Origin of the sequence: Microbacterium sp. PRC9 (genome assembly GCF_031844125.1) — a bacterium.
Taxonomy (GTDB): Bacteria; Actinomycetota; Actinomycetes; order Actinomycetales; family Microbacteriaceae; genus Microbacterium.
Genome location: NZ_JAUZUR010000006.1, coordinates 225,030 through 280,472, shown reverse-complemented (window position 1 = coordinate 280,472; position 55,443 = coordinate 225,030). Strand labels below are relative to the sequence as shown.

The 55,443-nt window shown below is 70.2% G+C and carries 60 protein-coding genes (2 of these 60 running past the window's edge); 47 read left to right on the top strand and 13 right to left on the bottom strand.

Annotated features, from left to right (window positions below):
• The 7 genes from ftsZ to Q9R33_RS15175 form a co-directional block, all read left to right on the top strand.
• Positions 1-1,005 carry the 3' portion of a cell division protein FtsZ gene (gene ftsZ / locus Q9R33_RS15205; RefSeq protein ID WP_056367103.1) on the top strand. 153 nt of this gene lie to the left of the window's left edge, so the window shows 1,005 of its 1,158 coding nt (coding positions 154-1,158); its start codon lies beyond the left edge, outside the window; the stop codon is at positions 1,003-1,005.
• Positions 1,006-1,692, top strand: a complete 687-nt coding sequence (locus tag Q9R33_RS15200; protein WP_311294273.1) for a YggS family pyridoxal phosphate-dependent enzyme — start codon at positions 1,006-1,008, stop codon at positions 1,690-1,692. It begins immediately after the preceding gene.
• A gap of 32 nt (positions 1,693-1,724) precedes the next feature.
• Positions 1,725-2,189, top strand: a complete 465-nt coding sequence (locus tag Q9R33_RS15195) for a cell division protein SepF (protein WP_045298951.1) — start codon at positions 1,725-1,727, stop codon at positions 2,187-2,189.
• A 9-nt stretch (positions 2,190-2,198) separates the two neighbouring features.
• A complete protein-coding gene (locus Q9R33_RS15190; RefSeq protein ID WP_056367105.1) occupies positions 2,199-2,498 on the top strand; it encodes a YggT family protein in 300 nt (99 codons plus the stop codon).
• 135 nt (positions 2,499-2,633) lie between these two features.
• The gene (locus Q9R33_RS15185; protein ID WP_311294272.1) at positions 2,634-3,212 is read left to right on the top strand and encodes a DivIVA domain-containing protein; all 579 of its coding nucleotides are present in this window, start codon (positions 2,634-2,636) and stop codon (positions 3,210-3,212) included.
• A 3-nt stretch (positions 3,213-3,215) separates the two neighbouring features.
• Positions 3,216-4,025 (top strand): signal peptidase II, encoded by an 810-nt coding sequence (gene lspA, locus Q9R33_RS15180; protein ID WP_396654111.1) that lies wholly within the window; start codon positions 3,216-3,218, stop codon positions 4,023-4,025.
• Position 4,026: 1 nt separating this feature from the next.
• Complete coding sequence (locus Q9R33_RS15175; protein WP_056367107.1) at positions 4,027-4,947, top strand: RluA family pseudouridine synthase; 921 nt, start codon at positions 4,027-4,029, stop codon at positions 4,945-4,947.
• A gap of 12 nt (positions 4,948-4,959) precedes the next feature.
• Here Q9R33_RS15175 and Q9R33_RS15170 read toward each other — a convergent pair whose 3' ends face one another.
• Entirely contained in the window at positions 4,960-5,433 is a 474-nt protein-coding gene (locus tag Q9R33_RS15170; RefSeq protein ID WP_056367108.1) for an NUDIX domain-containing protein, read from the bottom strand.
• A gap of 130 nt (positions 5,434-5,563) precedes the next feature.
• Between Q9R33_RS15170 and Q9R33_RS15165 the strand changes: the two genes are divergently transcribed.
• From Q9R33_RS15165 to Q9R33_RS15135, 7 genes are all read left to right on the top strand, one after another.
• Positions 5,564-6,133: a GNAT family N-acetyltransferase gene (locus Q9R33_RS15165; RefSeq protein WP_311294270.1), complete on the top strand. Its 570-nt coding sequence runs from the start codon at positions 5,564-5,566 to the stop codon at positions 6,131-6,133.
• Positions 6,134-6,142: 9 nt separating this feature from the next.
• Positions 6,143-6,592: a DinB family protein gene (locus Q9R33_RS15160; RefSeq protein ID WP_056367110.1), complete on the top strand. Its 450-nt coding sequence runs from the start codon at positions 6,143-6,145 to the stop codon at positions 6,590-6,592.
• Positions 6,593-6,750: 158 nt separating this feature from the next.
• Positions 6,751-10,221 carry a DNA polymerase III subunit alpha gene (dnaE, locus tag Q9R33_RS15155; protein WP_056368205.1) on the top strand — a complete coding sequence of 1,157 codons (3,471 nt, stop codon included), beginning with the start codon at positions 6,751-6,753 and terminating at the stop codon, positions 10,219-10,221.
• Between the two features lie 118 nt (positions 10,222-10,339).
• Positions 10,340-11,383, top strand: coding sequence for a hypothetical protein (locus tag Q9R33_RS15150; RefSeq protein WP_396654117.1), 1,044 nt, complete (start codon positions 10,340-10,342; stop codon positions 11,381-11,383).
• Positions 11,384-11,413: 30 nt separating this feature from the next.
• A complete protein-coding gene (gene hisD, locus Q9R33_RS15145) occupies positions 11,414-12,715 on the top strand; it encodes a histidinol dehydrogenase (protein ID WP_310249626.1) in 1,302 nt (433 codons plus the stop codon).
• A gap of 31 nt (positions 12,716-12,746) precedes the next feature.
• Entirely contained in the window at positions 12,747-13,238 is a 492-nt protein-coding gene (nrdR, locus tag Q9R33_RS15140; protein ID WP_311294268.1) for a transcriptional regulator NrdR, read from the top strand.
• Between the two features lie 18 nt (positions 13,239-13,256).
• Positions 13,257-14,300, top strand: a complete 1,044-nt coding sequence (locus Q9R33_RS15135; protein WP_311294267.1) for a quinone-dependent dihydroorotate dehydrogenase — start codon at positions 13,257-13,259, stop codon at positions 14,298-14,300.
• On the opposite strand, the gene Q9R33_RS15130 is transcribed toward Q9R33_RS15135, so the two are convergent.
• Entirely contained in the window at positions 14,275-14,868 is a 594-nt protein-coding gene (locus Q9R33_RS15130; RefSeq protein ID WP_045298935.1) for a DUF3043 domain-containing protein, read from the bottom strand. The two genes, Q9R33_RS15135 and Q9R33_RS15130, sit on opposite strands and share 26 nt — an antisense overlap.
• 47 nt (positions 14,869-14,915) lie before the next feature.
• On the opposite strand from Q9R33_RS15130, the gene Q9R33_RS15125 reads away from it, so the two are divergent.
• The 6 genes from Q9R33_RS15125 (at position 14,916) to Q9R33_RS15100 (ending at position 20,942) form a co-directional block, all read left to right on the top strand.
• Entirely contained in the window at positions 14,916-16,316 is a 1,401-nt protein-coding gene (locus tag Q9R33_RS15125) for a dipeptidase (RefSeq protein WP_311294266.1), read from the top strand.
• Between the two features lie 129 nt (positions 16,317-16,445).
• Positions 16,446-16,811 carry an iron-sulfur cluster insertion protein ErpA gene (erpA, locus tag Q9R33_RS15120; RefSeq protein ID WP_045298933.1) on the top strand — a complete coding sequence of 122 codons (366 nt, stop codon included), beginning with the start codon at positions 16,446-16,448 and terminating at the stop codon, positions 16,809-16,811.
• 168 nt (positions 16,812-16,979) lie between these two features.
• Entirely contained in the window at positions 16,980-17,876 is an 897-nt protein-coding gene (gene coxB / locus Q9R33_RS15115; protein ID WP_056367116.1) for a cytochrome c oxidase subunit II, read from the top strand.
• Positions 17,877-17,878: 2 nt separating this feature from the next.
• Entirely contained in the window at positions 17,879-19,642 is a 1,764-nt protein-coding gene (gene ctaD, locus Q9R33_RS15110) for a cytochrome c oxidase subunit I (RefSeq protein ID WP_045298929.1), read from the top strand.
• Position 19,643: 1 nt separating this feature from the next.
• Positions 19,644-20,078, top strand: a complete 435-nt coding sequence (locus tag Q9R33_RS15105; RefSeq protein WP_056367117.1) for a cytochrome c oxidase subunit 4 — start codon at positions 19,644-19,646, stop codon at positions 20,076-20,078.
• Positions 20,079-20,132: 54 nt separating this feature from the next.
• Positions 20,133-20,942 carry a protein phosphatase 2C domain-containing protein gene (locus Q9R33_RS15100; protein ID WP_311294265.1) on the top strand — a complete coding sequence of 270 codons (810 nt, stop codon included), beginning with the start codon at positions 20,133-20,135 and terminating at the stop codon, positions 20,940-20,942.
• A 9-nt stretch (positions 20,943-20,951) separates the two neighbouring features.
• On the opposite strand, the gene Q9R33_RS15095 is transcribed toward Q9R33_RS15100, so the two are convergent.
• From Q9R33_RS15095 to Q9R33_RS15075, 5 genes are all read right to left on the bottom strand, one after another.
• Positions 20,952-21,371, bottom strand: a complete 420-nt coding sequence (locus tag Q9R33_RS15095; RefSeq protein WP_311294264.1) for a rhodanese-like domain-containing protein — start codon at positions 21,369-21,371, stop codon at positions 20,952-20,954.
• Between the two features lie 172 nt (positions 21,372-21,543).
• Positions 21,544-23,355 carry a cytochrome bc complex cytochrome b subunit gene (locus tag Q9R33_RS15090; RefSeq protein ID WP_310249642.1) on the bottom strand — a complete coding sequence of 604 codons (1,812 nt, stop codon included), beginning with the start codon at positions 23,353-23,355 and terminating at the stop codon, positions 21,544-21,546.
• A gap of 35 nt (positions 23,356-23,390) precedes the next feature.
• Positions 23,391-24,470: a ubiquinol-cytochrome c reductase iron-sulfur subunit gene (locus Q9R33_RS15085; RefSeq protein ID WP_056367120.1), complete on the bottom strand. Its 1,080-nt coding sequence runs from the start codon at positions 24,468-24,470 to the stop codon at positions 23,391-23,393.
• Between the two features lie 38 nt (positions 24,471-24,508).
• Positions 24,509-25,312 (bottom strand): cytochrome c, encoded by an 804-nt coding sequence (locus Q9R33_RS15080; RefSeq protein WP_310249645.1) that lies wholly within the window; start codon positions 25,310-25,312, stop codon positions 24,509-24,511.
• Between the two features lie 20 nt (positions 25,313-25,332).
• Positions 25,333-25,974, bottom strand: coding sequence for a heme-copper oxidase subunit III (locus Q9R33_RS15075; RefSeq protein ID WP_056367122.1), 642 nt, complete (start codon positions 25,972-25,974; stop codon positions 25,333-25,335).
• Between the two features lie 187 nt (positions 25,975-26,161).
• On the opposite strand from Q9R33_RS15075, the gene trpD reads away from it, so the two are divergent.
• The 3 genes from trpD to Q9R33_RS15060 all read left to right on the top strand — a co-directional run bounded on the left by trpD (position 26,162) and on the right by Q9R33_RS15060 (position 28,834).
• A complete protein-coding gene (trpD, locus tag Q9R33_RS15070) occupies positions 26,162-27,223 on the top strand; it encodes an anthranilate phosphoribosyltransferase (protein ID WP_311294263.1) in 1,062 nt (353 codons plus the stop codon).
• A 100-nt stretch (positions 27,224-27,323) separates the two neighbouring features.
• On the top strand, positions 27,324-27,815 hold the full coding sequence (locus Q9R33_RS15065) for a hypothetical protein (RefSeq protein ID WP_056367124.1): 492 nt from the start codon (positions 27,324-27,326) through the stop codon (positions 27,813-27,815).
• A gap of 17 nt (positions 27,816-27,832) precedes the next feature.
• Positions 27,833-28,834 carry a PHP domain-containing protein gene (locus Q9R33_RS15060; RefSeq protein ID WP_311294262.1) on the top strand — a complete coding sequence of 334 codons (1,002 nt, stop codon included), beginning with the start codon at positions 27,833-27,835 and terminating at the stop codon, positions 28,832-28,834.
• 147 nt (positions 28,835-28,981) lie between these two features.
• Here the strand turns inward: Q9R33_RS15060 and Q9R33_RS15055 are convergent, their stop codons facing one another.
• Positions 28,982-29,905 (bottom strand): 5'-3' exonuclease, encoded by a 924-nt coding sequence (locus tag Q9R33_RS15055; protein WP_311294261.1) that lies wholly within the window; start codon positions 29,903-29,905, stop codon positions 28,982-28,984.
• Positions 29,906-30,168: 263 nt separating this feature from the next.
• Between Q9R33_RS15055 and Q9R33_RS15050 the strand changes: the two genes are divergently transcribed.
• From Q9R33_RS15050 to Q9R33_RS15035, 4 genes are read left to right on the top strand one after another with little or no spacing between them, the layout of a single operon-like run.
• Positions 30,169-31,080, top strand: a complete 912-nt coding sequence (locus Q9R33_RS15050) for a hypothetical protein (protein WP_056367127.1) — start codon at positions 30,169-30,171, stop codon at positions 31,078-31,080.
• Entirely contained in the window at positions 31,077-32,342 is a 1,266-nt protein-coding gene (locus Q9R33_RS15045) for an acylneuraminate cytidylyltransferase (RefSeq protein ID WP_311294260.1), read from the top strand. The genes Q9R33_RS15050 and Q9R33_RS15045 overlap by 4 nt, the downstream gene beginning before the upstream one ends.
• Positions 32,339-33,211, top strand: coding sequence for an N-acetylneuraminate synthase family protein (locus Q9R33_RS15040; RefSeq protein WP_056367129.1), 873 nt, complete (start codon positions 32,339-32,341; stop codon positions 33,209-33,211). Before Q9R33_RS15045 ends, Q9R33_RS15040 begins: the two co-directional genes overlap by 4 nt.
• Positions 33,208-34,560 carry a DUF6716 putative glycosyltransferase gene (locus Q9R33_RS15035; protein ID WP_311294259.1) on the top strand — a complete coding sequence of 451 codons (1,353 nt, stop codon included), beginning with the start codon at positions 33,208-33,210 and terminating at the stop codon, positions 34,558-34,560. Before Q9R33_RS15040 ends, Q9R33_RS15035 begins: the two co-directional genes overlap by 4 nt.
• On the opposite strand, the gene Q9R33_RS15030 is transcribed toward Q9R33_RS15035, so the two are convergent.
• On the bottom strand, positions 34,479-34,958 hold the full coding sequence (locus Q9R33_RS15030; protein ID WP_311294258.1) for a hypothetical protein: 480 nt from the start codon (positions 34,956-34,958) through the stop codon (positions 34,479-34,481). The genes Q9R33_RS15035 and Q9R33_RS15030 overlap by 82 nt on opposite strands.
• Positions 34,959-35,230: 272 nt before the next feature.
• Positions 35,231-35,767, bottom strand: a complete 537-nt coding sequence (locus tag Q9R33_RS15025) for a hypothetical protein (protein ID WP_311294257.1) — start codon at positions 35,765-35,767, stop codon at positions 35,231-35,233.
• Positions 35,768-36,087: 320 nt separating this feature from the next.
• Between Q9R33_RS15025 and Q9R33_RS15020 the strand changes: the two genes are divergently transcribed.
• The 7 genes from Q9R33_RS15020 to Q9R33_RS14990 are packed head-to-tail and all read left to right on the top strand — an operon-like array spanning position 36,088 to position 40,200.
• Positions 36,088-36,453, top strand: a complete 366-nt coding sequence (locus tag Q9R33_RS15020; protein ID WP_311294256.1) for a hypothetical protein — start codon at positions 36,088-36,090, stop codon at positions 36,451-36,453.
• A 48-nt stretch (positions 36,454-36,501) separates the two neighbouring features.
• Positions 36,502-36,867, top strand: a complete 366-nt coding sequence (locus Q9R33_RS15015) for a TraR/DksA C4-type zinc finger protein (protein WP_082496883.1) — start codon at positions 36,502-36,504, stop codon at positions 36,865-36,867.
• A gap of 1 nt (position 36,868) precedes the next feature.
• The gene (locus Q9R33_RS15010; RefSeq protein ID WP_310249666.1) at positions 36,869-37,309 is read left to right on the top strand and encodes a YchJ family metal-binding protein; all 441 of its coding nucleotides are present in this window, start codon (positions 36,869-36,871) and stop codon (positions 37,307-37,309) included.
• 39 nt (positions 37,310-37,348) lie between these two features.
• Positions 37,349-38,125 carry an isocitrate lyase/phosphoenolpyruvate mutase family protein gene (locus tag Q9R33_RS15005; RefSeq protein WP_311294255.1) on the top strand — a complete coding sequence of 259 codons (777 nt, stop codon included), beginning with the start codon at positions 37,349-37,351 and terminating at the stop codon, positions 38,123-38,125.
• A gap of 59 nt (positions 38,126-38,184) precedes the next feature.
• Positions 38,185-39,279 carry an NAD(P)-binding domain-containing protein gene (locus Q9R33_RS15000; protein ID WP_311294254.1) on the top strand — a complete coding sequence of 365 codons (1,095 nt, stop codon included), beginning with the start codon at positions 38,185-38,187 and terminating at the stop codon, positions 39,277-39,279.
• A 10-nt stretch (positions 39,280-39,289) separates the two neighbouring features.
• Positions 39,290-39,502: an SCO4848 family membrane protein gene (locus Q9R33_RS14995; protein ID WP_056367135.1), complete on the top strand. Its 213-nt coding sequence runs from the start codon at positions 39,290-39,292 to the stop codon at positions 39,500-39,502.
• A gap of 53 nt (positions 39,503-39,555) precedes the next feature.
• Complete coding sequence (locus Q9R33_RS14990) at positions 39,556-40,200, top strand: SDR family oxidoreductase (protein WP_311294253.1); 645 nt, start codon at positions 39,556-39,558, stop codon at positions 40,198-40,200.
• A gap of 1 nt (position 40,201) precedes the next feature.
• On the opposite strand, the gene Q9R33_RS14985 is transcribed toward Q9R33_RS14990, so the two are convergent.
• Positions 40,202-40,495, bottom strand: coding sequence for a DUF503 domain-containing protein (locus tag Q9R33_RS14985; protein WP_056367137.1), 294 nt, complete (start codon positions 40,493-40,495; stop codon positions 40,202-40,204).
• 54 nt (positions 40,496-40,549) lie between these two features.
• Here Q9R33_RS14985 and Q9R33_RS14980 point away from each other — a divergent pair, with 54 nt between their 5' ends.
• The 8 genes from Q9R33_RS14980 to Q9R33_RS14945 all read left to right on the top strand — a co-directional run bounded on the left by Q9R33_RS14980 (position 40,550) and on the right by Q9R33_RS14945 (position 48,791).
• Positions 40,550-41,599 carry a zinc-dependent alcohol dehydrogenase family protein gene (locus Q9R33_RS14980; RefSeq protein WP_311294252.1) on the top strand — a complete coding sequence of 350 codons (1,050 nt, stop codon included), beginning with the start codon at positions 40,550-40,552 and terminating at the stop codon, positions 41,597-41,599.
• A gap of 115 nt (positions 41,600-41,714) precedes the next feature.
• A complete protein-coding gene (locus Q9R33_RS14975; RefSeq protein WP_157005503.1) occupies positions 41,715-41,882 on the top strand; it encodes a hypothetical protein in 168 nt (55 codons plus the stop codon).
• 2 nt (positions 41,883-41,884) lie between these two features.
• Positions 41,885-42,664 carry a PH domain-containing protein gene (locus tag Q9R33_RS14970; protein ID WP_310249681.1) on the top strand — a complete coding sequence of 260 codons (780 nt, stop codon included), beginning with the start codon at positions 41,885-41,887 and terminating at the stop codon, positions 42,662-42,664.
• A 277-nt stretch (positions 42,665-42,941) separates the two neighbouring features.
• Positions 42,942-44,390: a 30S ribosomal protein S1 gene (rpsA, locus tag Q9R33_RS14965; RefSeq protein WP_056367139.1), complete on the top strand. Its 1,449-nt coding sequence runs from the start codon at positions 42,942-42,944 to the stop codon at positions 44,388-44,390.
• Positions 44,391-44,571: 181 nt separating this feature from the next.
• Complete coding sequence (locus Q9R33_RS14960; RefSeq protein WP_311294251.1) at positions 44,572-45,081, top strand: GIY-YIG nuclease family protein; 510 nt, start codon at positions 44,572-44,574, stop codon at positions 45,079-45,081.
• A gap of 102 nt (positions 45,082-45,183) precedes the next feature.
• Positions 45,184-45,855, top strand: a complete 672-nt coding sequence (locus tag Q9R33_RS14955) for a hypothetical protein (protein ID WP_311294250.1) — start codon at positions 45,184-45,186, stop codon at positions 45,853-45,855.
• Between the two features lie 99 nt (positions 45,856-45,954).
• On the top strand, positions 45,955-47,628 hold the full coding sequence (locus Q9R33_RS14950; protein ID WP_056367142.1) for a cell wall metabolism sensor histidine kinase WalK: 1,674 nt from the start codon (positions 45,955-45,957) through the stop codon (positions 47,626-47,628).
• Entirely contained in the window at positions 47,625-48,791 is a 1,167-nt protein-coding gene (locus Q9R33_RS14945; protein WP_056367143.1) for a hypothetical protein, read from the top strand. Before Q9R33_RS14950 ends, Q9R33_RS14945 begins: the two co-directional genes overlap by 4 nt.
• 30 nt (positions 48,792-48,821) lie before the next feature.
• Here the strand turns inward: Q9R33_RS14945 and Q9R33_RS14940 are convergent, their stop codons facing one another.
• Positions 48,822-49,565 (bottom strand): response regulator transcription factor, encoded by a 744-nt coding sequence (locus Q9R33_RS14940; RefSeq protein ID WP_311294249.1) that lies wholly within the window; start codon positions 49,563-49,565, stop codon positions 48,822-48,824.
• A gap of 502 nt (positions 49,566-50,067) precedes the next feature.
• Here Q9R33_RS14940 and coaE point away from each other — a divergent pair.
• From coaE to uvrB, 3 genes are all read left to right on the top strand, one after another.
• On the top strand, positions 50,068-50,691 hold the full coding sequence (gene coaE, locus Q9R33_RS14935; protein WP_311294248.1) for a dephospho-CoA kinase: 624 nt from the start codon (positions 50,068-50,070) through the stop codon (positions 50,689-50,691).
• A gap of 26 nt (positions 50,692-50,717) precedes the next feature.
• Positions 50,718-51,386: a hypothetical protein gene (locus tag Q9R33_RS14930; RefSeq protein ID WP_056367145.1), complete on the top strand. Its 669-nt coding sequence runs from the start codon at positions 50,718-50,720 to the stop codon at positions 51,384-51,386.
• Between the two features lie 81 nt (positions 51,387-51,467).
• Positions 51,468-53,549, top strand: a complete 2,082-nt coding sequence (uvrB, locus tag Q9R33_RS14925; RefSeq protein ID WP_056367146.1) for an excinuclease ABC subunit UvrB — start codon at positions 51,468-51,470, stop codon at positions 53,547-53,549.
• 13 nt (positions 53,550-53,562) lie between these two features.
• Here the strand turns inward: uvrB and Q9R33_RS14920 are convergent, their stop codons facing one another.
• Positions 53,563-53,817: a hypothetical protein gene (locus Q9R33_RS14920; RefSeq protein WP_056367147.1), complete on the bottom strand. Its 255-nt coding sequence runs from the start codon at positions 53,815-53,817 to the stop codon at positions 53,563-53,565.
• A 43-nt stretch (positions 53,818-53,860) separates the two neighbouring features.
• Between Q9R33_RS14920 and Q9R33_RS14915 the strand changes: the two genes are divergently transcribed.
• Positions 53,861-54,304 (top strand): MarR family transcriptional regulator, encoded by a 444-nt coding sequence (locus Q9R33_RS14915; RefSeq protein WP_311294247.1) that lies wholly within the window; start codon positions 53,861-53,863, stop codon positions 54,302-54,304.
• 82 nt (positions 54,305-54,386) lie between these two features.
• On the top strand, positions 54,387-55,443 hold the beginning of the coding sequence (uvrA, locus tag Q9R33_RS14910; protein ID WP_396654110.1) for an excinuclease ABC subunit UvrA. Its footprint extends 1,895 nt past the window's final position; the window shows 1,057 of its 2,952 coding nt (coding positions 1-1,057); its start codon is at positions 54,387-54,389; its stop codon lies beyond the right edge, outside the window.

The window sequence follows — 55,443 nt, the reverse complement described above, 5'->3', positions numbered from 1 at the left end:
GCCGACGTCAAGCTGGACGTCGGGCGCGAACTGACGAGAGGACTCGGCGCAGGCGCCGACCCCGAGGTGGGGCGGCGCGCGGCCGAGGACCACGCGGAGGAGATCGAGGAGGCGCTGCGCGGCGCGGACATGGTCTTCGTCACCGCGGGCGAGGGCGGCGGCACCGGCACCGGCGGTGCCCCGGTGGTCGCGAAGATCGCGAAGTCGATAGGAGCACTCACGATCGGTGTCGTGACGAAGCCCTTCTCCTTCGAGGGTCGTCGCCGCCAGCAGCAGGCCGAGACGGGCGTCGCACGCCTCAAGGAAGAGGTCGACACCCTCATCGTGGTGCCGAACGACCGCCTGCTCGAGATCAGCGATCGCGGAATCTCGATGATCGAGGCGTTCGCCACCGCCGACCAGGTGCTCCTGGCCGGTGTGCAGGGCATCACCGACCTCATCACGACGCCCGGTCTCATCAACCTCGACTTCGCCGACGTCAAGTCGGTCATGCAGGGAGCGGGATCGGCCCTCATGGGCATCGGCTCGGCGCGGGGGGCGGATCGCGCCATCAAGGCCGCCGAACTCGCCGTCGAATCGCCCCTGCTCGAGGCCTCGATCGAGGGCGCGCACGGTGTGCTGCTGTCGATCCAGGGTGGCTCGAACCTCGGCATCTTCGAGATCAACGACGCGGCGCAGCTGGTCAAGGAGGCCGCGCACCCCGAGGCGAACATCATCTTCGGAACGGTCATCGACGACACCCTCGGCGACGAGGTGCGCGTCACCGTCATCGCGGCGGGCTTCGACGGCGGCGAGCCGCAGGCCCGCATCGAGCCGATCACGGCCACGCGCGTCGTTTCGACCCCCGCGCTGCCCGTGACGTCCGCCGACGAGGCCGCGAAGGACCGCGACGTCGTCGAGACGCAGACGCCCCAGGTTCCCGTCGCAGTCGGCGCTGTCACGGAGTCGTCCTACGACACCGCTTTCGGCGACGACGATCTCGACATCCCCGACTTCCTCAAGTAAGTGGGCGATCTCGCCGATCGTCTTGCGGCGATCGATGAGCGGATCGCGGATGCTGCGCGCGCGGCGCGCCGTGATCCGTCCGAGCTCACTCGCGTCGTCGTGACGAAGTTCCACCCGGCGTCGCTCGTCGAGGAGCTGTACGGGCTCGGCGTGCGCGATGTGGGGGAGAACCGGCAGCAGGAGTTCAGCCGCAAGGCGGTCGAGGTCGGAGACCTCGACGGACTGCGCTGGCACTTCATCGGGCAGGCGCAGACCAACAAGGCGCGCGCCATCCGGGCTGCAGCATCCGTCGTCCACTCGCTGGACCGTGCCCGCCTGGCGGACGCGCTCGACGCCGTGGCCGAGCCGGGAGACGCGGTCCTGGACGTGCTGCTGCAGGTCAATCTCACCGAAGACCCCGGCCGTGGCGGCGTCGCCCCTGACGACCTCGAGGCCCTCGCCGCTCACACCGCCGCGCTGCCCTCGCTGCGTGTGCGCGGGGTGATGGCGGTCGCGCCGCTGGACGAGCCGCCTGCGCCGGCGTTCGAGCGGCTGAACCGTCTCGCGGGCGTCGTGCGCGCGGTCGTCCCCGATGCGGAGTGGATCTCCGCCGGCATGACCGCGGACTTCGCCGAGGCCATCGCGGCCGGCGCGACACACCTACGCATCGGTTCGGCAATCACCGGACCCAGACCACAACGCGGTTAGCCTCGGAACAGATGAGCACTACGGAGGATCAGATGTCGAACCCGCTCAAGAAGACCATGGTGTACCTCGGACTCGCCGACGAGGAAGAGGTCTACGAAGAGCCGGCCCCTCAGCCGCGTGCTCGCAAGTCCGAGCAGGTCGTCGAGAAGCCGGCCGCTCCCGTGACGCCGATCCACCGCCCCGCGGTCGTCCGCCAGCCGGCGCCCGCGGCGATCAACGAGATCCTCACGGTGCACCCCAAGCAGTACCGCGATGCCCAGGTCATCGCCGAGAACTTCCGTGACGGCATCCCCGTCATCATCAACCTCTCGCAGATGAGCGACGCCGACGCGCGACGCCTCATCGACTTCGCGAGCGGCCTGTCGCTCGGTCTCTACGGACGCATCGAGCGGGTCACCAGCAAGGTGTTCCTGCTTTCGCCCGAGAACGTCGCCGTGTCGGGCGACGGAGCGGTCGCGCAGGCGGATCCGGAGTCGGTTCCGTTCGCGCAGCCGTAATCTGGCTACGTGGCAGTCGTCCAACTCATCGCAGCGATCCTCAACCTCGCGCTGCTGCTCTATGTCTTCGTGTTGCTCTCGCGGCTGGTCCTGGACTGGATCCCGTTCTTCAACCGGGAGTGGCGCCCGCGGGGCGCGGGTCTCGTCGCCGCGGAGATCATCTACACCGTCACCGACCCGCCGATCAGGCTGTTCCGCCGCTTCATCCCGCCGCTGCGCGTGGGTGCGATCGCGATCGACTTCGGGTTCGCGCTGACGATGCTGCTGTGCTTCATCCTGCTCAGCATCACTCGCACCATCGCGGGCTGAACCGACTCACTCCGACCCGGTCGCCGGCTTCGACACTCTCAGAACCGATGACTATGCTTTGCTGATACGAACGGCCGCCAGCCGGCGGCCGCCCCGACATCGGCCAGCGACCAGACGCTCGAAAGAGGAATCACCATGGCATTGTCCCCCGATGACGTCGTCACCAAGCAGTTCCAGCACGTCCGCTTCAAGGAGGGTTTCGACCCGGACGAGGTGGACGATTTCCTCGATGAGATCGTCGTGGAGTGGCGCAAGGCTCTCACCGAGAACGAAGAGCTGAAGGCCAAGCTGGCGGCGTACGAGTCGGGTGCTGCCGCGCCTGCCCCGGCTGCCGCCCCGGCGCCTGCCGCCGAGCCCGCCCCCGCCCCCGCCGCGGGTGGCGCCGCTCCCGCAGCGAGCGCCGGCATCATCGAGCTGGCGCAGCGCCTGCACGACGAGCACGTCGCCGAGGGCATCGCGCAGCGCGACCAGCTCATCTCCGACGCCAAGTCGCAGGCGGCGTCGATCGTGTCCGAGGCCGAGACCCGCGGTCGCGAGGAGCTTTCGAAGCTCGAGCGCGAGCGCACCACGCTCGAGGGCCGCATCTCCGAGCTCCGCAACTTCGAGCGCGACTACCGCGCTCAGCTGCGCAGCTACATCGAGGGCAAGCTTCGCGACCTCGAGACCACGGCGACGGCGTCCGGCGCTCAGCCGGTCTCCGCGCTGGGCCTCTAGGCCTTGTCGAGCCGACCACCCCTTCGTCAGGCGGCGGCCGGCACCATCATCGCGGTTCTCGCGGTGCTGGTGCTGGCCGCCGACCAGTTGGCGAAGTATCTTGCGCTCGAGAACCTGCCGTACCAGGAGCCGGTCGAGGTCCTCGGCGACTTCCTGAGCTTCTACCTCACCCGCAACCCCGGCGCCGCCTTCTCGCTCGGTGAGGAGGTCACGTGGATCTTCACGATCGCGCTGGCCGTCGTCGCCGTCGTCATCGGGTGGCTCGCGGCGACGCGGGTGCGCTCGCGCCTGTGGGCGGTGGCCCTCGGACTGCTCCTCGGCGGCGTCCTGGGCAATCTCACCGACCGGCTCTTCCGCGACCCCGGCTTCGGCGTCGGGCACGTCGTGGACTTCATCAACACGCCGTGGATGTGGTTCTTCCCCGGCATGTCTCCGGCGATCTACAACGTCGCCGACATCTTCATCGTGTGCGACATGATCGCGATCGCACTCTTGGTACTCGTGGGGGTTCACATGGACGGTACGCGCGACCACGGCCGCAAGAATGAGGACGAGGCCGAGAACGACGAGACGCTCCTCGGCGCCGAGGGCGATCAGTTCGCCTCCGGCGGCACCGTGGAGGGCTTCGGCGACGAGTTCCCCGTCGCCGACCCCGACGCGGGCATCCCGGCCGCCGAGCGCGGGCTGCGCCCGCTGAGCGAGACCGAGCAGCACGAGGTCGAGGAAGAGGCCGAGCGCGAGGCGGAGCAGTACGAGGCCGAGCACGAGGCCGGCCACGACCCGAAGCGGCCCGAGTCCGGCGCCCAGCTCTGACGTGGACTCTCGCAGCCTGCCCGTTCCCGACGGCCTCGACGGTGCCCGCGTCGACGCGGCCCTCGCGAAGATGCTCGGCTTCTCGCGCACCTTCGCTGCGGAGGTCGCCGAAGCCGGCGGCGTGACGATGGACGGGCGCACGCTCGCGAAGTCCGACAAACTGCGCGGCGGCGCCTGGCTCGATGTGTCGTGGGCGCCGAAGGAGGAACCGCGGGTCGTGCCCGTGGAGGTGCCCGACCTCGGCATCGTGTACGACGACGACGACATCGTCGTGGTCGACAAGCCATCGGGTGTCGCGGCGCATCCCTCCCTCGGATGGGAAGGGCCGACGGTGCTCGGCGCCCTCGCCGCCGGCGGCTACCGCATCGCGACCACCGGCGCCGCCGAGCGCCAGGGCGTCGTGCACCGACTGGACGTCGGCACGAGCGGCCTCATGGTCGTCGCCAAGACCGAGCAGGCGTACGTCGCGCTCAAGCGCGCCTTCAAGGAGCGCGAGGTAGAGAAGATCTATCACGCCGTCGTGCAGGGGCATCCCGACCCGCTCGCCGGCACCATCGACGCGCCGATCGGGCGGCATCCGTCGCACTCGTGGAAGTTCGCGGTGACCCCCGAGGGCAAGGACTCCGTCACGCACTACGAGACCCTCGAGGCATTCCCGGGCGCTTCGCTGCTCGAGATCCACCTCGAGACGGGGCGCACCCACCAGATCCGCGTGCACATGGCCGCGCACCGGCACCCGTGCGTCGGCGATCCGCTCTACGGCGCCGACCCGACGATGTCGGCGCGGCTCGGCCTCACGCGCCAGTGGCTCCACGCCCACGAACTCTCGTTCGCGCATCCTGCGACCGGGGACTGGGTCACGTTCACGTCGGAGTATCCGGCCGACCTCGCGCACGCGCTCAGCGAGCTGCGCGGCGACTGAGCCCGCTCCCGCTCAGCGCCCGCCTTCGAAGCGGGCGGGCTCATCCTGCAGGGCGAACTCGATCCTGCGACGCATGTCGGAGAGTTCGAGCTCGGGCAGCGCCGTGAGGTCGTACCAGCCGACCTCGGTCATCTCGCCATCCACCGGGAACGGCTCGCCCGACACCCAGTCGCAGCGGAAGGTGATGTCGAGGTAGTCGCTCTGATCGCCGTTCTCGTACGTGACCCTCGGGATCTGGTGCACCCAGGCGAGCCGATCCACGCGGCAGACCACGCCGGCCTCCTCGAGGGTCTCGCGCACGGCGGCGTCGGCGGGCTCCTCGCCCGGATCGACGATCCCGGTGATCGGGGTGAGACGCCCGTTGTCGCTGCGACGGCCGAGCAGCACCTTCTCGCCGCGGACGACCACGGCGGTGACTCCGACGAGCGGGAGAGGGTCGGTGCCGATCTTGCGGCGCAGGTCGAGCACGAAGTCTGGCGTGGGCATGGTGACACCCTATGGGGCCGCATCGTGGCTCACCTGTCATGCACTGCCGCGCGAGGCATCGCATCGGCGCAGGCGAGCAGGTGGCCGGACGGCGCTGGACGATGTCGGATGCCTCGGGCAGAGTGTGGCCATGTCGATCGAGGTGAGGCCCGCGACGGTGTATGAAGACGTCGCGACCATGGTGGGTCCGAAGAATCCGGCGTCCAATGTGTGCTTCTGCCTGAGCTACCGCATCCCCTCGAAAGAGAACCTCGCGCTCAAGGGTCCGGAGCGCGGAGAGCGCGTGCGCCGGCTCATCGACGAGGAGGGTCCCATCGGCGTGCTCGCCTACGACGGCGACGACGTCGTCGGGTGGGCGGCGGTCGCGCCGCGCACGCGGACGCACTTCGCGACGTTCCGCAAGATCCCTCACATCGACGAGCAGGACGTGTGGTCGCTCTGGTGCTTCCGCGTGCGGCCGGGGCATCGCAAGAAGGGCGTCATGCACGCGCTCATCGACGGCGCCGTCGACTTCGCGCGGGATCAGGGCGCACCCGCCATCGAGGGCTACCCGGTCGACAACGGCCGCGACAGGGTCGACCTCACGATGGCGTACGTCGGCACGCGCCGGCTGTTCGAGTCGGCCGGGTTCGTGAAGGCGGCCGACACCGCGTCGGTGCTGTCGGGGTTTCCCCGCGTGCTCATGCGTCTCGACCTCTAGCGTGGACGCGTGAACGAACTCCTGCGCCGGCGCTTCTCCCGCGCGAACACCCTCTACCTCGACTTCGTCGACGCGGTCTCGGCGGAGCAGCTGGGCTCGCACCTCGCCGGCCTTCCCTCCGACACGGTCGGACACCAGCTGTGGTGCGTCCTCGGGGCGCGCGAGAGCTACCCGCGTGCCGCGAGGGCGGGGGAGTGGAAGGGCTTCACGAGCCCGGTCACGGCTGGCGAGACGACGGATGCCGCGGCCCTCCGCGCCGCACTGGTGCAGACCTCTGCGGATGTCGACGACTGGATCACGGGGCTCGACGCCGGGGACGAGGCATCCCTCACCTACGCCCTGGCGCTGCTCGAGCACGAGACGCAGCATCACGGCCAGCTCATCCGCTACCTGTACGGCCTCGGGATCGACCGCCCCGAGTCATGGCAGCGCCAGTACGCCCTCGACGAAGACTTCTGAGACCTCTGACCTTCACCCTCGAGTCGAGGGTGAAGGCACCTTGTGGCAGGAGTCCGCGACTCACGACGGATGCCGCAGCCGGTGTCGGCGGCCGAACCTAGACTCGTTGCGTGGCATCCGATTCCTTCGTCCATCTGCACGTGCACAGCGAGTACTCGATGCTCGACGGAGCGGCCAAGATCGGGGCGATGACGCAGGCGGCGGCCGAGTACGGCATGCCGGCGATCGCCGTCACCGACCACGGCAACACGTTCGCCGCCTTCGAGTTCTACCGCGCGGCCCAGGCCGCCGGCATCAACCCCATCATCGGACTCGAGGCGTATGTCACGCCCGGCACCCACCGCAGCGACAAGTCGCGCGTGGCGTGGGGTACGCCCGAGCAGAAGAGCGACGATGTCTCCGGCTCCGGTGCCTACACGCACACCACGCTGTGGAGCGAGACCACCGAGGGCATGCACAACCTGTTCCGGCTGAGCTCGCTGTCGAGCATGGAGGGTTACTACTTCAAGCCGCGCATGGACCGCGAGCTCCTCCAGACGTACGGCAAGGGGCTCATCGCGACGACCGGCTGCCCGTCGGGCGAGGTGCAGACGCGCCTGCGGCTGGGTCAGTACGACGCGGCCCGCGCAGCGGCCGCCGAATTCCAGGACATCTACGGCAAAGAGAACTACTTCGCCGAGATCATGGACCACGGCCTCTCGATCGAGCGTCGCATCATGACGGATCTCCTGCGGCTCGCGAAGGACCTCAGCATCCCGCTCGTGGCCACCAACGACTCCCACTACACGCACCAGCACGAGGCCGACGCGCACGCCGCCCTGCTCTGCGTCCAGTCCGGGTCGACGCTCGACGATCCGAACCGCTTCAAGTTCGACGGCGACGGCTACTACATCAAGACCGCACAGGAGATGCGGCAGCTGTTCCGCGACCACCCCGAGGCTTGCGACAACACGCTGCTGATCGCCGAGCGCTGCAAGGTGGAGTTCAACACCGCGGCGAACTACATGCCCCGGTTCCCGGTGCCCGACGGCGAGACCGAAGACAGCTGGCTCATCAAGGAGGTCGAGCGCGGCCTCCACTACCGCTACCCGGGCGGCATCCCCGACAAGGTGCGCAAGCAGGCCGAGTACGAGACCGGCATCATCCTGCAGATGGGCTTCCCGGGGTACTTCCTCGTCGTCGCCGACTTCATCAACTGGGCGAAGGACAACGGGATCCGGGTGGGCCCCGGCCGCGGCTCGGGTGCCGGTTCGATGGTGGCCTACGCGATGAAGATCACCGACCTCGACCCGCTCGAGCACGGCCTCATCTTCGAGCGCTTCCTCAACCCCGACCGCGTCTCGATGCCCGACTTCGACGTCGACTTCGACGACCGTCGCCGCGGCGAGGTGATCGACTACGTCACCGAGAAGTACGGCTCCGAGCGCGTCGCGCAGATCGTCACGTACGGCACCATCAAGTCGAAGCAGGCCCTGAAGGATGCGGGCCGTGTGCTCGGGTTCCCGTTCAGCATGGGGGAGCGGCTCACCAAGGCGATGCCCCCGGCCGTGATGGGCAAGGACATGCCGCTGGACGGCATGTTCGACCCGCAGCATCCGCGTTACAAGGAAGCGGTCGAGTTCCGCACGCTGATCGAGACCGACCCCGAGGCGAAGACGGTGTTCGACCGCGCGCTCGGACTCGAGGGCCTCAAGCGGCAGTGGGGCGTGCACGCCGCCGGCGTGATCATGTCGTCCGAGCCGCTGCTCGACATCATCCCGATCATGAGACGCGAGCAGGACGGCCAGATCGTCACGCAGTTCGACTACCCGTCGTGCGAGACCCTCGGCCTCATCAAGATGGACTTCCTGGGGCTGCGCAACCTCACGATCATCTCGGACGCGCTCGACAACATCCGTCTGAACCGCGGCGAGGAGCTCGACCTCGAGCACCTCGCGCTCGACGACCGCCCCGCGTACGATCTGCTGACGCGCGGCGACACGCTCGGCGTGTTCCAGCTCGACGGCGGACCGATGCGATCGCTCCTGCGGCTCATGAAGCCCGACAACTTCGAAGACGTGTCGGCCGTCATCGCGCTGTATCGTCCCGGCCCCATGGGCGCGAACTCGCACACGAACTACGCGCTGCGCAAGAACGGCCTGCAGCCGGTGACGCCGATCCATCCGGAGCTCGAGGAGCCGCTGAAAGACATCCTCGACATCAGCTACGGCCTGATCATCTATCAAGAGCAGGTCATGGCGATCGCGCAGAAGGTCGCCGGCTTCTCGCTCGGCCAAGCAGACATCCTGCGCCGTGCGATGGGAAAGAAGAAGAAGTCCGAGCTCGACAAGCAGTACGAGGGCTTCTCGGGCGGCATGAAGGAGCGTGGCTTCGGCGACGCCGCGATCCAGGCGCTGTGGGACATCCTGCTGCCGTTCTCGGACTACGCCTTCAACAAGGCGCACTCCGCGGCGTACGGACTCGTCTCGTACTGGACGGCGTACCTCAAGGCGCACTATCCCGCCGAGTACATGGCCGCGCTCCTCACCAGCGTCGGCGACTCGAAGGACAAGATGGCGGTGTACCTCAACGAGTGCCGCCGCATGGGCATCAAGGTGCTGCCGCCCGACGTCGGACAATCGATCCGGTACTTCGCAGCCGTCGGCGAAGACATCAGATTCGGCCTCGGCGCGGTGCGCAACGTCGGCGCGAACGTCGTCGACGGCATCGTCGCCGCCCGCGCGGAGACGACCTATTCGAGCTTCCACGACTTCCTCTCCAAAGTGCCGGTGCACGTGGCGAACAAGCGGACGGTCGAGTCGCTCATCAAGGCCGGCGCGTTCGACACGATGGGCTCGACGCGGCGCGCGCTCATGGAGATCCATGAGGACGCGACCGAGGCGGCCGTGCTCGACAAGCGCCGCGAGGCCAACGGCGAGGTCGGCTTCGACTTCGACTCACTGTGGGGGGACGACGAGCCCCAGCAGGCGGCCAAGGTGCCCGAGCGGCCGGAGTGGACCAAGAAGGACAAGCTCGCCTTCGAGCGCGAGATGCTCGGCCTCTACGTGTCGGACCACCCGCTGGCCGGCCTCGAGATCCCGCTCGCGAAGCACGCCTCGACGAGCATTCACGACCTGCTGGCCTCGGAGGACGTGGGCGACGGCGATCAGGTGACGATCGCCGGTCTCGTCACGAGCGTCCAGCATCGCGTGGCCAAGCAGAGCGGCAATCCCTACGGCATGATCACCGTCGAGGACTTCGACGGCGAGATCACGGTCATGTTCATGGGCAAGACCTACACCGAGTTCCAGCACATGCTGCAGGCCGACTCGATCCTCGTGGTGCGCGGCCGCGTGTCGCGCCGCGACGACGGCATGAACCTCCACGCGCAGTCCGCGTTCTCGCCGGATCTCGGCAGCATGGACGAATCCAGCACCTTGGTGCTGATCGTGCCCGAGCGGCGCGCGAGCGAGGCGCTCGTCGGCGAGCTCCTGCAGACTCTGAACCGCCACGCGGGCGACACCGAGGTGTCACTCAAGCTCCACAGCGGCACGGTGGCGAAGGTGTTCGAGGTGCCGCACACCGTGCGGATCACCCCGGATCTGTACGGCGAGCTCAAGGGTCTTCTCGGGCCGCAGTGCCTGGGATGACAGCAGGGCGCGCGTGCGCCGGCGCAGGTCGCCGCGCGTCGCGCCGTCTCATCGGCGTCTCATGCGCCGTGGGTAATATCAGGTCGACGCGGGCCTCGGGAGCTCGCCGGAAGGAAACATCGTGACGGACGAGAAGCAGGACGCCAGCATCGACGAGGCGGTCGCGACCGAAGAGCCGCCGCAGTATGGTGTCGGGCCGTTCTCCATCCGCGAGGTCGCCCTCGCGGGCACCTGGATCGTCGCGTTCATCGTGTCGTTCTTCCCGATCTACGGTCCGTTCGAGTCGGCTCCGTCCGTCTGGACCAGCGGCATCGACTGGGTTCTCATGATCGGCGTGCCGACCATCGCGGTGTTCCTCGTCGTGCTGCGTCGTCTGTCACCGCAGGGCATCCGCCGCGTCGGCTCCCTCGGCATCGACCAATTCGCGTCCGTCGCCTTCTCGGTCGCCACCGTGCTCTGGCTGACCCTGCTGTGGAGCTCGTTCGTCCGGCTGTCGGTGGGGCAGGTCTTCCTCGCCTCCTGGGTCGTGTGGGTGGAGTTCTTCCTCATGCTCGCCGGCGTCGTGCTCACCGTGGCCGCGCCGTTCATCGGCCCGTTCGCACAGGACTTCCGCGGGCGCCCCGAGGTTCCGGCGCACCGCAGCGCCCGTCCGGTCCGGCCCGTGTCGCCTCGACCTGCCCCCGTGCGCCCGGAGCCGGCCGCCGACGCCGAGCCCGACCCCGATTACACCTCGTACGCAGCCACCGGTGCCGCGGCGGCGCCCGAGGGCGAGACGCTCGAATCCGCTGCGCCCGAGGCCGCGGCGAACGACGACTTCGCCACGACCGTGATCCCGCTCGACGAGCAGGACGCCCCGACGGTCGAGGAGCCGGCACCGCTCGCCCCGAACGAGCCCGCTCAGGCGCGCGAGTCCTTCGAGCACGTCGAGAACCCGACGTCGACCGTGGAGCCCGCTGCGGCCACCGCGCCGCAGCACCAGGCCTTCTGGGCGCTCGTGCCCGAGGAGCGCGACATCGTCGACGAGATCGGCATCCCTGTGTTCCGCATCGGCCCGAGCGCATGGGCTCTCGTCATCGAGGACCGCGGCGAGGTGTTCGTGGTCCGTCACGAGGACGGGCGCATCGGCTACCTGCACGACGTCTCGGGCGTCACGCGCGGCTGACCGCGATCCGCCTCGCGATACCGTAGAAGGATGCTCCGGACGATCGACCTGCGCGGGCGTGCGCTCACTCCCGCGGAACTCCTCGCGACCGTTCCCCGTGCCGAGGCGGCGCGCTCAGAGGCGCTCGCGACGGCCGCGCACATCGTGGACGACGTGGCCGCGCGTGGCGAGATCGCCCTCCGCGAGCAGGCGTCGAACTTCGACGGGGTGGCCGAGCACGACATCCGCGTGCCCGCCGCCCACCTCGACGAGGCGCTCGAGACGCTCGACCCTGCTGTGCGCGCCGCGCTCGAGCAGGCGATCGAGCGCGTGCGCGAGGCATCCGCCGCCCAAGTCCCCGCGCCGACGGTGACCGAGCTCGGTCCCGGCGCCCGGGTGACGCAGCGGTGGCAGCCGGTGCGCCGCGTCGGCTTGTACGTCCCGGGCGGCAAGGCCGTCTACCCGTCGAGCGTCGTCATGAACGTCGTGCCGGCGCAGGTCGCGGGGGTGTCCGAGATCGCCCTGGCCTCTCCGCCGCAGCGCGCGTTCGGCGGCCGCGTGCACCCCGTGATCCTGGGCGCCGCGAAGCTCCTCGGCGTGACCGAGGTGTACGCGATGGGCGGCGCCGGCGCGATCGGTGCGCTCGCCCACGGTGTGGCGTCGCTCGGCCTCGAGCCGGTCGACGTGGTCACCGGCCCCGGCAACAACTTCGTCGCGGCCGCCAAACGCGCCGTGGCAGGTCTTGTCGGCACGGATGCCGAGGCCGGCGCGACCGAGATCCTGGTGGTCGCCGACGACAGCGCCGACGCGCGTCTGGTCGCCGTCGACCTCATCAGCCAGGCCGAGCACGACGAGCAGGCCTCCGCCGTCCTCGTCACCACGTCGGAGCAGCTCGCGGCCGACGTGGTCGAGGCGATTGCGCCCCGCGCCGCCGCGACGCGCCACGCCGAGCGCGTCGCCGCCGCCCTTGCGGGCCCGCAGTCGGCGATCGTGCTGGTCGACGACCTCTCCGCGGCGACGGCGTTCAGCAACGCCTACGCGCCGGAGCACCTCGAACTGCACCTGGCCGACCCGCACCCGGAAGAGTTCGTGCACGCGGGCGCCGTGTTCGTCGGCGCCGACTCGCCGGTGAGCCTCGGCGACTACCTCGCCGGCAGCAACCACGTCCTGCCCACCGGAGGACAGGCCCGCTACTCCGCGGGGCTCTCCGCCGCCACGTTCCTGCGCCCGCAGCAGGTCATCGAGTACGACCGCGACGCCCTCGCCGCCGTCCACGCCGCGATCGTGACGCTGGCCGAGGCCGAGGCGCTCCCCGCCCACGGCGAGGCCATCACGGCCCGCTTCGAGGTCTGAGTCCGGATTCCCGGCGTAGGCTGTCTCTGCCATGCACTGCCCGTTCTGCCGCCACGCCGATTCGCGCGTCATCGACTCGCGCACGAGCGACGACGGCCTCAGCATCCGCCGTCGTCGTCAGTGCCCGCAGTGTGGAGGCCGTTTCACCACGATCGAGACCGCGAGCCTCAACGTCATCAAGCGCTCGGGCGTGATCGAGCCCTTCAGCCGCGAGAAGGTCATGTCGGGCGTGCGCAAGGCGTGCCAGGGGCGGCCCGTGACCGATGCCGACCTCGCGGTGCTCGCGCAGACCGTGGAGGAGAGCATCCGCCAGACGGGCGCCTCGCAGCTCGACGCGAACGAGATCGGTCTCGCGATCCTCGGCCCGCTGCGCGACCTCGACGAGGTCGCCTACCTCCGCTTCGCGAGCGTGTACCAGGCGTTCGACTCGCTCGAGGACTTCGAGGCGGCCATCGAACAGCTGCGGGTCGACCACGGCCGCGCCCGCGCACATGACGAGACTGCGCCGGCCGCCACGGAGTGACCGGATAGCCTAGGAGGGATGTATCCCCTCCTCTTCCGCACCGTCTTGTCGCGCATGGACCCCGAGTCCGCCCACCACTCGGCGATGGTCGTGATACGGATGCTGGGGGTCCCGCCGTTCTCGTGGGCCGCGCGTGCGATCACCCGGCCTGCGCCGGAGCTGCGGACCACCGCCCTCGGGCTCACCTTCGACTCGCCCTTCGGCGTCGCGGCCGGGTTCGACAAGGACGTGAAGGGGGCGTCGGGACTCCACGCCCTCGGCTTCGGTCACGTCGAGGTCGGCACCGTCACCGCGATCCCGCAGGACGGCAACCCGCGCCCGCGGCTGTTCCGGCTCATCCCGGACCGCGCCGTGGTGAACCGGATGGGATTCAACAACCACGGAGCCGAGGCCGCGGCCGCGCGCCTGCGCACGCTCCGCAAGCGCTCGCGTCGCACGGTGCTCGGCGTCAACATCGGCAAGAGCCGGGTCGTCGACGTCGCGGATGCGACCGCCGACTACGTCCGCAGCGCGACGCTGCTCGCGCCGCTCGCCGACTACCTCGTGGTGAACGTGTCGTCGCCGAACACGCCGGGACTGCGTGGCCTCCAGGCCGTCGAGACGCTGCGTCCGCTGCTGGACGCCGTGCGCGGCGCCGCGGGCGCGACGCCGCTGCTGGTGAAGATCGCGCCCGACCTCCCCGACGACGAGATCGTCGCGATCGCGCAGCTCGCGGTCGACGCCGGGCTGTCCGGGATCATCGCGACCAACACCACGATCTCCCGCGACGGGCTCGTCACCGACCCCGCGACGGTGGCCGCGGCCGGCGACGGCGGGCTCTCCGGTGCGCCGCTGAAGGCGCGCGCGCTCGAGGTGCTGCGACTGCTGCGTCAGACGGTTCCCGCCGAGTTCGCGGTGATCTCGGTCGGCGGCGTCGAGACGGCAGCCGACGTGCAGGAGCGGTTGGATGCCGGAGCCACCCTGGTGCAGGGCTACACGGCCTTCCTCTACCGCGGCCCTCTGTGGGCGCGGCAGATCAACCGGGGGCTGGCGAGGCTCAGGCCGGCTTCTGGCCGCGCTTGACCTGCGGCTTCGGAAGGCGCAGGAAGCGCATCTGGACGGTGCGCATGGCGGCGTACCAGCCCAGGCCCTTCTCGACCTTGCCCTCGCCGAACTTCTTCCGGACGGCGCGCTTGACGGTGATCGACGTGATGACCATGTCGCCGATGACGAAGAAGATGAAGATCCAGAGGCCGACGAACGCGTAGTACTGCAGGGCCGCGATCGGCAGGAACGTCGCGAGGATGACGAGCACCATCGCGGGCATGACCGCCTCGCCCAGGTGCCAGCCGGCGTCGACCCAGTCGCGCACGAACTTGCGCTGCGCACCCTGGTCGCGGGCCGGGAGGTAGCGCTGGTCGCCGTTGGCCATGCCGATGCGGGCCTTCTCGCGCTGCGCGGCGAGATCCGCCTTGGCGCGGGCCTTCGCCTCCTTGGTGTCGGGCACGAGGGGGCGCTTGCGGGCGGCCTCCTGCTCGGCGCGCGAGGGAGTGGGGCGGCCCTTGTTCGAGGGGCCGGTGGGGACGCCGTTGAGCACGGTGCCCTCCGACGGTGCGTCGTTGGACGAAGGAGCTGCAGGTGTCTTGGCCACGGGTGATCCTCGGAGTGCGGAGAAGGGGTGCACTTAAGATTACCCGCATGACCTCTGAGCTCTCCCGACAGGATGCTGTGCGCGAAGCCGCGGCTTCCGGCATCCCTTCCGCCCTCGCCGATCTCGGCGATCTCGTGCGCATCCCGTCCGTCGCGTTCCCCGGGTTCGACCCCGCTCAGGTGCAGCGCAGCGCGGAGGCGGTCGCCGAGCTCGTGCGGGAGACGGAGCTGTTCGAGACGGTGGAGATCCGCACCGCCGTGATCCCCGAGACGGGGGAGCGGGGCAACCCCGCCGTACTCGCGACGCGCGCCGCCCGCAACGGCGCCCCGACGATCCTGCTCTACGCGCACCACGACGTGCAGCCGGTCGGCGACGAGTCGCTCTGGGAGTCGTCGCCGTTTGAGCCCACCGTCCGCGGCGGCCGGCTCTACGGCCGGGGTGCCGCCGACGACAAGGCCGGCATCATGGCCCACCTGGCGGCGCTGCGCGCGCTCAAGGAGGGAATCGGCGACGACTTCGACCTCGGTGTCGCGCTGTTCTTCGAGGGGGAGGAGGAAGCGGGGTCGCGGTCGTTCGCGCAATTCCTCTCCGACAACGCCGACGCGCTGCGCGCCGACGTGATCGTCGTCGCCGACTCCGGCAACTGGGACGACAAGACCCCCGCGCTCACCGTGTCGCTGCGTGGCAACACGCGCTTCACCCTCCGCGTGCGCACCCTCGAGCACGCCTCGCACTCCGGCATGTTCGGCGGAGCGGTGCCCGACGCGATGATGGCGACCGTCACGCTGCTGGCGACGCTGTGGGACGAGGACGGCGCCGTGGCCGTGGCGGGACTCACGGAACGGGATGCCGAGACCCCTGAGTACACCGAGGAGACGCTGCGCGACGAGGCCGGGCTGCCTGCCGGCGTCTCGCCTGTCGGCCGCGGCACGATCCTCAGCCGCATCTGGAACAAGCCGTCGATCACGGTGACGGGCATCGACGCGCCGAGCGTCGTGAACGCCTCGAACACGCTGAGCCCTGAGATCTCCGTCGTCATCAGCGCCCGCATCGCGCCCGGTCAGCCGGCGCGCGAGGCCTATGCCGCCATCGAGGCGCACCTCCGCGAGCACGCGCCGTTCGGGGCGCAGCTGACATTCAGCGATCAGGACTACGGCGACGCCTTCCTCGTCGACACCTCGGGCTGGGCCGTGGAGGCTGCCCGAGAGGCGCTCCACGAGGGCTACGGCGTCGAGTCCGTCGACATCGGCGTGGGCGGGTCGATCCCGTTCATCGCCGACCTCGTGCGGGAGTTCCCTGGCGCCCAGATCCTCGTGACCGGCGTCGAGGACCCGCACGCCAAGGCCCACAGCCCCAACGAGTCGCTGCACCTCGAGACGTTCCGCAATGCGGTGCTCTCCGAGGCGCTCCTGCTCGAGAAGCTCGACGCGCGGGCGTCGCAGGCGTGACGCGACGGCTCCGGGATCGGCGCGAACACGCCGGTCCCGGAGCCTTCTGCCAGCGGGCACGCGTAGAATCGTCGCATCCCGCCGCCTGAGTGGATGATCGATCCGGGGCGGCCCTTCCGGAGGAGTGCCATGACCGACACCGCACTGACGACCGAGCAGACCGCCCGCGAACACGGTGTGCTGCTGACCGACGCCGCCGCCGGCAAGGTCAAGAACCTGCTGGAGCAGGAGGGACGCGACGACCTGCGTCTGCGCGTGGCCGTACAGCCGGGCGGGTGCAGCGGCCTGATCTACCAGCTCTACTTCGACGAGCGCTACCTCGACGGCGACAAGACTGTCGACTTCGACGGCGTCGAGGTGATCGTCGACGACATGAGCGTTCCGTACCTCGACGGCGCCACGATCGACTTCAAGGACACCATCTCGGAGCAGGGCTTCACGATCGACAACCCCAACGCGGCCGGGTCGTGCGCGTGCGGCGACAGCTTCCACTGATCGCTAACGATCCGATACTTTTCCGGCGGGTCCGGTGCGCTCCGATTAGCGCCCGGGCCCGCCTTTTTCCGTCTCTGCGACACGATCAAACCTGAGCGGATGGCCTGAATCGCCTGGGCGGTTGCCCTAGACTGACGTGAGTCCTGTTCGTGATCGGAAAGGTGCACCGTGCCTTCGAAACGCCGTATCCGCTGGGCCGTTCTCCCACTCGGGATCGCAGCGGCTGCAGTCCTCGCCGGATGCACCCCGACCGAGCTGCACGGCTTCCTCCCTGGGTTCACCGAAGACGGCCAGCCGGCCACCAACCACGTCGACATGGTCGCGGGTCTCTGGGTGAACTCGTGGATCGTTCTGCTCGTCGTCGGCGTGATCACGTGGGGCCTGATGGGGTGGGCGGCGATCGCCTACCGGCGTCGCAAGGGCCAGATGGGTCTTCCCGTCCAGCTGCGCTACAACATGCCGATCGAGATCTTCTACACGATCGTCCCCCTCATCCTCGTGGTCGGCTTCTTCGCCTTCACCGCGCGCGACCAGGCGATCCTCGAGACGCAGTACGACGAGCCCGACGTGGCGATCACCGCGATCGGCAAGCAGTGGTCCTGGGACTTCCAGTACGACGGCGCCAGCGATGACGAGACCGTCTGGACCATGGGCGTCCAGGCGCAGACCGATGAGCGCGGCGACGTCATCAGCGAGCTGCCGACCCTCGTCCTGCCGGTCAACGAGTCGGTCAAGATCAAGCTGCAGTCGCGCGACGTCATCCACTCGTTCTGGATCATCGACTTCCTTTACAAGAAGGACATGTACATCGGCAAGGACAACTACTGGTCCTTCACTCCGACCCGCGAGGGCGAGTACGCCGGCAAATGCGCCGAACTCTGCGGCGAGTACCACTCGATGATGCTGTTCAACGTAAAGGTCGTCAGCGCAGCCGAGTACGAGGACTACCTCGCCACGCTGCGCGAGGCGGGCCAGACCGGCGACATCAACGACGCCTACGACCGTCTGCAGAACGCGCCCGGGACGGGCGCTCAGGGCGAGGGATCCGAAGAGGGAGACAACTGATCATGGCGACGACGCTTCCGCTCCAGGAGACGACGCAGGGTCGCCCCACCACCCTGCCGCCGCGTCAGGCCGCACTGCTCAGCGCATCGCGCGTCGAGCAGAAGGGCAACATCATCGTCAAGTGGATCACCTCCACCGACCACAAGACGATCGGGTACCTGTACCTCATCTCCTCCGTCATCTTCTTCCTCCTGGGTGGAGTGATGGCGCTGATCATCCGTGCCGAGCTCTTCGAGCCCGGGATGCAGATCATCCCGACCAAGGAGCAGTACAACCAGCTGTTCACGATGCACGGCACGATCATGCTGCTGATGTTCGCGACACCGCTGTTCGCGGGCTTCGCGAACGCGATCCTGCCGCTGCAGATCGGTGCCCCTGACGTCGCCTTCCCGCGTCTGAACGCCTTCGCCTTCTGGCTGTTCCTCTTCGGCTCGACCATCGCCGTCTCCGGCTTCCTCACCCCGCAGGGTGCCGCCGCGTTCGGCTGGTTCGCGTATCAGCCGCTTGCGAACGCGTCGTTCTCCCCTGGGGTGGGCGGCAACCTCTGGATGCTCGGGCTCGGCATGAGCGGTTTCGGCACCATCCTCGGTGCCGTGAACTTCATCACGACGATCATCACGATGCGCGCGCCTGGCATGACCATGTGGCGCATGCCGATCTTCTCGTGGAACACGCTGATCACCAGCATCCTCGTGCTGATGGCGTTCCCCGTGCTCGCCGCCGCCATCCTCGCCGCCGCCGCCGACCGCGTGCTCGGCGCCCACATCTACGACCCGGCCAACGGCGGTGTGCTCCTCTGGCAGCACCTGTTCTGGTTCTTCGGTCACCCCGAGGTGTACATCATCGCGCTGCCGTTCTTCGGCATCGTGTCGGAGATCTTCCCGGTCTTCAGCCGCAAGCCGATCTTCGGCTACAAGACGCTCGTCTACGCGACGATCGCGATCGCCGCCCTGTCGGTCGCGGTGTGGGCCCACCACATGTACGTCACGGGCGCTGTGCTGCTGCCGTTCTTCGCCCTGATGACGATGCTGATCGCGGTGCCGACGGGTGTGAAGATCTTCAACTGGATCGGCACGCTCTGGCGAGGCTCGGTGACCTTCGAGACCCCGATGGTCTTCGCCCTCGGCTTCCTGGTGTCGTTCGTGTTCGGTGGTCTCACCGGCGTGATCCTGGCATCGCCGCCGCTCGACTTCGCCCTGTCCGACTCGTACTTCGTCGTGGCGCACTTCCACTACGTCGTGTTCGGCACGGTCGTGTTCGCGATGTTCGCCGGCTTCTACTTCTGGTGGCCGAAGTGGACCGGGCGCATGCTCAACGAGCGCCTCGGCTACGTCCACTTCTGGATGCTGTTCATCGGCTTCCACATGACCTTCCTCATCCAGCACTGGCTGGGCGTCGACGGCATGGTCCGTCGCTACGCGGACTACTCCGAGGCTGACGGCTGGACCTGGCAGAACCAGGTGTCGACGATCGGCGCCATCATCCTCGGCGCCTCGATGATCCCGTTCCTGTTCAACGTCTGGATCACCTCGCGCAAGGCGCCGAAGGTCACCGTCAACGACCCGTGGGGCTACGGTGCATCGCTCGAGTGGGCGACCTCGTGCCCGCCCCCGCGTCACAACTTCACGTCGATCCCGCGCATCCGCAGCGAGCGGCCCGCGTTCGATCTGAACCACCCCGAGGCGGGTATTCCGGTCGGCGTCGGTCCCGCGAAGGACGCCCCCGAAGCCCCGGTCTCCGACCTTGCCGATGGAGAGGTGAAGTAAGGTGCGCACGAACACCGGACTCTGGTGGCTGCTGACCATCTTCTTCCTGGTGGTGGCGGTCGTCTACACCGCGTGGAACATCATCGCCCACCCGGACGTGCCGTGGTACAACGGCATCGAGTGGGTCGGCAGCGTGGCGCTGCTGTTCACCGCACTGATGGGCGCGCTGATCGCGTTCTACATCGGCAAGGTGCACAAGGCGCAGGGCGGCGAGCTGCCCGAGGACGTCCTCACGTCCGACATCGACGACGGTGACCCTGAGCTGGGCGAGTTCAGCCCGTGGTCGTGGTGGCCCATCGTCCTCGCATTCTCGGCGGCGCTCGGCATGATCGGCCTCGCGGTCGGCGCGTGGATGATGCCCATCGGCATCGCCGTCTTCGTCGTCGCGATCGTCGGCTGGGTCTACGAGTACTACCGCGGCTACTTCGCCCGCTGATCCGGCGCTGCCGGTCCGCATGGCATATCGCGTGATGCGCACGGGGACCCGTCTGTGACGGGGCCCCGTGCGTTTCTGCGTGCGGCGGCCTGCTCCGACATCGGCCCGCACCGCAAGACCAATCAGGACGCCGCATTCACGGCCTCCTGGGGCGCAGCGGTGGCGGACGGCGTCGGGGGAGGACCCGCGGGCGACCTCGCCTCGGCGGCGTTCATCCACCGACTGGCCGCGGGCCGGCTGGACGGCCTCGAGCCCGTCCAGCTCGCCGACGCCGTCCGTTCGGCCAACTGGGACCTCCGCGCGCATGTCGAGCGCGATCCGTCTCTGAGCGGCATGGCGACGACGTTCACCGGACTCTTCGCGGCCCGCGACGGCGGGCTTCTGCTGGCCCACACCGGAGACTCGCGGGCGTATCGCCTGCGAGGCGGCGAGCTCGCACAGGCGAGCAGGGACGATTCGCTCGTGCAGGCGCTGGTCGACCGCGGGATCGTATCGATCACGGATGCTGCGTCCCACCCTCGTCGCAACATCATCACCGCCTCGCTGAGCGGCGCCGAACGCGATGCCGCGACGGTGACCGCGCACGATGCGCAGACCGGTGACAGGTGGCTGCTGTGCAGCGACGGCCTCACCGACTACGTGCCCGATGACGAGATCCGCGATCTTCTTCTGGAGTTCCCGCACGCGGGAACGGCGGTCGAGGCGGGTGTGGCGGTGGCTCTGGAAGCCGGTTCCTCTGACAACGTCACCGTGGTGGTGTGCGACGTCGTCCTTGACGCCGGCGAGATCGGCGTCAAGTCCGCGCAGACGGCGTTCTACGGTGCGGCAGCCGAACGGTTCATGGAAGGGCTGGAGTCGGCCTGAGTCGGGCGGTCAGCCCGCGACGGGCGCGCGCACGACCATCACCTGCGCGTCGAACACGCGGGGGAGTGCTCCCTCGTCGTTCTCGGTCGGCTGTCCTTCGCGCACCCAGTACTCGTAGCCGCCGATCATCTCCTTGACGGGATAGCCGAGCTTGGCGAACTCGATGGCACCCTTCGCGCCCGCGTTGCAGCCGGGACTCCAGCAGTAGACGACGACGGGGGTCGAGCTGTCGATCTCGCGCGGTGCGCGATCGGCGATCTCGCGATACGGCATGTGGACCGCACCACGGATGCGTCCCTGCGCCCACGCCTCATCGCCGCGGACGTCGACGAGGACGAACTGCTCGCCGGCCTTCTGCGCGGCGTACACGTCGGAGGAGTCGGTCTCAAGGGCGAGTTTGGCGGAGAAGTGCGAAAGGGCGTCGGTCATGCATCCACGCTAGGTCAGCATCCGTGGCGGGACCGTCGAAAGCGCGGTCAGACGTCGTCTGATTCCTGCCGATCCGTGACGGGCGGGACACGTATCGCTGCACAGAACGACGGATGCCCCGGCACGATCGTGGAGATCGTGCCGGGGCATCCGTCTGCGAAGTGCGGCGACCCTACTGGTCGGACTCCTTCTCGCGGTTGCGCGGAGGCTTCGTGCCCGGCTCGGGCTCAGGAACGATGACGTTCGAGGGGCGCACGGGCACCTCGCCGTGCTTGCCGTCGTCGAGCGGCTTGTGCGGAGCGTCCGGAACGCCGGCGCGCTCGTGAGCCGCCTGGATCTCGAGGTCTTCCTCGGCCGCGATGTGGTCGAGGTCGTGGTGCTGGTGAGCCAGCGCCGCGTCGAGCTCGGCCTGCGTGACGGGGGTGAGGCGGTCCTCGAAGAACCAGCGCGAGATGGAGGCGCGGAGGTTCTCGTGCCACGGGATCTGACCCTTGGCGTTCGGACGTACGACCAGCGGCTCGTACGTGTCGAAGTCGGCCAGCTTGAAGCGCTCGTAGTCGTCGACGGGCTGGTGCACCTCGATGTACTCGCCACCGGGGAGGCGGACGATGCGACCCGACTCGTAGCCGTGCAGCGCGATCTCGCGGTCCTTCTTCTGCAGCGCGATGCAGATGCGCTTGGTGACGAAGTACGCGATCACCGGGCCCAGGATCAGCAGCGCCTGCAGCGTGTGGATCACGCCCTCCATCGTCAGCCAGAAGTGCGTGGCGATGATGTCGGAGGCTGCCGCGGCCCACAGCACCGCGTAGAACGTGACGCCTGCCGCGCCGATCGCGGTGCGCGTCGCCGAGTTGCGCGGACGCTGGGCGATGTGGTGCTCGCGCTTGTCGCCGGTGACCCACGCCTCGATGAAGGGGTAGATCAGGACGAGCACGATGAACAGGCCGAGCACGACGAGCGGCACGATGATGTTGAACGACCACGTGCGGTCGAGGAACACGATCTCCCAGCCCGGCGGAACCAGGCGCAGGGCGCCGTCCGCGAAGCCGATGTACCAGTCGGGCTGGGTGCCGGCGGAGACGGGGGACGGGTCGTAGGGGCCGTAGTTCCAGATCGGGTTGATCGTGAACAGCGAGGCGATGAGCACGATCACGCCGAACGTGATGAACAGGAAGCCGCCCATCTTCGACATGTAGACCGGCATCATCGGGTAGCCGACCACGACGCTGTTCGTGCGGCCGGCGCCGGCGAACTGCGTGTGCTTGTTGATCACCATGAGCATCAGGTGGAGCACCAGCAGGCCGACGAGGATCGCGGGCAGCAGCAGGATGTGCAGCGTGTAGAGGCGGCCGACGATCGCGTCGCCCGGGAACTGTCCGCCGAACAGCAGGAACGAGGTCCACGTTCCGATGATCGGGATGCCCTTGACCATGCCGTCGATGATGCGCAGGCCGTTGCCCGACAGCACGTCGTCGGGGAGCGAGTAGCCGGTGAAGCCCTCGCCCATCGCGAGGATGAACAGGATGAAGCCGATCACCCAGTTGAGCTCGCGCGGCTTGCGGAACGCGCCCGTGAAGAACACGCGCAGCATGTGCACGCCGATACCGGCGACGAACACCAGGGCGGCCCAGTGGTGCATCTGCCGGACGAGCAGACCGCCGCGCAGATCGAACGAGATCTCGAGGGTCGACGCCATGGCGGCCGACATCTCGATGCCGCGCATCGGCAGGTAGGCGCCGTTGTAGTGCGTCTCGACCATCGACGCCTGGAAGAAGAACGTCAGGAACGTGCCCGAGAGGAGCACGACGACGAACGCCCACAGGGCGATCTCGCCCAGCATGAACGACCAGTGGTCGGGGAAGATCTTGCGGCCGAGCTCCTTGACGAAGCCGGAGAGGCTCGTGCGCTCGTCGATGTAGTTCGCGGTGGCGCCGATGAAGCGGCCGCCCAGCGGACGGTCGCCGTTGCGTGAGACGGGAGCCACAGGAGCCGCAGGCTGCTCAGTGACGGTTGAGGTGCTCAATGACGCTCCCAGAAGCTCGGGCCGACGGGTTCGAGGAAGTCGCTGCGGGCTACGAGGTAGCCCTCGTCGTCGACGGTGATGGGCAGCTGCGGCAGCGGACGCGCCGCCGGGCCGAAGATGACCTTCGCGTGGTCGGTCACATCGAACTGCGACTGGTGGCACGGGCACAGCAGGTGGTGCGTCTGCTGCTCGTAGAGCGCGACCGGGCAGCCGACGTGGGTGCACACCTTCGAGTACGCGACGATGCCGTTGTACGACCACTCCTTGCGGTCCTCGGACTCGGTGAGCTGCTCGGGGAGCAGACGCACCAGGAGCACGAGTGCCTTGGCCTTCTCGTCGAGGTAGCCCTCGCTGTGCGAGACCTCGGCGAGGGCCTCGGGGATGACGTGCACCGCGGAGCCGAGGGTGAGGTCGGCCGCCTTGATGGGCTCGCCCGAGGGGTCGTGCGCCAGGCGCATGCCCTCCTTCCACATGGTGTGCTCGAGGAGGTACACGGGGTCGCCGGCATGCGGCTTCTCCGGCGAGTTGAACGGCGCGAGGCCGCGGAACAGCACGACGCCGGGCACGACCGATGCCACGAGTGCGGCGATCAGCGAGTTGCGCACCATCGCACGACGGCCGAAGCCGGACTCGGCGTCCGCGTCGGCGAAGGCCTTGATGGCGGCCTCACGCGTCGTGTCGCGGCCGCGCGTCGCGTGACGGGGCTCCACGAACTCCCTGTCGGACATGACGGCCTTCGACCAGTGGATCGCGCCCACGCCGATGGCCAGCAGCGCGAAGGCGATGCCGAGTCCGATGAAGAGGTTGTTGTTGCGGATGTCGACGATCCGCCCGCTCTCGATCGGGAAGAGCATGTAGGCGGCGATCGCCCAGATGCTGCCGGCGATCGACAGGTAGAAGAGCGTGTAGATGGCACGGACCGCGCGCTTCATCGAAGCGGGGTCCTTGTCGGTCATCCGCTCGCGGTGCGGGGGGAGGCCAGGGTTGTGCACCGGGTCGGTGACCGCCACAGCGAGCCCGGGGGAGGGCTTCCAGGAAGCCCTCTCGTGCTCTAGCGGGTCGTCCTCGTGGGCCATGCTGCTCCTCGTCAAGTCTTACGTGTGTCGTTCGTCGATCAGTTGGACTTCGCCGTGATCCACACGGTGATGGCGATCAGCGAGCCGATGCCGAAGATCCAGATGAAGAGGCCCTCCGAGACGGGGCCGAGCGAGCCGAGCGAGAATCCGCCCGCAGACTCGTTGTCCTGCAGGTAAAGCAGGTAGGTGATGATGTCGCGCTTCTCTTCGGTGGTCAGCGTCATGTCGTTGAACACCGGCATGTTCTGCGGACCCGTGACCATCGCCGCGTACATGTTCAGCGGAGTGGTGGTGTGCAGGTTGGGGGCGTACTTGCCCTCGGTGAGCGCACCACCGGCGCCGGCGACGTTGTGGCACATGGCGCAGTTGATGCGGAAGAGCTCGCCACCCTCGGATGCGCTGCCGTCGCCGTCGAGGACCTCGTCCTCGGGGTAGGTCGGACCGGGCGCGATCGACTGGATGTAGGCGCCGATCGCGGTGATCTGCTCCTCGGTGAACTGCGCCGGCTTCTGCGGAGCCTGCGGGCCCTGCATCTGCAGCGGCATGCGGCCGGTGCTCATCTGGAAGTGCACGGCGAGCTCGCCGACGCCGTAGAGCGACGGGCCGTCCTCGGTGCCCTGCACGTCCAGGCCGTGGCACGTGGCGCAGTTGGCCTGGAACAGCTTCTTGCCGTCTTCGACGGTGAGCGCGGAGTTCGTGACGGTCTCGGGCGTCGTGGCCGCCATCGCGGCGGATGCCCCGGCGTAGACGCCGCCCGTGATGAGCAGGCCGATGCCGATCAGTGCGGCTGCGGCCCAGGGGCTGCGGCGGCCTTTCGAGCGGCGCGTGGTCTGTCGTGCCATGTCGGGTTTCAGCTCCGCTCTCACTTGAGGAAGTAGATGACGAGGAAGAGGGCGATCCAGACGACGTCGACGAAGTGCCAGTAGTAGGACACGACGATCGAGGACGTCATCTCTTTGCGCCCGAAGTTCTTGACGGCGTACGCGCGCCCGATGACGAGGAGGAAGGCGATGAGGCCGCCCGTCACGTGCAGGGCGTGGAAGCCGGTGGTGAGGTAGAAGGCCGACGCGTAGGAGTTCGCGCTGATCGGCATGCCCTCGGCGACGAGCTGGGCGTACTCCCACACCTGGCCCGAGACGAAGATCGCGCCGAGCGCGAAGGTCAGCCAGAACCACTCGACCATGCCCCAGCCGAGCCAGCCGCGCTTCTTCGTCGAGTAGGGCTGGAAGCGCTCTGCGGCGAACACGCCCATCTGGCACGTGACCGAGGACAGCACGAGGATGATCGTGTTGACGGTCGCGTACGGGATGTTCAGCAGCTGCGTCTCCTGCGCCCACAGTTCGGGCGAGGTGTTGCGCAGGGTGAAGTAGATCGCGAAGAGGCCCGCGAAGAACATCACCTCGCTGCCGAGCCACACGATGGTTCCGACAGCGACCGGATCCGGCCGCTTGACGGACCGCATGGCCTGGGAGTAGGTCGCTGTGGAGGTCGTCACGCTCCCCATTATGGCCGATTCGAGGCGTCGATTTTCGCATCGGAGGGCATGTCTTCACCTCCTCCGGAACTTAGGGGAGCCTAAAAGGACCCTGCGACTTCGCCGTGAACCCGTGGTGAAGACGCAGAATCGCCGCGCCCGGGACGCCGTGTCACGAAACGGTTCCGATTCCCGAGCCCGGCTAGGCTTCTCGGTTATGGCGGAGCTGTACACCTGGCCGGGAATCCTCACCACGCTGCTCGAGCGGCGCGACCTCACCGTCTCGGAGTCGACGTGGGCGATGCGGCAGATCATGTCGGGCACCGCCACACCCTCTCAGCTGGCGGGTTTCCTCGTCGCGCTGCGCGCCAAGGGCGAGACGGTGGACGAGATCGTCGGCTTCCGCGACGCGATCCTCGAGGCCGCGCTCCCGCTGCCGGTCGACGCCGCCGTCCTCGACATCGTGGGCACCGGCGGCGACCGCTTCGGCACCGTCAACGTGTCGACGATGTCGGCGCTGGTGGCCGCAGCATCCGGGATCCCCGTCGTCAAGCACGGCAACAAGGCGGCCAGTTCCTCGTCGGGATCCTCCGACGTGCTGGGCGCGCTCGGCGTCGACCTCGCGCTGTCGCCGGACGCCGTGGCCGAGACGCTCTCCCGCACCGGCATCACGTTCGCTTTCGCGGGCGCCTTCCATCCCGGGTTCAAGAACGCGGCGGCGACGCGCAGCGAGCTCGGCGTCCCCACGGTCTTCAACTTCCTCGGGCCGCTGTGCAACCCGGCGCGCGCCGAGGCGAACGCGGTCGGCGTTGCCCACCTCGACCGGGTGCCGCTCATCACGGGCGTGTTCCGGACGCGAGGCGCGACGGCGCTGGTGTTCCGCGGCGACGACGGCCTGGACGAGCTCACGACGACCGGTCACAGCCGGCTGTGGGAGGTCAGTCGCGGCGACATCCACGAGCACGACCTGGACCCGCGCGACCTCGGCATCCCGCTCGCCGACATCGACGACCTGCTGGGCGGCGACCCTGCTCACAACGCCGGCGTGGTGCGGCGGGTGCTCGGCGGCGAGGAGGGCGCGGTGCGCGACATCGTGCTGCTGAACGCGGCCGCGGGCATGGTCGCCTACCGTCTGTTCCGCGACGCGGCACAGGTGCAGCGGCCGATCCTCGAGCGCCTCGCCGAGGCCCGTGACGACGCCGCCGCCGCGATCGACAGCGGCGCGGCGACGGCCACGTTGGACCGCTGGGTCGAGGCGACGCGCGCACTCGCCTCCTAGGCCTGGCTCCGCGTCGGGGTTTTCCCCGGCGCGCGCTCTTCCGTCCCGATGCGCGGCGCCGCTAGCGTGTGGCTCAACGACCCGCATCCGAGGAGGACGCATGAGCGAGGAAGAACCCCGCAGCACCACCGACGTGATCGAGCCCCCCGAGAAGAAGGTCGGCCTCGTGAAGGCCGTCGGCATCCTCGGGATCATCGGCGGTGTGCTGCTGATCCTGGTCGGCATCATCGCGTGGATCGGCGTGACGAATCAGCTCACGGCGGAGAACATCACCATCCCCGACGACGCTGCAGCCTTCCAGGGCCAGCAGGTCACCGGCCCCTTCACGGCCTACGTGCAGGCCGACATCATCAACACCCACGCCCTCGAGGCGTCCGGTGGCAAGACGTATGCGGAGCTCGACCAGGACGACCCGGTGCGGGCCACCGTGATGCAGGCGTCGTTCCTGCGCGCCTCGCTGTTCACCTCGGTCGTCGCCTACGGCGTCGCGCTGTTCGCCGCAGGCATGGGCGTGCTCGCGATCCTGTTCGGCTGGGCCATCCACCGGCTGGCGAGCGTGCCGGTGGTGATCCGGCGCTCCAACGTCGCCTGATCCGTCGCCCGTCGCACGTGAACCCCCACGACGCGCTCACCGAGATCGCCACGCTCCTCGAGCGTGAGCGCTCGTCCCGGTACAAGTCGAAGGCGTTCCGTGCGGCGGCCGACGCGATCGAGGGCCTGAGCGACGCGGAACTGCGGGACACCGCCGCCCTGCGCCGCCGCAAGGGGATCGGCGACTCCACGTTCGCCGTGATCCAGCAGGCGCTGGCGGGCGACGTGCCGGGATACCTCGTGGACCTGCGCGAACGCGCGGGGGTGCAGCGCACGTCCTCCCTGCGGCCGCTGCTGCGGGGCGACCTGCACTCGCACAGCGACTGGTCCGACGGCCTCACCTCCATCGATCTCATGGTCGACGCGGCGAGAGCACTCGGCCACGAGTACCTCGCCCTCACGGATCATTCGCCGCGGCTGCGCGTCGCGAACGGGCTGTCGCCCGAGCGCCTGCGCTCCCAGCTCGAGGTCGTCGCGGGCATGAGCGGAGACGGGTTCACCCTGCTGTCGGGCATCGAGGTCGACATCCTCGAGGACGGCGCCCTCGATCAGGAACCCGACATCCTCGCCGAGCTCGACGTCGTGGTCGCGTCCGCCCACTCCAAGCTGCGCATGGAGCGTGGTCCGATGACACGGCGTCTGGTCGCGGCGGTGTCGAGTCCACACATCGACGTCCTCGGGCACATCACCGGCCGCCTCGTCGAAGGATCCCGCGGAACGCGGCCGCCCTCGACCTTCGACGCGCGGGCCGTGTTCGAGGCCTGCGAGGCCCACGGCGTCGCGGTCGAGATCAACTCCCGTCCGGAGCGTCAGGACCCTCCCGACGACCTCATGGCGCTGGCGCTGGAGATCGGATGCCTCTTCTCGATCGATTCGGACGCCCATGCGCCCGGCCAGCTCTCGCTGCTGGACTACGGCGCCGAGCGTGCCGAGCGCATGGGCGTTCCACCCGAGCGCATCGTCACGACGTGGTCGCTGGACAAGCTGCGCGAGTGGACCGGGCGCGACCGCGGCGCCTGACCCCGCCGTGGCGGGCCGGCGCCGCAGCCGGGGATCACAGGGCCGCGTTGGCCCGAGGCACCTCGAGGCGCGCGCGGTACTCGGTGTCGTCGATGTCGCCCTTCGCGAAGCGCTCCGCGAGCGTGGCCTCGCCCTGGCGGAACCGGATCAGACGGTGTCGAGGGCGTCGACGATGCGGTTCATCGACGCGCCCAGCGCCCACTGCTCGGCGAGGGACGCCGCAACTGTCTTCCCCTGCTCGGTGAGCGGTCGCAGGCGCGGGTCGGGCACGTCCAGCGGGAGGTCGCGCACGACGGCCACGACCTGCGGCGCGACGGCGAGATAGGGGAGGCCTGCGAGCACCTTGGAGCGCACGCCCGCGGACATGCCCTCACCGAGCTCGGCCGCGGCGACGATTCCGGCGAGATCGCCGTGGGTCGCGAGAAGGCCGGCCGCGGTCTTCTCGCCGATGCCGGCGACGCCGGGGAGACCGTCGGACGAGTCGCCGCGGAGCGTGGCGAAGTCGGCGTACTGCGAAGGGAGGACGCCGTACTTGGCGACCACGGACGCATCGGTGAGCACCTCGAGGTTGCTCATGCCCCGCGCGGTGTAGACGACGCGGACATCGCGCTCGTCGTCGACGAGCTGGAAGAGGTCGCGGTCGCCGGTGACGATGTCGACCGGCATGGTCGCGGTGGAGGCGAGGGTGCCGATGACGTCGTCGGCTTCGTGGGCGCTGGCGCCGACGATGCGGATCCCGAGGGTGTCGAGCGCCTCGCGGATGACGGGAACCTGCACCTCGAGGGGATCGGGCACCTCCTCGAGGTCGGGTCCGCCCGCGACGACCTCGGCGACGCGATGCGTCTTGTAGGTCGGGATGAGGTCGACGCGCCACTGCGGTCGCCAGTCGTCGTCCCAGCACGCGACGAGGTGAGTGGGGCGGTACGTCGTGACGAGCCGCGTGATGATGTCGAGGAACCCTCGGACGGCGTTGACGGGGGTGCCGTCCGGAGCGCGCACGGTGTCGGGCACCCCGTAGAACGCGCGGAAGTACAGGGACGCGGAGTCGAGCAGCATGAGACGGTCGGTCACGCGTTCATCCTGGCATGCACCGCCGACGCCCGTGGGTGCACGGAATCGGACCGAACGGGCGACACGCCGCGTGCTCGGTCCGGCAGACGGCGTGTCGCGAACGATCTCCGATTCTGTGCCGCGCGCCGCCCCCGGCCACCCTCCGTTCACCTGCCGGACCGGTCGCCGTCGCACGGCAGGACCCATCGCGTTCACATCCGGCGCCCACCGTGGGGAGACAGCGCTGAGCCCGATCGTGAGGGCCGGCCGGGAGGAGGCGCCGCATGGGTCGCGAGGAAGTGCTGGCGTGGGTCGAATCGCCGCTGCAGCTCGTCGGCGCCGCGGAGTGGGCGGCTGCCCACCGCACGACGGTTCCCGTCGCCGGACGCCTGACGCCGCAGATCTCGGCCACCGCCGACGAGCTGCTCTCGCGCGGCGCGCGCTTCGGCGAGCTCGAGCCCTACCTCGGCATCCCGTGGAGCCTGCTCGCCCGCCATGACCACTGGCTCGTCGGCGACGGCTTCTCGGGCCAGTTCCGGCTCGCCGCCTCCGTACTGCGCCCGCACCGCATCACCTTCCTCGATGACGGCGCCCACGCGATCGCCTACGCCGACACGCTGCTCGGTCGCCGTCCGTACGCCCGCCCGAACATCGCGGAGCGCGGACTCACCACGGTCGCCGCCCCGTTCGCGGCCGAGCTCGTCCACCGCCGCGCCGGCGCGCGCCGCGCGGGGATGTTCACCGCGTTCGACCTCGGCGCAGAGCGCGTCGACGCACTCGCGGACCACGGGTTCGGCATCCGCCGCCACGACTTCTCGTGGACGCGCCGGAGCGCGCCGGCGGCGCCCGAACTCGGCCGTCGGGTCGTGCTCGGAAGCGCGCTGCCGGTGGACGGACGGATGCTGCTGCTCGACTATGTGCGGTGGGTGCGGGATGCCGCGGCCGGAGGCGCGGTGTACCTCCCTCACCGTCGCGAGACGCCCGAGCAGCTGGACGCCGTCTCGACCGTGACGGGGCTGCGGGTCCACCAGAGCGGACTGCCCGTCGAGCTCGTGCTCGCCGGCGCCCGTGGCGCGCTCGACGTGCACACGCTGCCATCGAGCACCACGACGACGCTCCCGCTGGTTCTCGCGGGCACAGGAGCGACGGTGCATACCGGACGCGCCCGGCGCTCGGCCCGGACGGCGGCGGCATGAGCGAGGCCGTCGCCATCATCCCCGCGCGCGGGGGCTCGAAGGGCGTCCCCCGCAAGAACCTGCAGCGTGTGGGCGGCGTGCCGCTGGTCGCACGCGCGGTCGACGCGGCCCGGCGCTGCCCGGCGATCGACCGGGTCGTCGTGACGACCGACGACGCCGACATCGCGGCCGTCGCGGCCGAGTGGGGTGCGGAGGTCGTCGAGCGGCCGGCCGACCTGTCCGGCGACCTCGCGAGCAGCGAGAGCGCGCTCGTCCATGCTCTCGAGACCCTGGAGGCCCGCAAGGTCGACGTCGGAGTCCTCGCGTTCCTGCAGGCGACCTCGCCGTTCATCGACGTCGACGCTCTCACCTCGGCCGTGCAGCTCGTGCGCTCGCGCCGCCGCGACAGCGTCTTCTCGGCCGTCGAGACGTACGGCTTCCTCTGGGAGAAGGGCGTCGGCAGCGCGGCCGAGCCGATAGGCCACGAGATCGACGTGCGCCCGCGTCGCCAGGACCGCGAACCGCACTACCTCGAGACCGGCGGCTTCTACGTCATGCGGGCAGCGGGCTTCCGCGCGGCGAACCACCGCTTCTTCGGCAGCGTCGGCATCGCCGAGGTCGCGCCGCGGACCGCCATCGAGATCGACACCCTCGACGAGCTGGAACTCGCCCGCACGCTCGCGCCTCTGGTCGACCGCGACGCGTTCGGCGCCCGCGCGGGTGCGATCCCCGTCGACGCCGTCGTGACCGACTTCGACGGCGTACACACCGACGACACCGTGCACATCGACCAGAACGGCGTCGAATCCGTCACCGTGAGCCGGTCCGACGGCATGGGGGTCGGGATGCTGCGAGCCGCCGGCATCCCGTTCCTCATCCTCTCGACCGAATCGAACCCGGTCGTGGCCGCACGCGCCCGCAAGCTCGGTGTGGATGTGCGACAGGCCGCGGCCGACAAGGCGGCGGTCTTGCGCGAGTGGGCCGACCAGCAGGGCATCCCGCTGTCGCGGATCGCCTACCTCGGCAACGACATCAACGATCTGGGGTGCCTCGAACTCGTCGGCTGGCCCATCGCGGTCCCCGACGCACACCCCCTCGTCCTCTCCACCGCGCGCGTCGTGCTCGACCGCCCCGGCGGCACCGGCGCCGTGCGCGACCTCGCCGAGCGCGTGCTCACCGGCAGGTCGGCGACGGCCGTCGCCGACGCGCTCCGGCCGGCCGTCGCCTCGGCGCGAGCCTCAGCATCCGATCACCCCACAGCACCTCAGGAGGCCTCCTCATGACCGTCACCATCGGATCCCGCGTCGTCGGGGGCGGACGCCCCGCGTACGTCATCGCCGAGATCGGACTGAACCACAACGGCGACGTCGACCTCGCGAAGCGTCTCATCGACGTGGCGGCCGACGCCGGCGCGGACGCGGTCAAGTTCCAGAAGCGCACGCCCGAGATCGCCACGCCCGAGCACATGCGCGACATGCCGCGCGACACGCCCTGGGGTCGCATGACGTACCTCGACTACCGCCGCCGCGTCGAGTTCGACCGCGACCAGTACATCGAGATCTCGGACCACGCGCTGCTGCGCGGCCTCGAGTGGTTCGCGTCGCCGTGGGACGTGCCGAGCGTCGCCTTCCTCGAAGACCTGGGCGTCGTCGCGCACAAGGTCGCGTCCGCGTCGCTCACCGATGTCGAGCTGCTCGAGGCGCTGCGCGACACCGGCAAGCCGATCATCCTGTCGACCGGCATGTCGACGATCGAGCAGATCGACGCGGCGATCGACATCCTCGGCACCGACCGCCTCGTGCTCCTGCATGCCACCTCGACGTACCCGATGGACCCGGAGGAGGCCAACCTCCGCATGATCCCCGCGCTGCGCGAGCGGTTCCCCGGCGTGCCGGTCGGCTACTCCGGCCACGAGCGCGGCCTGCAGATCTCGCTCGCGGCCGTCGCGCTCGGCGCCGTCGCGGTGGAGCGGCACATCACGCTCGACCGCACCATGTGGGGCTCCGACCACGCCGCCTCGCTCGAGCCCGCAGGCCTGCAGCATCTGGTGCGCGACATCCGCGTCATCGAGGCGGCGCTCGGCGACGGTGTGAAGCGCGTGTACCCCGGCGAGCTCGCGCCCATGGCGAAGCTGCGTCGCGTCCCCGCGTGAGTCCAGGCACGTCAGACGGCGGGCGGCCGCGCGTCGTCGCGATCGCCGACACCGACTCCTACGTGAAGTGGGCGGCGGCCCTCCTCGGCGGAGTCGACGAGCGATGGGATGCCTCGCTCCTGGTGCTCGAGACGCCGCTCGTCGTCAGCGACGCTCAGCTCGCCTCCGCCCTCAGCGGGAGCGGGCTGGGGGAGGACCGTGTCGAGCGGATCGCGTACGCCCGCCTGGCTGCCCGGCTCGCCGAGCTGCGGGCGGATGCCGTCGTGCTCGGCGCGCGCGGCCCGCTCGTGCGCGTGCTGGCGCGCGATCTCGCGGCCCTCGAGCCGCGGCCGGTCGTGGTCACGGGGCTTCCGGGCATCTCGATCCCCGCGACGCGCAAGGCCGTCGTGTACCGGCTGCAGTCCGACCTGTTCGTCGTGCACTCGCGCCGAGAGGTGCGGGAGTTCGGCGCGCTGTCGGCCCGCACCGGGTACGCGCACCGCTACGCGCTCGCGACGCTGCCGTTCGCGCGCGGTGCCGTGACCGCCGGCGGCGGCGCCCGCCCGGCTGCCGAGGGCACCGACCTCGTGTTCGCCACCCAGGCGAAGGTCCCCGCCGAGCGGGAGGACCGGCTGCGCGTCGCGCGCATGCTCGTACGGGCGGCAGAGGCGGATCCGTCACGGCGCGTCGTGGTGAAGCTCCGAGCCGCGTCGGGTGAGCACCAGACGCACGCCGAACTCGACGGCTACCCCGAGCTGCTCGCCTCGCTCGGGCCGCTGCCGGCGAACCTCGTCACCTCGACGGGGTCGATGGGATCAGCTCTCGCGACAGCCGAGGGGCTTGTCACCGTGAGCTCCACGGCGGCGATCGAGGCGATCGCGCGCGGCATCCCGGTCATCGCACTCGACACGTTCGGCGTCTCACCGCGCCTCATCAACGAGACGCTCGCCGACGCCGACCTGCTCGCGGGCGAGGAGGACGTCGTGGCACGGCGGTTCCGGCATCCGGATCCCGAGTGGCTCGACGAGAACTACTTCCACGCCCCCGAGGCCGACGACTGGACCGCCCACGTCGACGCGCTGCTCGCGCAGCGGGCGGCGCGGCGGCTTCCGGTGCGTGCGTCGGTGGTGCGCCGGGGCGGGGCGCTGCGCGACGCGTGGGAGCGCAAGGTCGCCCTCGGCCGCAGCGACACGTCCGCCTCGGGTGCCGTGGCCTACGCCGTCGGCGTGCCGCTGCGCGGGGTGGTGCGGCTGGCGAAGCGCGTACGCCGCTCGGTCGTCGGGGCGGTTCAGCAGCCGGGGCCGGTCGGATCCTCGACGCAGGTGCGGTCCACGAGCGCGGTGCGCACCTCGACGACGCGCACGCCGTAGCCGGTGGCCTCGGCCCGGACCACACCGGGAACCGTCCGCCACGTGCCGCTTCCGAAATCGACGGATGCCTCGTACTCGACCGTCACCGTCACCGGATACGTTCCGCGGGCCCGGTACGCGTGGCTGGTCGCGGTCGGCGTGAACTGCCCCTGCCCGAGCGCCGTCCACGACGCGCCGCCCGTGCTCGCGCGCGTGGTCGTGCCGTCGCCGTTGTCGAACACATAGGCGACCGGGACGAAGCGCACGGTCACGTCCCAGCCCAGCACCGTGCCCGGGATGCGCTGCTCGGACGCCGAAGCCAGCAGGTTCGTCGGCATGCCGACCACGCCGAAGCCTGCCGGCTCTCCGCCGAGCGTCGGCTGCGCGGGCCGGAAGGAGGCGAGATCAGCGAGGGTCACATCCGGCGGGCCGGCGACGACGTAGTTCTCGCACCGGTTGAGCGGGCCGCAGTCCGGGGAAGACGTCGGAGTTGGAGTGTTCGGTCGCGAGCCGACAGGCTGGGGGCGATCTCTGATCGATGACCCTGGGCTGCTGGATCCGGCCGACACATCCACGGCGGACTTGTCCTCGGTGACATATGCGGATTGCCAGCCTCCGGCGCCGCCGGACGGTGGCGGCGGGTCGGAGAGCGAGGGGACCACCGCCAGTAATGCGGCGAGCGCAGCGACGCTCAGTTGCATCGCGGGCCGTCCTCGCGGGCGGCGATGTCTGAAATGAGGAAGCCAACCGGAGCACTCGAGTCCGCACTGAGCGTTATGGTCGTCCTCTGCACGTCGGGACGGCCTGAGTCGACGATCGAGCGACCCTCCGCGTCGAGTAGGTCAACCGTTGCGACGTCGACGCAGGCGGCGAGCGTCACCTCCTCAGACCCGCTTGCGGCATCGATAGGCTCTAGCAACGTGATCACTGAGGAGCCTCTGAGAGTGACTCCGTCTGCATGAAAGCCCGAGAGGGTCTTCCGGTCTGAGGCATTAGCTTCCCCAGTCGTCCAGCCGTACACGGCCTCGAACGTCTCCGGGTCGCTCAGGTCCACCTGGTTCAGCGCGTCCACGTAAGCCCGGTACGTCTCCTCAGCCGCCGCGAACGCCTCTTCGTCGCTCGAGAACGCCGTCGTCGGGGTGGGCTCCGCAGGCTCAGGCTGGGTGCACCCCGCGAGCCCGAGGACGAGCATCCCGCTGAGCACCGCCGCCGTCACCCGAGTCCTCACGCCCCCACGGTAGCCGCCGGCGTCGGCGCTCCGGCCGAGTTATCCACAGTGCATGCGAAGAAGCCGGCGATCGCGTCCGGGGGGTGTCGCGGATCGCCGGCTCCGGGCGGGTCGGTGAGACCGCCCCTCGTGCCCTCCGGGCGTCGGGCACGAGGGGCGGTCCCGGGCGACTCATCGCCTGCAGGGGTCGCGGAGGGGACCGGGAATCCCCCTCACCGCGATGCCTCCAGGCTGTCAGCCCGACCTGGGAGATCCCTATCGCCTGCCCAGGCGAATGCCGGGCGCTGGCCGTGCAGCCGCTGGGCTGTCATCATGACGCCATGCGCATCGTCGGACCGGTCGTATCGCTCGTGCTCGTCGCCTCGCTCGCCGCGTTGAGCGGCTGCGCCTCGTCGGAGCCCGTGATCGCGCCGGTCACCCGCGACGTGGGAGACCTCCAGGGCGAGACCGTCGAGCTCGAGGTCGGACAGGTGCTGAACATCGACACCGGCGACCTCGCCGTCGACAGCTACAGCGGCGTCGTCGCCGATCCGTCCGTCGCCGAGTTCACGGCGGGTCGCGAGGACGGTGGCGCGACATACAACCCGGGGGTCGAGGGGCTCGCGGAGGGATCGACGAAGGTGGTGCTGTCGAACGAGGACGGCGGCATCCAGGACGTCACCTTCACCGTGGAGGTCGCGGGCTGATCCGGCACGGCTGCGGCCGGATGCGGCATCCGGGCGTAGTCTCATGCGATGACCTCCGCCGCGAGCCGGACCGAGCTTCGTGGGCTCCTGGATGAGCTGCACGACGCGGCCATGGTGCGCATCGCGGCGATCGACGAGACCCTCGAGGAGCTGCGCGCCGATCGGGGCTCCGACGTCGCCGACGACGAGCACGATCCCGAGGGCGTGACGCTGTCGGGGGAGTGGTCGCGCGCCGTCGCCCTCGAAGAGGCCGCACGCCGCGAGATCGCCGAGATCGACGAGGCCGTCAAGCGCTGGGAGGCCGGCACCTACGGCATCTGCGTCGACTGCGGTCGCGGCATCCCGATCGCGCGTCTTCGCGTGCGTCCCTTCGCGACCCGCTGCGTGTCGTGCGCCGAGAAGGCCGGCGTCTGACGTGTCGTTCGGCGCCGCGGCATCCCGAGCCGCCCCCGACGGCTTCCCGAGCGTCGCTGACGCGGACCCCTGCCCGTGCGGCAGCGGCGATCGCTTCGATGGATGCTGCGCCCCCGCGCTGCGCGGAACACCGGCGCCGACCGCCGAGCGCCTGATGCGCTCGCGGTACACGGCGTTCGTGGTCGGCGACGCGGTGTATCTGCACGACACCTGGCACCCGGGCACGCGTCCCGCGGAGCTGACGCTCGACCCGGAACAGCGCTGGACGGGGCTCGAGATCGTCGACGCAGCGGATGGGGGCGAAGGCGACCGGCGCGGTGTCGTCGAGTTCCGCGCCGCCTGGCGCCACGGCCGCGACCGCGGCGTGCTGCACGAGCGGAGCCGGTTCGTGCGGCAGGGCGAGCGCTGGTGGTACCTCGACGGCCGGATCGATCCGACCTGACCGGTCCCGAGGGTGCCCAGCGCCGATAGCGTGGCAACCATGACCACTCAGGCAGAGAAAGCACAGACCCTCGCCCGACTGCACGCCGCCCCCGAGATCCTGCGCGTGGTGAACGTGTGGGACGCCGTGTCGGCCCGCACCATCGCCGCCCTCCCCGAGACCCGCGCCATCGCGACGGCCGGCCACTCGATCGCCGCGACCTTCGGCTACCCCGACGGCCAGATCCCCCTCGAGACGACGCTCGACATGGTCGGCCGCATCGTCGAGGCCGTGGGCGACCTGCCGGTGAGCACCGATCTCGACGCCGGATACGGCGATCCCGGCGAGACCGTGCGCCGCGTCATCGGCAAGGGCGTCGTCGGCGCCAACGTCGAGGACCGCCTCGTGCCGCTCGCCGAAGCCGTCGCCAACGTCGAGGCGATCGTCGCGGCCGGTGCGGCGGAGGGCGTGCCCTTCGTCCTGAACGCCCGCACCGACGCGTTCGTGCGCGCGGGCAAGCGCCCGCTCGAGGAGTCGATCGCCGACGCGATCGAGCGCGGCCGCGCCTACCTCGCCGCCGGTGCCGACCTGGTGTTCGTGCCCGGCATCCTCGACGCCGACATCACCCGGCAGCTGGTCGAGGGGATCGGCGAGCGCAAGATCAGCGTGATCGGCCTGCCCGGCGCACTGTCGGCGGGGGAGTACGAGGCGCTGGGCGTCGCCCGCATCTCGTACGGCCCCACGACGCAGCGCGTCGCCCTGACGGCGCTGCAGGACGTCGCCGCCGATCTCTACGCGGACGGCGTCATCCCCGCCTCCACGCGTGCGCTGAACTGACGCGCCTCGTCCGATCGGCCCGCGGGAATCCTCGCGGGCCGATCGTCGTTGTGCCGGGCATGGAGTCCGCACCCGTCGACGTCGTCGTGATCGGTGCCGGGCAGGCCGGTCTTTCGGCCGCGTATCACCTGCAGCGCCGCGGATTCGTCCCGCTCGAGCGTGCGGACGCCGCGGATCGGACGTTCCTCGTGGTCGACGCGAATCCGGAACCCGGGGGAGCGTGGCAGCACCGCTGGCCGTCCCTGCGCATGGCGACGGTGAACGGGATCCACGAGCTGCCCGGGTTCGCGGTGCCACCGGCGGATCCGGCGGCGGCGAGCAGCGACATCCTTCCCGCGTACTTCGCCGAGTACGAGGAGCGCTTCGCTCTCGACGTGCTCCGGCCCGTGCAGGTGAAGGCGGTGCGCCGCGCCGACGACGACCCCCGCGGCCGGCTGGTGGTCGAGACCGACCGCGGCGCGTGGGCCGCGCGCTTCGTGATCAACGCGACGGGTACGTGGGCGCGTCCGTTCTGGCCGCGGTACCCGGGCCAGGAGCGCTTCCGCGGACGCCAGCTGCATGTGGGCGATTACGTCTCGGCCGAGCAGTTCCGCGGCAAGCGCGTCGTCATCGTCGGCGCGGGCGTCTCGGCGGTGCAGCTGCTGGACGAGATCTCCCACGTCGCCGACACCTTCTGGGTGACGCGCCGCGAACCGGAGTGGGCCGAGGAGGACTTCGACATCCCGGCCAGGGTGGCCGCCATCGCCGGCGTCGAGGATCGCGTCCGCCGCGGCCTTCCGCCGGGCAGCGTCATCTCGGTGACGGGCATGCACTGGACGCCGTGGGCGCGCGCCGCCGAGGCGCGCGGCGTGCTGGTGCGGCATCCGATGTTCGCCTCGATCGAGGAGGACGGCGTCCGCATGCCCGACGGCACGTTCGAGCGCGCCGACGTCATCCTGTGGGCGACGGGCTTCCGGCCCGCGCTCGACCATCTCGCCGCGCTGCGCCTGCGCACGCCCGAGGGCGGGTTCCGTGTCGACAACGGCCGCTCGATCGACGAGCCGCGCCTTTTTCTCATCGGCTACGGCCCGTCGCAGTCGACGGTGGGCGCGAACCGCGCGGGCCGCGATGCCGTCCGCGCGATCGTCGCCGACCCCGTCGCGCTCGCGGCCTAGGCTCGAACGTGTGACGCTGCTCGCCGTACTGCTGTTCCTGAACGCCGCCTTCAACGTCCTGGTCTGGCCGACGTTCTACCGCCGGGTCGCGAAGGACCCCCGCGCCCACGATGCGCAGGGCAAGGCGACCCGCTTCCTGGTCGTGCACACGGTGCTCATCGCCATCGCGCTGGCGCTGGCGGCAGCATCCGTCATCGCGGGCATCGCCGCGCTCGTCGCGTGATGCGCGGCGGACCTGCCCCGGCGTAGCGTGGGGGGCACGACGAAGGGGGACGCATGGCCCGCATCCTGATCTTCGGCGGCCACGGCAAGGTCGCGCTGCTGCTCGAGCCGCTGCTCGCGGCACACGGGCACACCGTGACGGCCGTCATCCGCAACGCCGAGCACGAGGCGGAGGTCGCGGCCACCGGCGCGCAGCCCCTCGTCGCCGACATCGAGACGCTCGACCTCGGGCAGCTCGAGAACGTCATCGCGGGCAACGACGTCGTCGTCTGGTCGGCGGGCGCTGGAGGCGGCGATCCGTCGCGCACGTACGCGGTCGATCGCGATGCCGCCATCCGCTCGATGGAGGCCGCACTCGCCGCCGGCGTGCTGCGCTACGTGATGGTGTCGTGGATCGGGTCGCGCGCCGACCACGGCATCGAGCCCGACGCGTCGTTCTTCCCGTACGCCGACGCCAAGTGGGCGGCTGACGCGCATCTCGCCGGGAGCGCGCTCGACTGGACGATCCTCGCGCCGGGCACGCTCACGCTGGACCCGCCCACCGGGCGCATCGCGCTCGATCCGGAGGACGGCGGCGCTGTCGCGCGCGCCGACGTGGCCGCGGTGATCGCCGCGACCATCGCGGACGACACCACCATCGGCCGCACCATCCGCTTCGGCGGAGGCGACGAGGTCATCGGCCACGCGATCGCGGGCTGAATCAGTCCTCGCTGGAGTGCAGGCCGCGGCGCGCCGACAGCAGAGTCACCTCGGGATGATCGGCGACGAGGCGCTCGGCGTGGTCGAGCACGTCGCGCACGTGCGACGACCCCGACGCCACGATGGAGACGCCGATCCTGGCACGGCGATGCAGGTCGTGCTCGCCGACCTCGGCGGCGGCCGCCTCGGTGCGCCGGCTCAACTCGGCGATGAGGGGCCGCAGCACGCTGCGCTTCTCTTTGAGGGAGCGGACGTCACCCAGCAGCAGGTCGAACTCGATCCACCCGATCCACATGGCTCCATCGTGCCAGCGACCTCCGGCAGCCGCCCGCCGCCTTAGGCTCGTGTCATGCGCGCCACCGTCATCCACGCCGCCCGCGACATCCGTGTCGAGAACGTCCCCGACCCCGTGCTTTCCACGGGCGCCGACGCGATCGTGCGCGTCGTGGCCGCGTGCGTGTGCGGCTCCGACCTCTGGCCGTACCGCGGCGTGACGCCCACGAACGAGCCGCACCGCATCGGCCACGAGTTCGTCGGCATCGTCGAGGAGGTGGGCGCCGAGGTCGTGGTCGTGCGCCCCGGCGACTTCGTGATCGCCCCCTTCTACGTGTGCGACGGCACCTGTGCGAACTGCCGCCACGGCGTGAGCACGTCGTGCCGCACCGGCGGCTGGTGGGGCAGTGACGACCGCTTCGGCGGATTCGCCGACGGCGGCCAGGGCGAGCGCGTGCGCGTCCCGCTCGCCGACGGCACCCTCGCCGTCGTCCCCGGGCCGGTGGCGGATGACGAGATCCCTGGCCTGTTGACCCTCAGCGACGTCATGGGCACCGGCCATCACGCCGCGGTCTCCGCCGGTGTCGGTCCGGGCGATTCCGTCGCCGTCGTGGGCGACGGCGCGGTCGGCCTCTGCGCGATCATCGCGGCCAAGCGCCTCGGCGCGACCACGATCATCGCGATGTCGCGCCACCCGCAGCGTCAGGCGCTGGCGCGCGAGTTCGGCGCGACGCACGTCGTCGAGGAGCGGGGTGACGCCGGCATCGAGGCGGTGCGCGCGCTCACCGGCGGCATCGGCGCCGACCGCGTGCTCGAATGCGTCGGCACCAAGGAGTCGATGGACCAGGCGCTGCGCTCGACGCGCCCCGGCGGGATGGTCGGCTACGTGGGCGTGCCCAACGGTGGACCCGAGCTGCCGGTGCGGCAGATGTTCAGCCGCAACGTGGGCGTCAACGGCGGCGTCGCGCCGGTACGCGGCTACATCGAAGAGCTGCTCCCCGACGTCCGGTCGGGCGCGATCGAGCCGGGCCGCGTGTTCGACCTCGAGCTGCCGCTCGAGGACGCCGCCGAGGCCTATGCTGCGATGGACGAGCGCCGCGCGACGAAGGTGCTGCTGCGGCCCTGAGCGTGTCGCGCGGCATGCCGGAACACCGAGCCGCGATTCGCGACGCGCCCGCGCGCCTGCGTGTGCGAGGGTGTTCGTGCGGTAGAACAGCAGGAAGTCGAAGGGAACCCGGACCGTGAAGCTGATCAAGCGCATCGTCGTGGTGCTCGTCATCGCGTTCGCGGCGTTCTACCTCATCACGCGCCCGCAGGACGCGGCGAACGCGGTGCAGGGCGCGGTCGGTGCCGTCTGGGGTGCCGGTGTCGCCGTGGTCGACTTCCTGACGGCTCTCGCACAGGGCTGAGCATGTTCGATCCGCGGATCGAGAAGCACCTGATCTCGGATCAGGGAGAGCACGTCGTCGACGAGGTTCGCAAGCACTGGGCCGCCACGGTCTCGGCGGTGCTTGAGCTGTTCGGCGGCATCATCGTGCTCCTGCTCACGTTCTTCGTGCCGGCGCAGGCCTGGTGGGTGCCGGCGCTGCTGGGCGGTGCGGTGACCGTGCACGCGATCTGGCGGGTCTTCGAGCAGCACACCGACCGCTTCGTCATCACCAACATGCGGGTCTTCCGCGTGCACGGCATCCTGTCGCAGCGCATCGCGACCATGCCGCTTGCGCGCATCCTCGACATCTCCGTCTACAAGCCCCTCATCGGCCGCATCTTCGGCTACGGCCACTTCGTCTTCGAGTCGGCCGCGCAGGAACAGGGCCTTCGCGAGATCAAATACGTCGGAGACCCCGACCAGCGCGGGCTCACGATCCAGCGGGTGATCCAGCAGGCGGGCCTTCGCGGCGCCGCCGGGAGAGGCGACCAGTTCGCCGGAGCGCCGTTCGCGGCGCCCGCCCCGCCGCAGCCGGAGCCCGCGGCATCCCTCACCGTCGTGCCGGTCTCCGACGACCGCAACCCGACTGCTCCGGTCCCCGAGGTGCGGCGCGGCTCGACGACGTCGGGGTGGGACTGGCTCGCCGACGCGCAGCGCCGCGAGGACGAGCGGCTGGCTCAGCTGCGCGGGGAGGGCACTGCGTCGCCGACGCCCTTCGACCCCGACCGCACGAACACCGCCCCGATCGAGCTTCCCCGCTGATCCGATCGGGATGCTGCAGCCCGCGTGGCCGGGCATTTCAGGACGATCGGGAACATCGCGCGCGACCCGGTCGTTCTGATACCCTGGAGCGTCACTCGTGTGGCTGTTTCGCCACGCCTGAGTGCCGGTTTGCGCCGGTGCCCGGATCCGCAAGGGTCTGAGTGGCATCGCAAGAAAATCCGCTTCGCCTCGGTTCGAGGCATCCGTTCGCGCTCGCGCGGGGGAGCCGCTGAAAGCCGGGGCCCGACACCCAACCCCAACAAGGACAACCCACTACATGACTACCGCAACGACCGCCCCGGCCACCAAGCAGGTCGCGATCAACGACATCGGATCTGCCGAGGACTTCCTGGCCGCGGTCGAGAAGACCCTGAAGTTCTTCAACGACGGCGACCTCATCGAGGGCACCGTGGTGAAGATCGACCGCGACGAGGTGCTCCTCGACGTCGGTTACAAGACCGAGGGCGTCATCCCCTCGCGTGAGCTTTCCATCAAGCACGACGTCGACCCCAACGAGGTCGTCAAGGTCGGCGACGAGGTCGAAGCCCTCGTTCTCCAGAAGGAGGACAAGGAAGGCCGCCTCATCCTCTCGAAGAAGCGCGCGCAGTACGAGCGTGCGTGGGGCGACGTCGAGAAGATCAAGGAGAACGACGGTGTGGTCACCGGCTCCGTGATCGAGGTCGTCAAGGGTGGTCTGATCGTCGACATCGGCCTGCGTGGCTTCCTCCCCGCATCGCTCATCGAGCTCCGCCGCGTCCGCGACCTCACGCCGTACCTCGGCCAGGAGATCGAGGCGAAGATCCTCGAGCTCGACAAGAACCGCAACAACGTCGTGCTGTCGCGCCGCGCCCTGCTCGAGCAGACGCAGTCCGAGTCGCGCACCACGTTCCTCAACAACCTCCACAAGGGCCAGGTCCGCAAGGGCACGGTCTCGTCGATCGTCAACTTCGGTGCGTTCGTCGACCTCGGTGGCGTCGACGGTCTCGTCCACGTCTCGGAGCTCTCGTGGAAGCACATCGAGCACGCGTCCGAGGTCGTCGAGGTCGGCCAGGAGGTCACCGTCGAGATCCTCGAGGTGGACCTCGACCGCGAGCGCGTCTCGCTGTCGCTCAAGGCGACGCAGGAGGACCCCTGGCAGGTCTTCGCCCGCACCCACGCGATCGGTCAGGTCGCGCCGGGCAAGGTCACCAAGCTCGTTCCGTTCGGTGCGTTCGTGCGCGTCGCGGACGGCATCGAGGGCCTCGTGCACATCTCGGAGCTGTCGGGCAAGCACGTCGAGCTCGCCGAGCAGGTCGTGTCGGTCGGCGAAGAGGTCTTCGTCAAGATCATCGACATCGATCTCGAGCGTCGCCGCATCTCGCTCTCGCTCAAGCAGGCGAACGAGTCGGTCGACCCCAACGGCACCGAGTTCGACCCGGCCCTCTACGGCATGGTCACCGAGTACGACGAGCACGGCGAGTACAAGTACCCGGAGGGCTTCGACCCCGAGACCAACGCGTGGCTCGAAGGCTTCGACGAGCAGCGCGAGAAGTGGGAGCAGGAGTACGCTGCAGCCCACGCTCGCTGGGAGGCCCACAAGGCTGCCGTCATCAAGGCCCTCGAGGCCGAGGCGAACGCTCCCGTCGAGACCGGCTCGTCCAGCTTCTCGTCCGACAGCAGCCCCGTGGGCACGCTGGCCGACGACGAGGCACTCGCCGCTCTGCGCGAGAAGCTCTCGGGTCGTTGATCCTGAGCTGAGCCGCTTGGTTCGCTGAACCGTCTGGTTCGAAAGGCCGTCACCACCGCTTCGGCGGGGTGGCGGCCTTTCGCGTATCGCGGGCGTCGGAGGTCGCAGGTACGGTCGCCGTGTGCCCGTGATTCCTCCCGCCTCTCGATGTCTTGTGGACGACGACGGATGCCGCGGCCCCGTGCCTGCCGATGCGCCGGTCGCGCTGTGCGAGGTGCACCTCGCGGCGGCAGGGGAGTGGGCGGACGCCCAGTACGGCGTCACCGACGCGCTGCCCTCGCCGTGCCGCCTGTGCGGCTCGCGGCTGGGGGTCCGCTACCCCTCGGGCTGGCTGTGCGCGGTGTGCGAGTGGCGCTACGGCGACCTGCCCGACGACGACATCGCGCCACCGCGCGTCGACGTCGTGTACTACCTGCGCTACGACGACCGCGTGAAGATCGGGACGAGCGGAAACCCGCGGCAGCGCTTCGGCGCCATCTGGCATGACGAGCTGCTGGCGTTCGAGCGCGGCGGTCGCGCGCTCGAGCAGCGTCGGCACGTGCAGTTCGCGGCCGACCGGTTCCCGGGCACGGAGTGGTTCCGCCGCTCCGACGCGCTCACCGCGCACATCGCCGTGCTCGCCGCCGGCGTCGACGATCCGTGGCAGCTCCACGCGCGGTGGCTGAGCGAGACGCTCGCGGCGCGCGGGTGACGCTGTACGCTCTGCGAGAACCGCGGCGGATCCTCCAGCGCCTTCCGAGGAAACGCGCCTAGCGTGAGGATCCATTCGCACTCGCAGACGACGGAGCAGCACATGGGATTCCTCGACCGACTGTTCGGAAGCACGGATGACGCGCGCCAGCCGCCGCCCGTCCCGCAGAACCGCTACGGCGCCCAGGGGCCGGGCGTGCAGCCGCCCCGGAGTGAGGACGAGATCGCGATCGAGCGTTACCGCTACCTGCTCAAGACCGCGCCACCCGAGACGATCGAGCAGGTGCACGCCGAGGCCTTCGCGAGGCTCACGGAGCCCCAGCGCCAGCAGGTGCTCGCCGAGCTCTCGGCGGGACTGCCTCCGCAGGAGCAGCCGCGCTCGACCGATCCGCAGGCGATGGCTCGCGCGGCGACCCGCGCCGAGTACACCAACCCCGGGTTCATGGAGCGCACGCTGGGCCCCCAGCGCCAGGGCCCCTCCATCGGCTCGATGCTCGGCTCCTCGATCCTCGGCACGGTGGTCGGCTACGTCATCGGCTCGGCCCTCGTGAGCTCGTTCCTCGCGCCCGGCTTCGCCGCCGACCAGGGCTACGAGGACGGCTCCAGCGCCGACGGCGGCTCCAGTGCAGACGGCGGCTCCGGCGAGACCGGTGCCGCGGACGCCGGCGCGGACTCCGGGGCCGGGTGGGGCGGCGACCCGGGCTCGGGCTGGGGCGGCGACGCCGCGGCCGGCGACATGGGCGGATTCGGGGACTTCGGCGACTTCGGATTCTGATCCCGCACCCGCGGATCCGGCCCCGCGTTCACGCGCCCGGTGGGCGGCGGCGAGCGCGCCGTTCGGGCACAGGGGCGCGGCATCCGTTACCGTCGCGGTATGACCGCCGCGACGCCGGGCGAGCCGGGTGCGCCCGCGGCTCCCTCCCGCACGGGCGGGACCGCGCCGGAGGGAGCCGACCGCACGCGTGGCCGCACCGCGATGCTCAACCAGCTGCTGCTGACCGCGGTGGTGTTCGTGCTGGGTGTGCTCGTGGCGATCGGGCCGTTCGGCGGCGAGCCGGTGCTGTTCTTCCTCGGGGTCGTCCTCGTCGTCGCGGTGACGGCTGCCACGCTCGTGGTGCCCTGGGGCCGACTGCGGTACGGGTGGGTCGCGGTGGTCCCCGCCGTCGACATCGTCGCCATCACCCTCATGCAGGTCGCCGCGCCCGACACGGTGCTGGGTCTGCTGTGGATCTTCCCCGCGACGTGGCTCGCCGGCGGATTCGGGCTGCTCGGCCTCTTCGGCGTGATCGTGGCCATCGCGGGCATCGTCAGCGTGCTCACGGCGCTCAGCGCCACCGAGGTCACGTACCGGACGTTCCTGCTGCCGCTGGTGATCGTCGCCGTCGCCGCCACCAGCCACCTCAACGCGCGCAGGTCGGATGCGCAACGGATGCTGCTGGCCAAGCAGTCTGCGCTGCTGGCGAGCGTGCTCGCGCGCACCCGGCGCCAGGAGCAGGTCGTCACGGAGGTGCTGGACGCCGTCGACTTCGGCGTGGTCCGCATGGGAGCGAGCGGCCGGGTCGCGGTCACGAACGAGGCCCACGGCAAGCTCCTGCAGGGATTCGAGCTCGACCCCGACGGCATCGAGGTGCCGGCATTCCGTGACGACGGCACCTCGCCGCTGCCGCCCGACGAGTTCCCCCTCGAGCGCGCGCGCCGCGGGGAGGCGTTCGACGACCAGGTGGTGTGGTTCGGGGCGGAGCCCGGACCGCGTCGCGCGCTCACGATCACGGCGCGACGCCTCATCGACCCCGACGGCGGCGACGCGGGTGCGGTGGTCGTCTCGCGCGACGTGACCGCCGAGCTCAGCGCCCTCCGCGCGCGCGACGACCTCGTGGCCTCGGTGTCGCACGAACTGCGGACCCCGCTCACCTCGATCCTCGGCTACCTCGACCTGGCCATCGAGGATCCCGACACCCCCGACGCGGTGCGCGCCAGCCTCGACGTGGCCGAGCGCAACGCCGAGCGGCTGCTGCGCATCGTCGCCGACATCCTCGCGGCATCGAGTTCGTCGCCGTCGTCGGTCGAGGCATCCCTCGCCCCTCAGCTCCTCGATGCGCGAGACCTCGTGCGCGGCGCGGCGGCCGATGCCCTCCCGCGGGCCGCCGCACGGGCGATCACGATCGACGAGACGGGCCTCGAACCGGCGACCGCATGGGCCGACCCGCTGCGGCTGCGGCAGGTCGTCGACAACCTCGTGTCGAACGCCATCGCCTACAACAAGGACGGCGGCACCGTGTTCGTCGGCACGACGACGGACGGCACGTCGAGCTGGATCCTGGTGCGGGACACCGGCGTCGGCATCTCTGACGCCGACCGCTCGCGGCTGTTCCAGCGCTACTACAAGGCGGGCGGCGAGCGCAGGTCGGGCACCGGCCTCGGCCTGGCCATCACCCGCGACATCGTGCGCGCGCATGGTGGCGAGCTTGCGCTGCACAGCGCGCCCGGCGTCGGGTCGACCTTCATCGTGAAGCTGCCCGCGATCGGCCCGGAAGGAGAAGAAGGATGACCCTCGATCTGGCGAGCGTGCTCCTCATGACCGCGCTGGTCGTCAACGTCAGCGGCGTGCTGTTCATCCTCGAGACGCTGCTGCGACGGGACGAGGGCGCGGGGCGCATCTGGTCGATCGCGTTCCTCGCGGCGATGCTCACCACCCTCGCGTACACGATCTGGGTGCAGTCGGAAGGCGCGTGGTGGGCCATCGCCGTCGGCAACGCGGCGTTCGTCGCGGGCACCGGCTGCATGTGGCTGGGATGCCGCCGCTTCAACGGGCGCGACATGCGATGGTCGGCGATCCTCGTCGCCGCAGCGGTGGCCGCGTCGGCTGCGGCGGTCGCGATCGAGGGGGAGGGCGGCGGCGATTGGGCGGGCGCGCTGTGGATGTTCGTGCCGCTGCTCGCCTTCGCCGGTGCGGGGGCTGTCGAGTGCCTCCGCGGCGACATGCGGGAGTCGCGCACGGCGTGGGTGCTCGGGGCGGTCCTCGGGTTCCAGTCGCTGTACTACGTGTCGCGCACCACGGCCTTCGTGACCTCCGGCCCCGACAGCGCGCTGTTCCAGACCGCGTTCGGCACGATCAGCACCAGCTACCTCACCGTGACACTCACGATCGTGGCCGTCGTCGTGACCTCGGTGCTCCGGGCGAGCCGTGCCCCGATGCGCGGCTACCTGCGCGAGACCCAGGCTGTGGACGAGGAGCAGGGCATCCTCACCGAGGGCTCCTTCGCCGTCGTGCTCGAGGGCATGTGCCGGCGTGCCGAGCGCCGCTTCGAGCCGATCGCGGTGACCGCTGTGCGCCTGGACGACCTCGACCAGATCTCCACCGCGTTCGGCAGCGACGTCGCCGGGGCGCTGGCGGCGACGTGGCGCACCGGCGTGCGCCACCACGCGCCGACGAACGCCGTCGTGGGGCAGGACGGCCATACCGGGCTGGTGGTCGGTCTGGCGGTCTCGTCCGCGCAGGAGGCGCGCCGGCAGGCGGGCGCGATCTACCGAGGTCTCTTCGACGACCTCGGCAAGGTCGGCGGGGGAGTGATCCCGGTGGTCGGCGTCGGCGTCGCGCTCAGCGAGACAGCCGGGTACGAACCCGCCGAGCTCATCCGTGTCGCCCGCGAGGCGGCGAGCCGCGCAGCCGCGAACGTCGAGACGTCTGTGCTCGTCGACGAGGGCGAGTAGCGGCATCCGCCCGCCGTCGCGTCGCGTGCGTCAGGCGGTGAGTCGATAGCCGACGCCGCGCACGGTCTCGATCCACCGCGGCTGTGCGGGCGACTCGCCGAGCTTGCGCCGGAGGTTCGCCATGTGCACCTCGATCGCGCGGGCGTCGCTGTCGGACACGAAGTCGCTCACCGCGTACTGGTCGCCGCGGAGCATCAGGGCGAGATCGGACTTCGCACGCACGCGCCGGCCCGCCACGAGCAGGTCGGCGAGGATGTCGAACTCGCTGCGCGTCAGCTCGACGTCCTGATCGTCGACGGTGACGAGGTGCGTCGAGGCGTTCAGGCGCAGCCCGTGGTGCTCGAGCCACACGCCGTCGGGCGGCCCGTTCTCGCTCACGGCGTCGAGGTCGGCGGGGGCGACATGCCGCGGCCGGCGCAGCATGGCGTCGATCCGGGCACGCAGCTCACGAGGGCGGAAGGGCTTGGCGACGTAGTCGTCGGCCCCCGCCTCGAGGCCCTGGAGCGCGTCGATCTCCTCGGTGCGGGCGCTGAGCATGACGATGTACGTGGAGCTGATCGCCCGGATGCGCTTGGCGGTCTCGAAGCCGTCCATGCCCGGCATGTTGACGTCGAGCGTGGTCACGAGCGGCCGGTGCTCGCGCACGAGTTCGACGCCGTCCGCGCCGTTGGCCGCGCCGTGCACCTCGAAGCCCGCCTGGGCGAGCACGGTCGACAGGAGAGAACGGATGTCCGCTTCATCCTCGATCACGACCGCGACGCGCGCTTCTTCCACCGATGCACCCTCCGGGTCCGGTGCTGTCGACGGACCCTGGACGTCGGTCATGATATCCCAGAACGCGACGCGGAACGGGTGCGGCAGGCCGTCGATCACAGGACGCGACCGTAGGCGGGGCAGGCCGTGGAGCTCTGCTCGCGTGCGCCCGTCGCCCCGCCGGTCAGGCGGACCGCGCGTAGGGCGGGAGATATCCCCATATCCCGCCCTGCGCGCGTCCTCCGTGCACGGACTCGGGCCGCTGTCGTCCCCACGCGTGCGGCCCGTCCGTACCTCAGGATGATCGGGCTGGTGCAGCGGGGCGGAGTCACGTCGGTCGCCACGATGTCGCGTCCGGCGCTCATCTCCCGCCCTCCCCAGTGCCACACGGGTTGATCTGTCCTTCGGGTGCCCCGAGGCTACCTCCGGTGCCTCAACGCCTGCTCAGGCCCGCCTCAGGAACCGCGCAGGCTTGCGGGCGCCGTCGACACTCCGTTCCGGCGCGGCGTGGCATGCTCGAACCATGCCGCTCGTCGCCCTCACCGGAGGCATCGCCTCCGGAAAGTCCACGATCGCCCGTCGCCTGGCCGAGCACGGCGCGGTCGTCGTCGACGCGGATCAGCTGGTCCGCGAGGTGCAGCAGGCCGGCTCGCCCGTGCTGGCCGCGATCGCCGAGACCTTCGGGGAACGGATGCTGCGCCCCGACGGAACCCTGGACCGCGCCGCCCTCGGCGGCCGGGTGTTCGGCGACGACGCGGCGATCGCACAGCTCAACCGGATCGTCCACCCCGCCGTCCGCGCCGAGTCCGCGCGTCGCTTCGAGAAGGCGTTCGCCGCGGATCCGGACGCGGTCGTCGTCTACGACGTCCCGCTCCTCGTCGAGGCGCGCGTCGACGACCCCTGGCAGCTCATCGTCGTCGCGCACGCGCCCGAGGACGTCCGCCTCCGGCGCCTCGTCGAGCTGCGCGGCATGACCGAGGCCGACGCGACGGCCCGCCTCGCGTCGCAGGTGCCCGACGAGGCCCGCCTGCGGATCGCCGATGTCGTCATCGACACCGCGGGCTCGCTCGAGAGCACTCGGCGCCAGGTCGACGAACTGTGGGAGTCGCTCGACGCGCACGTCGCGCAGCGCGCCGGGCGCTCGTAGTCTGGAGACGGATCGAGGAGGTTCCGATGGCCGTGTTCTCGAGGTTCCGCCGTCGTCGCAAGACGCCGTACGGTGCGACGACCGAGGAGGAGCGCATCGCGCGCTACGTCTATCTCCTCAACACCCTGCCCGCGTCCGTGATCGAGAGCGCCCACGCGTCGGCCTTCGCCGACGTGCCGCCCGAGCGCCGGCGCGAGATGTTCGAGCAGCTGCGGCCGTTCCTCGCGGACTCCGAACGCGACGCGGCCGCGGAGGACCCCACCGTGATCGCCCGGCTCGTCCGCCGTGCCGAGGAGCACAAGGCGCGCCGGGCCGAGAGCCGGGGGGCGGATGCCGCGACCCAGGCCGCGACCGACCCGGCCCGCACGGCGGTCGGGGCCCTCGACCGCGACCCGCGCGACGACGTCGACGTGCGCTCGATGCTCGTGAACGCCGGCGCGCTGGCGATCGTGGCGAACCAGTTCCTGCTGTCGAGCTCGGTGGCCGCGTACTACACCGTCGGCGCCGGATCCCTGCAGCTGGGCGACGGCCCCGCCTGGATCGGCGACACGTACGACCCCGGCTCGGGCGGCTACGACGGCGGTGGTGGCGGTTTCGACGGCGGCGGCGGGTTCGACGGGGGCGGTTCCGGCGGCGGATTCGACGCCGGCGGCTTCGGCGGAGGATTCGACGGCGGCGGGGGCTTCGGCGGCTGAGTCCCGCACGCACCGGGGGCCGAGGCATCCGCTCGTCGCGAACGCCGCCCCGATGTCGGGGGTCGCGCCTACGCTGGATTGGTGCAGACCACTCGATCCGTGCGGCCCTTCGAGGTCGTGAGCGAATTCGCGCCGTCGGGCGACCAGCCCCAGGCGATCGCCGAGCTGGCGGCGCGCATCAACGCCGGCGAGACCGATGTCGTGCTGCTCGGCGCGACGGGCACCGGTAAGTCGGCGACGACGGCGTGGCTCGTCGAGGCCGTCCAGCGGCCCACCCTCGTGCTCGCCCACAACAAGACCCTGGCCGCGCAGCTGGCGAACGAGTTCCGCGAGCTCATGCCGCACAACGCGGTGGAGTACTTCGTCAGCTACTACGACTACTACCAGCCCGAGGCGTACGTCCCGCAGACCGACACCTTCATCGAGAAGGACTCGTCGGTCAACGCCGAGGTCGAGCGGCTGCGCCACTCGACGACCAACTCGCTGCTCAGCCGCCGCGACGTCATCGTGGTGAGCACCGTCTCGTGCATCTACGGCCTCGGTGCGCCCGACGAGTACCTGCGCGCCATGGTGGCGCTGCAGGTGGGGGAGGTCTACGACCGCGACGCGCTCATCCGCAAGTTCATCGCGATGCAGTACAACCGCAACGACGTGGACTTCTCGCGCGGCAACTTCCGTGTGCGCGGCGACACCATCGAGATCATCCCGGTCTACGAGGAGTACGCGATCCGCATCGAGATGTTCGGCGACGAGATCGAGGCGCTGTTCATGCTCCACCCGCTCACGGGCGATGTGGTGCAGCGGCTCGACAGCGTGCCGATCTTCCCGGCGTCGCACTACGTCGCCGGCACCGAGACGGTGCAGCGGGCGATCGGCACGATCGAGGACGAGCTCGCCGATCGGCTGAAGGAGCTCGAGTCGCAGAACAAGCTGCTCGAGGCGCAGCGCCTGCGCATGCGCACGACCTTCGACCTCGAGATGCTGCAGCAGCTCGGGTTCTGCTCGGGCATCGAGAACTACTCGCGCCACATGGACGGGCGCGCGCCGGGCGAGCCGCCGCACACGCTGCTCGACTTCTTCCCCGACGACTTCCTCATGGTGATCGACGAGTCCCACGTCACCGTCCCGCAGATCGGGGCGATGTACGAGGGCGACGCGTCGCGCAAGCGCACCCTCGTCGAGCACGGTTTCCGGCTGCCGAGCGCGCTCGACAACCGGCCGCTGCGGTGGGACGAGTTCAAAGACCGCGTCGGGCAGACGGTGTACCTGTCGGCGACTCCGGGCCGGTACGAGATGGGCATCGCCGACGGCGTGGTCGAGCAGATCATCCGCCCGACGGGTCTCGTCGACCCCCAGATCGTCGTGAAGCCGTCGAAGGGGCAGATCGACGACCTGCTCGAAGAGATCCGCCTCCGCGTCGAGCGCGACGAGCGCGTCCTCGTCACGACGCTCACGAAGAAGATGGCCGAAGAGCTCACCGACTTCCTCGGCGAGCACGGCGTGCGCGTGCGCTACCTGCACTCCGACGTCGACACGCTGCGCCGTGTGGAGCTGCTCAGCGAGCTCAGAGCGGGCGTCTACGACGTGCTGGTCGGCATCAATCTGCTGCGGGAGGGCCTCGACCTGCCGGAGGTCTCGCTGGTGTCGATCCTCGACGCCGACAAGGAGGGATTCCTCCGCAGCGGCACCTCGCTCATTCAGACGATCGGTCGCGCGGCCCGCAACGTCTCGGGTCAGGTGCACATGTACGCCGACACGGTGACCGACTCGATGGCCAAGGCCATCGAAGAGACCGATCGGCGTCGCGAGAAGCAGATCGCGTACAACACCGCGAACGGCATCGAACCGCAGGCGCTGCGCAAGCGCATCGCCGACATCACCGAGGTGCTCGCGCGCGAGGCGTCCGACACGGATCGCATGCTGCGGGGCAAGGCGGCGGCGAAGACCAAGTCCGGTGTCGGCAAGAGCCCGACCCCGCAGCTGCGACGCGAGGGCATCGCGGCCGAGGGGGCGGAGCAGCTCGAGGCGACCATCGCCGACCTCAGCCAGCAGATGCTGGCAGCGGCGGGGGAACTGAAGTTCGAGCTCGCCGCGCGGCTGCGCGACGAGGTGCAGGACCTCAAGAAGGAGCTGCGCGCCATGGAGCGCGCGGGCCACGCCTGACCCTGCGACGTCGCTACGGGCAGTGCATGAGGGGCTTCGGCCCCGAGCGGTCGAACGTGTGCTGCGAGATGGGCGCGCCGCAGAGCGGGCACGCGCGCTCGGCCCGTTCCGCCTGGCTCGGCGGGGGAGTCGTCTCGTAGGGGCCGACGGCGGCCGGACCGGCGACGCGGATGAGGTTCGCATTGAGGAACGCGTACCAGCCGCCGGCTTCGCGCACGCGCTCGCGGAGCGGGCGACGGGCGGGGGTCGGGGCATCCGTGTCTGGCATGTTCCTTAGTGTACTAACGATTAGTGGACGATAGGATCACTTCGTGACGGATGCCGAACTCAGCCCCGACGACCTGCTCAAGCTCGACAACCAGGTGTGCTTCGCGCTGGTGACCGCGGCGCGCAACGTCGTCGGGCTCTACCGGCCGATCCTCGAGCCGCTCGGCCTCACGCACCCGCAGTACCTCGTGATGCTCTCGCTGTGGGAGCGGTCGCCCCGCTCGCTGCGCGAGCTCGCCGCCGAGCTCGCCCTGGAGCCGGCGACGCTCTCGCCCCTGGTGAAGCGCCTCGAGGCGCAGGACCTCGTCACCCGGTCGCGTCGCGACGACGATGAGCGCGTGCTCGACGTCCGCCTGACGGAGGCCGGCCGGCGTCTGCGCGGGCAGGCGCTGGAGGTTCCCGGCAAGGTGATGGCGAGCGTGGGGACGGATGCCGCGGCGCTCCTGGCGCTCCGAGACGCGCTGCAGCCCTTCGCCGGCGCCCGCTGATCCGGGCCACTCGGTACCGCGTCTTCGCCCACGGCGAACGGCTCCCAGCCCCCGTGTCGGAGGCCCCACCTAGACTTGTCGGGTGCCCATCGTCCCTGTCGCCCTGCCCGCAAACATGCCCGGGAACTCCGTCGGCGGTACCAGCGGAAAGCTCAGCGTCCGCGGTGCCCGCGTGCACAACCTCAAGGATGTCGACCTCGACATCCCGCGCGATTCGCTCGTCGTCTTCACCGGCCTTTCGGGCTCGGGCAAATCGAGCCTGGCGTTCGACACGATCTTCGCCGAGGGCCAGCGCCGCTACGTCGAGTCGCTGAGCGCGTACGCGCGGCAGTTCCTGGGCCAGGTCGATCGCCCCGACGTCGACTTCATCGAGGGCCTGAGTCCCGCCGTGTCGATCGACCAGAAGTCCACGAACCGCAACCCGCGGTCGACGGTCGGCACGATCACCGAGATCCACGACTACATGCGTCTGCTGTGGGCGCGCATCGGCGTGCCCCACTGTCCCGAGTGCGGCGCCGTCATCCAACGCCAGACGGTGCAGCAGATCGCCGACCAGCTCATGGAGCTGCCCGAGCGCACGCGCTACCAGATCGTCGCCCCCGTCGTCACCCAGAAGAAGGGCGAGTTCGTCGACCTCTTCAAGGAGCTCGGCGCGAAGGGGTATGCCCGGGCCATCGTCGACGGCGAGCTCATCCAGCTCGCCGAGCCGCCCGCGCTCAAGAAGAGCTACAAGCACGACATCGCGGTCGTGGTCGACCGTCTCGTCGCGGCTCCCGGCATCCTGGACCGCGTCACCGACTCCGTCGAGACCGCGCTGTCGCTCGCGGGCGGCGTCGTGCAGGTCAACTTCGTCGATGAAGAGGGGGATGCCGCGTGGCAGTCCTTCTCCGAGAAGCTGGCGTGCCCGAACGGCCACCCGCTGCAGCTCACCGAGATCGAGCCGCGCACGTTCTCCTTCAACGCGCCGTTCGGCGCGTGCCCCGCGTGCTCGGGCCTCGGGACACGCATGTCGGTCGACGTCGAGCTCATGCTCGGTGACGAGGATCTGTCGATCCGCGAGGGCGTCCTCATCCCGTGGACGACGCAGGGCAAGGGACTCTTCCAGTACTACGAGCGCCTGCTCGAGGGACTCGCAGCTG

Bases quoted from the DNA above. Each gene is read 5' to 3' on its own strand.
- Q9R33_RS15195 (WP_045298951.1), top strand. From the start codon at position 1,725: ATGTCGAACCCGCTCAAGAAGACCATGGTGTACCTCGGACTCGCCGAC.
- Q9R33_RS15185 (WP_311294272.1), top strand. From the start codon at position 2,634: ATGGCATTGTCCCCCGATGACGTCGTCACCAAGCAGTTCCAGCACGTC.
- Q9R33_RS15170 (WP_056367108.1), bottom strand. From the start codon at position 5,433: ATGCCCACGCCAGACTTCGTGCTCGACCTGCGCCGCAAGATCGGCACC.
- Q9R33_RS15165 (WP_311294270.1), top strand. From the start codon at position 5,564: ATGTCGATCGAGGTGAGGCCCGCGACGGTGTATGAAGACGTCGCGACC.
- dnaE (WP_056368205.1), top strand. From the start codon at position 6,751: ATGCTCGACGGAGCGGCCAAGATCGGGGCGATGACGCAGGCGGCGGCC.
- hisD (WP_310249626.1), top strand. From the start codon at position 11,414: ATGCTCCGGACGATCGACCTGCGCGGGCGTGCGCTCACTCCCGCGGAA.
- nrdR (WP_311294268.1), top strand. From the start codon at position 12,747: ATGCACTGCCCGTTCTGCCGCCACGCCGATTCGCGCGTCATCGACTCG.
- Q9R33_RS15135 (WP_311294267.1), top strand. From the start codon at position 13,257: ATGTATCCCCTCCTCTTCCGCACCGTCTTGTCGCGCATGGACCCCGAG.
- Q9R33_RS15125 (WP_311294266.1), top strand. From the start codon at position 14,916: ATGACCTCTGAGCTCTCCCGACAGGATGCTGTGCGCGAAGCCGCGGCT.
- erpA (WP_045298933.1), top strand. From the start codon at position 16,446: ATGACCGACACCGCACTGACGACCGAGCAGACCGCCCGCGAACACGGT.
- ctaD (WP_045298929.1), top strand. From the start codon at position 17,879: ATGGCGACGACGCTTCCGCTCCAGGAGACGACGCAGGGTCGCCCCACC.
- Q9R33_RS15095 (WP_311294264.1), bottom strand. From the start codon at position 21,371: ATGACCGACGCCCTTTCGCACTTCTCCGCCAAACTCGCCCTTGAGACC.
- Q9R33_RS15085 (WP_056367120.1), bottom strand. From the start codon at position 24,470: ATGGCCCACGAGGACGACCCGCTAGAGCACGAGAGGGCTTCCTGGAAG.
- Q9R33_RS15080 (WP_310249645.1), bottom strand. From the start codon at position 25,312: ATGGCACGACAGACCACGCGCCGCTCGAAAGGCCGCCGCAGCCCCTGG.
- Q9R33_RS15075 (WP_056367122.1), bottom strand. From the start codon at position 25,974: ATGGGGAGCGTGACGACCTCCACAGCGACCTACTCCCAGGCCATGCGG.
- trpD (WP_311294263.1), top strand. From the start codon at position 26,162: ATGGCGGAGCTGTACACCTGGCCGGGAATCCTCACCACGCTGCTCGAG.
- Q9R33_RS15065 (WP_056367124.1), top strand. From the start codon at position 27,324: ATGAGCGAGGAAGAACCCCGCAGCACCACCGACGTGATCGAGCCCCCC.
- Q9R33_RS15050 (WP_056367127.1), top strand. From the start codon at position 30,169: ATGGGTCGCGAGGAAGTGCTGGCGTGGGTCGAATCGCCGCTGCAGCTC.
- Q9R33_RS15045 (WP_311294260.1), top strand. From the start codon at position 31,077: ATGAGCGAGGCCGTCGCCATCATCCCCGCGCGCGGGGGCTCGAAGGGC.
- Q9R33_RS15040 (WP_056367129.1), top strand. From the start codon at position 32,339: ATGACCGTCACCATCGGATCCCGCGTCGTCGGGGGCGGACGCCCCGCG.
- Q9R33_RS15020 (WP_311294256.1), top strand. From the start codon at position 36,088: ATGCGCATCGTCGGACCGGTCGTATCGCTCGTGCTCGTCGCCTCGCTC.
- Q9R33_RS15015 (WP_082496883.1), top strand. From the start codon at position 36,502: ATGACCTCCGCCGCGAGCCGGACCGAGCTTCGTGGGCTCCTGGATGAG.
- Q9R33_RS15005 (WP_311294255.1), top strand. From the start codon at position 37,349: ATGACCACTCAGGCAGAGAAAGCACAGACCCTCGCCCGACTGCACGCC.
- Q9R33_RS15000 (WP_311294254.1), top strand. From the start codon at position 38,185: ATGGAGTCCGCACCCGTCGACGTCGTCGTGATCGGTGCCGGGCAGGCC.
- Q9R33_RS14990 (WP_311294253.1), top strand. From the start codon at position 39,556: ATGGCCCGCATCCTGATCTTCGGCGGCCACGGCAAGGTCGCGCTGCTG.
- Q9R33_RS14985 (WP_056367137.1), bottom strand. From the start codon at position 40,495: ATGTGGATCGGGTGGATCGAGTTCGACCTGCTGCTGGGTGACGTCCGC.
- Q9R33_RS14980 (WP_311294252.1), top strand. From the start codon at position 40,550: ATGCGCGCCACCGTCATCCACGCCGCCCGCGACATCCGTGTCGAGAAC.
- Q9R33_RS14970 (WP_310249681.1), top strand. From the start codon at position 41,885: ATGTTCGATCCGCGGATCGAGAAGCACCTGATCTCGGATCAGGGAGAG.
- rpsA (WP_056367139.1), top strand. From the start codon at position 42,942: ATGACTACCGCAACGACCGCCCCGGCCACCAAGCAGGTCGCGATCAAC.
- Q9R33_RS14955 (WP_311294250.1), top strand. From the start codon at position 45,184: ATGGGATTCCTCGACCGACTGTTCGGAAGCACGGATGACGCGCGCCAG.
- Q9R33_RS14950 (WP_056367142.1), top strand. From the start codon at position 45,955: ATGACCGCCGCGACGCCGGGCGAGCCGGGTGCGCCCGCGGCTCCCTCC.
- Q9R33_RS14945 (WP_056367143.1), top strand. From the start codon at position 47,625: ATGACCCTCGATCTGGCGAGCGTGCTCCTCATGACCGCGCTGGTCGTC.
- coaE (WP_311294248.1), top strand. From the start codon at position 50,068: ATGCCGCTCGTCGCCCTCACCGGAGGCATCGCCTCCGGAAAGTCCACG.
- Q9R33_RS14930 (WP_056367145.1), top strand. From the start codon at position 50,718: ATGGCCGTGTTCTCGAGGTTCCGCCGTCGTCGCAAGACGCCGTACGGT.
- Q9R33_RS14920 (WP_056367147.1), bottom strand. From the start codon at position 53,817: ATGCCAGACACGGATGCCCCGACCCCCGCCCGTCGCCCGCTCCGCGAG.